The sequence below is a fragment of the Anaerobacillus sp. 63XJN7_5_ISO-PGPR-S23-430 genome, from assembly GCF_056173695.1.
Window position 1 is genome coordinate 1,148,581 of sequence record NZ_CM149686.1, and the last position, 57,671, is coordinate 1,206,251.

Sequence of the window (57,671 nt, forward strand, 5' to 3'; positions counted from 1 at the left end):
TTAGAGCGATATGTCGTAAACATGTCGTACTCCTTTCTAGCCTGTTAAGTAGCTTACCCTCCATTATAGTGGAGTTAAAAGGAGATCACAAACCGCCATAGAGTGACGATTAGATGGAGTGGCCCGTTTCGACAATGTTCGAGTGAAAACGGGTGGTGACAGGCACCATCACTATGATACGGTTTAGATAGGAGGTGAAACATGGAAAATTTGATTTGGTTGTTATATTACGTTCTCATTCTAATAGTTCTCATTATTATTTTTCGGAAAGCGGCTGATTCTGAACACTATTTGTTCTTAAAGCTGATCGGCTATACGTTTCTTGGGGGATTTTCGTTGCAACTCAATGATTGGCGGCTTCCACTCGGCGCCCTCGTATACTTCTTGTTTTTCACTAAAACTAAAGTAAATGTGAAGGCTAAGAAGCGTGCTGTTTATGTAGGTTTATTTATCTTCGTAACCTCATCAATTGTTCCTTGGGTTCAAACGTTCTTGTATGAACAACCTCAGGAAGTCGCTCTTCTTCATACTAATTTCTATAGTGGCAGTTTAGCGGAAGAATGGAAGAACATACATAGTAAGCTCGGAGATGAAAATGATTCTTCAAAAGTAATCGATTTTAATATGGAAATCAGTGATGAAGGAACAATGAACGATTTCTATATGGTTGTAGAAGAGAACGCTTCTCCCGAGAAGGTTCACTACAATATTGAACTTGCAGCTAATGATAAGGAATTTATAGTAGAACGAACGAAGGTTGGAAGTGAGGGAGTGCATTTTGCGGATCAAACGCTGACGAGAGCGGATTTTTTCTTGAAACAAATCGACCTTATAAAGAAGCCTATGCTTAAAGATAAGGATGTGGATGCTTACTTTTTAAGTGCGAGCGGTCAACGAACAAATCACCCTCAGACGGATGACGAATCCTACAGAATTAGTACTGCCGGTAAGGAAAAGGTAGAAAGTAGTGAATTACCAGCTGATGCGCTTGTGGTCGATGTTTGTGATGCGGATTGCGATTATCGTGAGTACTTTCTTTTTGATCTCTTAGAGAAAAAGCCGCAAATCACGGAAGCCAATATCCTGGATATCGCTCAACAAAACTCTACCGAAGTAGAAAATTGGTTAGAGAGTCATACGGGGGATAACATTGGCTATGAGAAAGATGGAAAGTACATTCTAAAGAAGAATGGTGAAGAGAAGGTCGTTACTGAAGAGGAATACATACGCGTACGAAAAGAAACCCCAAAAACCAACATCCAACAGTACGAGTCCACATGGGAAGTAGAGGTGGAAAATCAATATGGTGACGCACCTCATTTAATGAAATTTTCATTTAATGAAAAAGTGAGAGAGATTACGTGGGTGGGCTTTGAATAAGTAATCAATGAAAGTGCGATTTATCATAAATATCCAAAAGACACATCCAGAATGCAGCTTGGATGTGTCTTTTATATTTTAGAATAATGGTTTGCTTGTGATTAAATTCCTTCTTTTTATTCCGTTTTCAACCCATACTCCCCCGCTGTTCATGATAATAACGCACGGCTTCTTTCAGCTTTTCATTTTCCTCTTTCAACTGATGAATCTCGCTTTTTTGCTCTTTAACACGTTCATGATAGATCCTCATCCCAAAGCATAGCATGATAAATGCGAAGTAGATCACAAATTCAAATGTGCTCATACCAGTAGCATACATGCACTCACCTCTTTTCGTAGTGATAGAGTAATTCTTGATAGGAATTTTCTATTTCTGTTGTAGATCGTAAAGGTATAGTATTTTGTTGTGTCAGTGTATAGGGAAAGGGGTAAATGCGCAACATTCACTTTTTTCTATTAATTATGTTAGAAAATCTTTTGATTTACTAGGAAGAACTATATGCTCTTTTTTATATGAGAGATTATCTTCCGAATTCCACTCCTTTTTTACTAACTTTCACCTGTTTTCTACCCCAAATTTCAAATAAATGTTTACTAATATAATAAAAAGGATATTCCATCTACTACAATCATACGAGAAAATTTTTTTCTTGGGGTAGAGGAGGAGTCAAGATGCAGTCACTATGGTTTACATTGTTTACGTGTATAGCATTCATGGTGCTTGTTGGATACATAGCTTATCGGAAAACAAGAGGAACAACGAATGGGTCAGAAGGTTATTTTCTGGCAGGAAGAGGATTGAGCGGTGGGTTTATTGCAGGATCGCTTTTGCTAACGAACCTTTCTGCTGAGCAGTTAGTTGGATTAAATGGTCAGGCGTTTCGGACGAATTTATCGAACATGGCCTGGGAAGTAACGGCAGGGGTAGCGGTTGTTCTCATGGGACTTTATTTGCTACCAAAATATTTGAACATGTCAATTACAACCCTTCCTGAATTTCTTAGTAAACGGTTTGATGAAGGGGTACGTCGCTATACTGTCGTTTTATTTATGGTTGGGTACGTACTCGTCACGATTCCTTCGATGCTCTACTCTGGGGCTCTAGCCGTTCTGAAATTGTTTGATGTACCATCGATTTTAGGCATTACATACACCCAGTCGATCTGGGTTGTAATTTGGGGGATCGGCATCATCGGTGCGGTGTATGCGATCTTCGGCGGGTTAAAAGCCGTTGCCGTTTCCGATACAATCAATGGAGTCGGTCTACTCATTATCGGAGCGCTTGTTCCGATTCTCGGACTTGTCGCACTTGGAGATGGCGCCTTTCTAAACGGTGTAAAAACCATCACAACGACAAATCCCGAAAAACTGAATGCGATTGGCGGAGCGGATGATTCGGTTCCATTCGGTACAATTTTCACCGGTCTGATTATCGCTAACATGTTTTACTGGGCAACAAATCAATACGTCATTCAGCGCACGCTCGGTGCACAGAACTTAAAGGAAGGCCAGAAAGGCGTTATTTTTTCCGGATTCTTTAAGCTTCTCATTCCGATTTTCATGATGATTCCGGGTGTTATCGCTTTTCACCTTTACGGTGGGAATCTTAAGTCCGTTGACCTGGCGTATCCTACGCTCGTAACCAATGTGCTGCCACCTTACTTATCTGGCTTTTTCTTAGCTGTATTGCTTGGGGCCGTCTTAAGTTCGTACAACTCCCTATTGAATAGTGCTTCAACGATGTTTGCACTTGATATTTATAAGCCTGCGTTTAAAAAGGATGCCTCAGACGAACAGCTGATTAAATCTAGTAAGTGGTTTGGCTCCATTATTGCACTCGTGACGTTTTTCGTGTCACCGATGTTGATGTACGCACCGAACGGACTATGGGACCTGATTCGAAAATTCACAGGCTTTTTCAACATCCCTATTGTGGCTGTTGTATTGATCGGAATTATCTCGAAGAAGGTGCCGGCATTAGCGGCGAAGGTAGCGATTGTTTTCCATGTGGTCGCTTACTACATGATGGTGTGGGGAACAGAACAGCTCTTTGGTCTTCCGCTCGACATTCACTTTATTCATATTTACGGTATTCTATTTGTCGCTGAAGTGGCGATCATGTTTGGGATTGCTTACGTTAAGCCACAGAAAAAAGCTTATGTTTTCCCGAAGGCTTCAAAGGTCAACATGACGCCTTGGAAATACAGCGCGCCAGCTGGTATTTTATTAATCGCAAGCATTTGCGAAACGTACATCCTTTTCTCACCAATTGGTGTAGCTTATGCAGATGGGGTGATCTCGCCTTCATTCCTACCAGCGACTGGAGCTCTTTCAGTTGTAACGCTTATTGCATTCGCTATTGCAACGAAGAGTTGGGAGCGTAAATACGGTCATGCTGTTCGAAGAGCGAAGGAAGCTGTGAAAGAAACAGGAAAAGAAGTAGGGGGCCAAAAGCAAAGTCCTCAGATGAACTATCTTTCTGAAAAAGATTTTTAATAAATGATGTCCATTGAATTAAAAAGGGGCTCGCTTCAACTTAGGTGATGAAGCGGGCTCCTTTTAATTTGCTTATATGGGAACATGACTAGAGACTGTTTTCCTTTCCTTAAACATCTTCTGAAGTTTGGTGAATAATGCTACTTTGAAGTGCTTCTTTAAAACTGGTGCATGAAAAGACCTGTGAGTTGTAACGGAGCTTATAAATTTGATAGATCTATTTTATGGTAAAATAAGGATGGGCGAATGGTGTGGAAGGTACAGTCTTAGGGCAAGTTTCTTGAATAAGTGGGTTAGTTATAAAGGATATATATAGATGTTCTGGGTTAATGTGTTATGAATATGAAGAATGGGAGGGAGTTAAACAATGAAAACAATGAAGAAGTACTTTCTACCTTTTATAATGCTGGGAATCCTTCTAATAGCTGTCGGTTGCGCGAACTCCGAAGAAACGGGTAACAGTTCAGAGGGGAGTGAACCGAAAGTAGACAAATCAAAAGAAGCTCAGGAAAATATTAAAACAGTGTTGGAAAATATGTTTACTGGTCCAAATGAGGAACAGGAAAATATGTTAGAATCTAACGGAGAAATGGCTGAAAATCTCACTGACTATAGAGAAGAAAAATTCAAGCCATATGTGACTGATGATTTTTATGGGAACGACATAGTAAAACTTAGTGGAGGAGTAAGGTTCTTGCAAGCAGCTCATCCTAACAATATTTTAAAGGTTGAAGAAGTCGCACTTGAAGAAGATGATAAAGAGGGTGAATATGACTTCAAAATGAAGGTTACTTATACTAATAAAGAAAATGACGAAAGCAAAACGATGGATGTTGAGGGTATGGCTTCTACAAATGAAGAAGGAAAAGTAAAAGACATTCGATATATAAACGATGAAGAATTTAGAGATGCTTTGAGAGAGTAAAGTTAAGAACTCACGCCTTTACATCAAACATAAGACAGAATTATTCAAGTAATTCGGAGCGTTAATCTAAAAGGATTACGCTCTATTTTGTTTTAGCTAGTAAAGAGTTAGTTTAAGGGGGGACATGGATTCTGAAGTTCTAAAAAAACGGGCAGTTAAATGGAATAAAAGGTTGTTAATATGAGCTCACAAAAAGAGCCGGTTCATTGAATTAATTTTGTCGATCAAGGGAGTGGAGATATGAAGATATTTGAAGCTACGTATGATGGCCATCGAATTCAGGTGGAAAATAAATGGAAAGGTGAAAAGTTATATGTAGATGGAGAATTACAGGATGAAAATATTGGGCTAGCTTTAAGAGCGACGTTAACTAGAGAATTAAAAACTGATAATAATGAAGCTAAATGCATAAAAGTTACTCTCGGCGGTTTTTTAAGTATTCATTGTAAAATATTTGTTGATTATGTATTAGTTCGATCTTATCGAATTAAAAAAAGAATTTAAACATTCTTTGAGTGATATTGGACCAAATTCTTTAGCTAAAGTGCACAAGATAAGAAAAAGAGATTTCGCTTATTCTTATCTAATCGATTAGAAAAGAGTTGAAACTTTTTTGAAATTGCTTAGGATTATATGCGCCTTAATAATAGGTGTACTAGGAGGATATGCCAAGGTTACAGGTAATCATAATTTACTACCTTATTTGTTTATATTTCTATTACTAATGATTTTAGCGACGGGAATAGATGAGCTTAAGAAAGGTAATAGACGTAGTTCATTTTTCTACTTTGTTGCTACATCGGCGATAATAATACTTTTACTTGCATAATAAGCAAATTTCGGACCGATAGCTGATGATTTGCTTCAGTATCTCAACAGGTAAAGCAGTGGTCGGGTTTAATCGTTGCCTTTGTTATGAGATTGTTTTAAATCTTAATGATAAAAGAAAAATAAGAAAGAATTTAGAATGAGCGAGAATGACGTATAGAATAAAAGGAATTGATTTCGCTTCTTTCAATATATTCGGAGCTTATCTATAACAAGATAAGCTCTTTTTAACTTGAATTAAAGATTGAGTTATCCGGTTTTGTTTGAAATAATTGGTAATATATAGGTGGATTGAGAGGTTTCATATGACTTTGTGTAAAAGGAGTTGGGGTTTAATGGAAGAAATGACTGGCAAAATATTATATTTAATAATAACTTGTGTTTTGTTATACGGATTCTTTAAGATCATTAGATTTATTTATAACAAATATATACCTTACAGTTTTGCAACAGATGCAATCGGAATAATAATATTTGTTATCTTTTGCATTCCTGCCTCACTAGTAATAAGCCATAAATTGTTAAATTCAGCAGGGAAATATTGATCATAAAGAGAGTACTAGAAAGTGTGATGAACTTATATCTTCAGTTATTTCGGAGCTAATACTTTATAAAGTACTCGTCCTTATGACATAATCATCGGGCAAAATAAAAGTTAATTTAAAATTGAAGGTGCAGGCTAACCAGTTATTCCATTAAGAACGCTACGATGAAGGTGGTGTAATTAACAATGGACGATGTTGTAATGTGTCCTGAATGTGGTAACCAATTGAAGCAAGGATATATTTTCTCTCCTCGAAGAATTTGCTGGTCAGACTCACCTGATTCCATCTTTGCGGATTTTGGAAGTGAAATATTAATAGGTGATGCATGGTTAAAAGTCAAAAAAGTTCCAGCGTTAAGGTGTGAAGAGTGTAGTGTAGTTATTTTCAAACATGGTGAAAACAAAGATATAAAATAGCAGTAAAGTAATTTTGAATTGAGTTTATTGTTTGGTTAAATCGGAGCTTTTGCTGAAGATAAGGTAAGAGCTCTATACAGATAGTGCAGGGCGTGCGGTATTGATAGGAGGGATAATATGGGGATGGGCGGAATGAGCATAGCATTAATTTCTCTAGTTCCAATCATTCTAATAGTAGTTGTCATACTTCTTATAATGCGAAAAAGGAGATAACTCTTAGAAGGAATATTCCTTTAAATCGGAGCTTATCTGAAATAAGATAAGCTCTTTTATATATGAAGTAAAGATTGAATTCTATGTCCGGATTTGAAATAATTGGTATTAAGTTTTTGCACAGGATTGTGTGAAGTGCAAGCACTATTATTAATGTACTTAAGGTGGGTTCCAAGTGTTTAAAAGCAAGATAACTTTCATTATCGCAACTTTAGCTATTACTTTGATAGGTTGCTTTCAGGTTGAAGAAGCAACATTTATTGAAGGAGAGATAACTAAAATCAACAATGAAAGTGGGGAAATGGAGATCAAAGTCGAATCTTGGTCAACAATTAGTGATGCAGAATCATCTAGCACGCCATATATATTTGAAGAGATGCCAGATTCACATACTATAAGAGTATCCAATCCAGATCAATATGATGAAGGGAAAGAAGTACAGGTGAAAGTTATTAAAAATTATGAAGAGGACGTATGGGATTTAAATAGGTTGAAATTTGAAGTAGAAAAGGCAACTTAGAATATTATTCTATTGATTACATTATCTGAGAGTCCTGAAGGAATGTCGAATTTAAGTCTTCCGTATGAAGATAGGTGAAAACTACAGTAGGATTCGTTACCATCTTCCGTTATCTCGGAGCTTATCTTTAATAAGATAGGCTCCTTTTAGCTGGAATTAAAGATTGAGTTATGCGTATTTATTTGAAATAATTGGTATTACAAATTCGACCAGATTATTGAATAAATTCACTTTCCCATCCGTAGAGTGGATGCAATTAAAAGTGGAAATTTGTAATGGAGGTATGAAAAGTGAAAATTGAAGTTGTTATATTTATAATAAGCATACTGTTAATGCCTTATTTTTTGTTCGAACTCTTTAATGACATTAGTAATCAAGCAGGAATTATATCACTAATCTCTTCAATTTTTATGTTGATATTGTTAATTTTCTCTGCAAGCCTTATTGTAAGTCATTGGAAAGAGAAAAAAGAGACGACAATGTAATTCTAAATGAAAATAAAAAGTTATGAAGCTAACTGGGGCGTTTGCTTCATAGATAATCGCTCTAATTACTTAAGCATAAGGACCATCATAAATGAAATTTTTTAACTTACGGAGCAAGATTAAGGAAGAGTAAAAGCAAATAAGGTTATCAGAAGGGAAATGTAAATGATGGGCAAAAAAAAAACAACAGGGGATACTTATCTAGCGGTTGGAATTGGTATTGGGTTACCTTTAGGAGCAGTGCTTGGGTTAACTATATTTGATGACTTTGCAATTGGAGCTGGTATAGGTTTGGTTTTTGGAGTAACACTCGGAACAACAATTGACTCAAATAAAGCAAAATAAGAATATAAAAACTACTTATTCATTCTTGTACTAAAGAAAAGACAGTAAGAGATATCTCGAATCCGAGTCTTAAATAAACTCGGAGCTTTAGTTCAATAAGCAATTTGAAATAAATAGAAAAGAAAATCTCAGTCCACTGAACTGAGATTTTTTAAATTTTCATTACAATACCACTACATGTTTTTGTGGTTAATTCTAATAATTTTAAATAGTTTGATTTTTTTACTCAATCAATGTATCCTGTTTTGTGAATACGCTTACAAATAGAGTCAAGGAGGTACATAATATGCAAGCAATGAAAAAGAGATGGTTAATTGCTTTATCAGCTATTTCCATCCACCTTTCCATCGGAGGTGCCTACGCATATAGCGTATATACCACCCCCGTGAGTGAACAGATGGGTTGGACCCCAACTCAAGTAACGATGGCATTTACCATTATGATGGCACTGGCCGGGTCATCCGCAGCATTGTTTGGAAAGTTTGTTGAAAAAAATGGTCCAAGAAAATCAGCAATTCTGGCTGGTGTTTTGTTTGGATCAGGACAAGCCGGTTCAGGGATTGCGATCGCGATTGATTCACTTCCACTTTTCCTATTGTCCTACGGGGTAGCAAGTGGATTTGGACTTGGCATTGGCTATATTTCACCCGTATCAACTCTTGTCAAATGGTTCCCTGACCGAAGAGGATTAGCAACAGGATTAGCGGTACTTGGTTTTGGAACAGGAGCTCTCATTACTGCGCCAGTTGCAGCCAATATAATGACTTCAATTGGAATATCTAATACATTTTACATATTAGGGACAGCTTACTTTGTTTTTATAATCTTAGGTGCTTCTTACATCGCACCACCCCCAGAAGGCTGGATGCCAGCTTCTATGAAACAAAATATGGCCTCTGGGAATAAAGTTTATAAAAAGGATTTACAACAATTGACTTCAAAAGAAGCGGTTAAAACAAAGCGCTTTTGGCTGCTTTGGATAATGATGCTTATTAATACTACCGCTGGGATTATGATGATTTCAGTTGCTTCACCGATGGCTCAAGAAGTTGTAGGATTATCAGCCGCTGCAGCTGCCACGATGGTCGGAATTATGGGTGTGTTTAATGGTGGAGGTCGTCTTGGCTGGGCAACAGCTTCAGACTATATTGGTCGCCCCAATGTTTTTCTGATCTTTTTCTTAATACAAACTGTTGCTTTTTTCATGCTTCCGATTACAACAAATATCATCTTATTCCAGCTTCTTATTTTCCTCGTTGTTACTTGTTACGGCGGAGGATTCTCTAATCTCCCTGCATTTATTGGTGATTTGTTTGGAACGAAACAACTCGGTGCCATTCATGGGTATTTGTTGACAACATGGTCCCTAGGTGGCGTATTTGGACCTATGATTGTTTCGCAAATTCGGGCTAGAACCGATAGTTACACTCCTGTATTTTACGTTTTTCTTGCTTTAATATTCTTAGCGCTTATCGTCTCCATTCTTATGAAGCTAGACATTAAAAAGACTGAGAAGAATCTAAAACAACAACAAGAAGAAGCCGTTAATTATTAATTAGCAAACCAAAGCATGTGCATTGTAAAGTTGGATCGCGTCTTAAGGACGAAGTTCAACTTTTTTCTTAGGGAGGGTGTTAGTTTAATATATCCATCAGAATATCTAGAATCCGAGTCTCCACATAAAAAGGAGCTTATCTGTAATAAGATAGGCTCCATTTTATGTGAAATAAAAGATTGAGTTACTTCTTCAATTTTGAAATAATTGGTAATAAAGGATTGGATAGGGAGATAGAAAATGGATGGATATATCTAGGACATTGGAGAGTGATAAGGTTGATAAATAAAGTAACTATTGAAGAGTTTTCGGAAGCTTATCAAAAACAGGTATCTGAACTTATTTTACATATACAACAGAATGAATATGATATCGCAATTACTAAGGAAGACCAACCTGATTTGCTCAAAATTCCAGAGTTTTATCAGATAGGGAAGGGTAACTTTTGGTTAGCCAAAATAGGTAATGAAGTAATTGGAACAATAAGTTTGTTAGACTTAGGACACAACCAAGTTGCTCTAAGGAAGATGTTTGTAAACAAAAGTTATAGAGGATCTGAATTTCAAGTTGCAAAATTACTTTTAAACAAAGCAATCGACTGGGGAAAGAATAATTCCGTTCAAACAGTATACTTGGGGACCACTCCGCAATTCCTCGCTGCACATAGGTTTTATCAAAAAAATGGATTTACAGCAGTGGATAAAAGGGAGTTACCGAGTAAGTTTCCAATTGTAAAGGTGGATAAAGTGTTTTATAAGTTAAGAATAGAGAATTATAAGAGCTTCAGTTATTCCTGAAACATGTATTCAACTGAGTTTTTTTTCAAGAATCTCAGAGTTGTTAGTTTAATAATAACTAGCGCTTTATTCAGGTTTAGAGCTAGATTGAATGATAATTAATAAAAAACAATTGAATTGTTGTTTTGGGAAGGGGGAATTAGTATTTACTACCCGAGGAAGAATTGGTTCCTTTTATTTTCTGCCATTTTCTATTTTGCAGGTATTATTCTTTTTTCATTTAAATTGTTTGTTTGGGGATTATTACCGCTAATATTATTACTCATTTTCTACATTAAAACTAATAAATACCGTGCTACCGTATCGTTGTTTATGTTCTTCTTATTAGGTCTATTGATGTTTCAAATCGGTAGCACCTTCATCAATGAATGGAAAATTTCTGTAGAAACGAAAATCTTAATAAATAGAAGTTTACTTATGGTGATACTTGTTCTAACAGTAATTTCACTGACGTTATTTAAACAGAGGATTTTTTTCTTCGCAAAATTACCAGATTGGCAAAGACGAATCACAATGCCATTCCACACAATGAAATTATCGTATTTTTTACTTTTTGGGCTAATGGGTTCGAGCACAATACTTGTACCGTTACTTATTCATCAAGAAATTAATTATGTAAAATCAATGTTACTTTTCGGAATATTGTTCGCAATCATAAATGCTACTCTTGAAGAGGTAATTTGGAGAGGTATTATGTTATCAAGCTTAAAAAGAAATGTTTCTACCTTTTATGCTGTCTTAATAACTAGTATAGGATTTGGACTTCTACATATATCTATTGGCATTTCTCCAATAATAAGCTTGCTTTTTTCTTTCGGTGGCCTTTTCTATGCAATCGTAGTTTTAAAGACAAAGAGTATATACCCATCCATAGTTTTTCACATTGTTATCAACCTGGGGATGGTTTTCAATGGGTGGATAATTTGAACTTATTCAATATAATCGGAGCGATAGCTGCATAGCGTTTATTCCTTATTGTGCTAACGAAGCAGGTTAGGAACAAAGGTTACATAATTAATAACCTAGTGTTGATGAGCAAAGTAAAAAAGAATAGCAATAAAAATGAAATTCAGACCGTGTATATAGCCACCTAATAGTGAAAAATTATTTATGTAGGGTGATTAGTCGATGATAGGAATAAGCATAGCAACGAAGTGGGAGTACGAAGCAACTTTGGAATACTTCGGAATAAGAGATAACGAACGTTTCGGTTATCCATATGGGGAGTATTTCATGAGAACAATGAATGATACCGAACTTGTTTTTTATAGTACTGGTATAAGAAAAGTAAATGGTGTTGGTGGTAATCAGTATATGATTTCTAAATTTAATTTAACTAAAGTAATCGTTGCTGGAACATGTGCAGGAATAGATGATCAGTTTCGTCATTTAGATATTTTTGTGCCCGACAAAGCCGTTCAATATGATTGCACGGTAAAAGAAATTGAGCCTTTTATTAAACAATCCTTCATCGTTCATATTGATCTATCAAAATATGGAGATGATTTTGATAAAGGAACAATTGGCACCGCTGATAAAGCAGTCGTTATGTGGAAGGACTATTTAGAACTGAAAAAAAACGAAATAACCATAGCGGATACAGAAGCGGGAGCAATTGCTTAAATTTGTAAGAAGAATGATGTTGAATGCATTATTATTAAAGGAATATCTGATTTTCCAACGGATGAAAGAAACGCTAATAAATTCGAATCGAACATTGAACAAATGAATGTTTATTTAGAAAATACCCCGAAAGTTATGAACAAAATATTTGGCGAATATTTAAATAGATTTATATAAAAAATGAAGCTTAATAGAAAGGTTATGGTTTTTGATTTAACGAATAGCCCATCAATCATTTTATATGGGAGGATTTTGGGGTTTACTAAGGTTACATAGAAAATATTGTACTGTTATTGAACGAAGGGGCAGGATAACTGAACAAAAGAAAAATAGGAGCTGAGATACTTGCCTTTACTATTTTTATTACTAGCTATACTAACATTGGGCTCATATGGAATTGTGATTTCTCCTATACTATTTCTATTGGCTATAGCTAGCTCTATTTATTATTCTAAGAAGGGAAAATATATTTTCGCTTCAGTCGTTACCTTTATTATTAGTGCATTCATTTTAATGACAATGTCAGTTATGGCACTCATTTTTATGTTTGATTAATATAGTCAATATATAAAGGTGAAATGTAAAAAAATCCTTAAAAATTTTGGAGCTTATCTGTATAAGGTAAGCTTCTATTATATTTAAGAAAATATTGAACTGCTTTAACTAATTTGAAATAATTGGTATTAGAAGTTGGGGGGATTTAGTTGATCATAGATTTAGGAGGACATATATGAGTTTGAAAACAAAGGTTTTCTTTCTAGTTTTTTTCCCGATATTACTCCTAACATTGAGTGTGTTGGAGTTTTCGGAAAGCTTGAATCCGACAACAGGGTTCATCGTAACTTTGCTATCTGCTCTTTCAGGTTTAGTTGTTAATCGATTTAAGAGAAATAAGAAAGATACCTACTAATTTGAAATGGCCGTTTTCTTAATTCGCCAAATGAGTACGGTTATGTAGGGAAATATAGTTGGCAATATGAGGATGAGCATGGATAATGGATTTAAAATTATGAAGCAATATTTGGAAAGAAAAAGGTGTGTCTTCTTATTAAAATAATCGCCAATAGGACTTTGACCGTAACTTTTATGTCCTTAGGTTTTTTTATAGGTTTTCTTTCATTTGGCCACAAAATGTTATTCTATCAGATATTCCGGTATCATTTACAACTTCTGAAGCCCTTTTTTCAAAATTGTTATTCTCTTTTGCTACATCATCTAGTAAAAACCTAGTATAGTCTGACTTAAAAACATTCAAAAATGTAGACGGGGAGGCATTGATTTGAAAACGGCAGGAGAAATACTCCAATTTACCTTACTTTCATTAATTACAGGGCTAGTGTTAGAAACTATTTTTAAGTTTTCCCTGTCATTATTCTTAGTGGCGGTTGGTGCATCAATTGTCTACACTTTGGTACGAGTTCAATTCAAGAAAAAGTATGGCGCACATACTGGCCGTAACTTCACAGTCGTTATAGGAGTAGCTCTAGGCATTATCGTTTCACTGAATGTGTTGATACCCATGTTTCAGAGCTAAATGAGAAAAATAGGAGTCAAAATTGTTCTTTGCTTATTCAAGTTATGTCGGAGCTTATCTGTAAGAAGGTTGCAGGATGATGTTATTAGGGTTTGGAGGTTCTTATTATCAATTCTATTAGAGAGATTTTTTCTTCTAAGTGGTTTGGTTATCCTTTAATTTTTGGGTTGCTTTTTGGAGCTTATGCTAAATATGGGGTAATTAAGATTGTTTTATCTACTATTCTGGTCGCATTATTCATTTCCGTGTTTGCTTACAATTATAAACATAACAGCTTATATAATTTAGTTACTAAAAACAGAAAAAATTCTGAGTAGCTAGTTGTATTAATAAGATTCCATCACAGTATTATTATTCTACTATCTCGGAGAAGAGTGAAATAAAGTTAGAGAAATAATTGATGATCTATCAGAAATGTTGTAAATGATTGGGATGAATTCCAGTGGTTTTTGTTATTTCTGGGGGAGGGTTTTAATTGATTCGTGAACTTGATAAAGCTGAATTCTATAAATGCGAGAAGTTAATAAATGATGTAGGACATTTAGAAGTTAAAGCTGTAATAGAAGAGAATAACCCTGGTAGGATTTTTGTAGATCAAATTAATTCTCCTAAAACAGGTCTTATCTGGTTGGGTAATAATGATGGGTTTTTCTTTATTGGAGATGAGAGAAATGAGTTATTGAACACCCATATAAATGATTTTATTGATAAAGTAATCTTTCCTGAAGCAAAGAAGCTCGGATTAAATAGTTTTATAGCAATTGGTAACCATTCCAGATGGGATAAGATAATAGAAAGGATTTTTGAACATCGTCACATACAACGATCACATCAAAATGTTTATAAGTTGAGAGGTCATTATAAAGGTGATAGTGAACTTTCAATCAAACGTGGTTATGACATATTAAAAATCGATGAAGAGCTGTATAGGAATAAGGAAAAAAACCTTAAAAACATAGGAATTTTACACTCGAAAGTTTTGGGATTCTGGGCTTCTCCTGAGAAATTTTTTCGAAAAGGTATTGGATATTGTATTGTCTACCAAAACATGATTGTGAGTTTATGCTTTTCAGGATTTGTAGCTGAAAATGTTCACGGTATAGATATAGAAACAATAAAGGAGTATCAGGGGAATAAATTAGGTCAGAAGGCAGCCCACTGTGTTGTGAAAGATTGTGTGAGCAAGGGTATGATTGCTTACTGGGATTGTGAAGAGGCAAATAAGCCTTCTAATGTAATTGCTAAAAATATAGGATTAGAGAATTATTTGAATTATTTAGTGTATATTATTCCGCTTGATGAAGGTTGATTGTTTTATGGAGGTGTTTGATGAAGAGTGCTTATATGTCTAAATTAGATAAATGGCGAGAAAAGTATGGAGCGATAGCTATAGCATTCAGTTGTCTAATTAGCGCCATCACTAGTTGGGGAGATCATTGGATTCTTACAAGTGTTTTATTATTGGGCGTATTGGTGTGTGGAATGATAGGTTTTTTTGATATTAAAAGATCCATGAAGGAAGAGCATTAAACATTACCGGGTGAGAATTTTTTTGGACTAGAAGATATTTCTGAAGCTAGTTTTCAAGTATCTCGGAGCTTATCAATCATAAGATAAGCTCCTTATTTCATTTGGTTTTGTAAATGAAGCTCTTCTGAAGTTATGATGAGTGAGCAAGATCGGATTTGTGATAGAGGCTCTCAATACATTCGCCTCCCTTTCCGTCATTACAAAGATAATCGAAATGAAAAAGAGCCATTCTTGATCGAATGACTTCTTATATGAGACTGGATTAGCTTTTGAATTCAAAACTCTCCGGTGGTATGGCATTTTTTATCGTTGAAGTATGCAGCTTCTTTTTCTTTCTTTTCAATTTGAGAGGCTTAGGATAGGTAAAGTCATATACGATACAGTTCACTGCTAGAATGGTTAATGCAAAGGCGGTAACGGGCGCAAGAATCATCCATGGAAAAGAAGAGACGTATTGGAAATTTTGAGCGATCAGCCCTGCCCACTCATTTGACATCGAAAATGAGTCCGTGAAGGCTTTTCCAGTGTCCATGTCATACTCAATAACTCTGACGTCTGTGCCGCCTATGAATACTTTCAAAAGACCAAGATGAGCAAAGACAACAAGGACCTGTCCGACTTGTTGAACGAAAAGGAGTAGTAACTTAGGATTCAGGAAAGGTGCTAGATGGTTTTTGAAAATATGAAATTTACTTCCGCCCATTGTCCTGGCGCTTTCTATGAATTCCTTTTTAGATATGAGATCGAGTTCATTTTGAATGTAAAGGGAAAGTACTGGTACACTGATGAAAATAAGCACGAGCATTGGGAAGACGACTTTCGTTACGGTATCATAGCTCCAGCTGAAGGTTAACACAACGGGAGCGATCAATATGTAGGTGAAAATCGTAACCGGCGCATAGTGAAGCGCATCTGCAAGCCCAGCTAACAGTTTTCGAAAAGCACTCGGTAATCTAAACAAAAGATATCCGCCTAAGAATGAGAATACCATTCGCCCAAAGGCAACGATGATGGATAGTCCAATGGTATACTTGGCCCCCTCGAGTAGCATGAGTAAGAAGTTATTTCCATCGAGATCACTCCCTAATGGAAACCGTAGGGAGGGCGGGAAAGGTGCTAAGGCAATGGCATTATGATTCTCATCATACAATACTTTTTCAGGTGGAGCCGGATCTGCAAACGTGGTGTATACGAAACTTCCTATAAGGAGGAATAAGATAAAGAGAGTGCCTCCTATTAACAACGGGCGTTGGATTAATTGTTTCTTCATATATTCTTCCCACCAATATTGAAGTAGTGTTCTAGCGTAACTTTTCCTGTTGTGAACATGATAAAAGAAGGGATAAATACCATAAACAGCCCCATGGTTAGTATTTCAGGATTCAGTACCCCATTCTCAAAAATGAAGGTCATAAACCCATTAATATTAAAGATAATCTCCAACATTAATAAGTTAGCGATTGCAAAAAGAAAGACACCCTTAAAATGGTTAAATAAGGTTAAAATGGAGTTCCTAAAAACGTGTAACACTAAAATTCTTGATCGCTTTAATCCCTTTCCTCGTGCTAGTTCTACGTAAAGAAGCTTCTCCTCTTCTTCAAAGGACAACAACAAATACTTATATATGTATATACCAGGCAGTAGTGATAGAACTAGGACCGGAAGAACGATCGCGTTTTCATCGAAACCGCTGGAAATGTTAAAAAGGAGAAAGTTTGTTTTTTTATAGACCCAAATAATGCCTAATTGTGCAACTAAAATCACGAAAATGTCCGGCAATGATTCAATAATAAAAAGAAAAGCCTTAGGAAGAGTTCTTTTATGAACTGGAAGTAACATTGTAAGGAATGTAAGAAGGATTCCTAAGATAAGAGCTAGGACGATAGAAATGAATAGGTAAAACATAGAAGTAAGGTAAACATCCATGAATTCCGGGAATAAAGGTAACTCTCTCCCCCGAACGTAGTACTCAATGGTATTGCCAGTTAGGATGACGTTTAAGAGATGAAGCATGTGATGAACGTATGCATCAAAATTAAGTACGATGGTGTCATATAAAAACGAAGTATTGTTTAACGAATTGTTATCAATCATTTTGAGCACGTTTAGTTGCGATTTCATATTAAAAAACAAGTAAGGAAGTGAGCCAATTAGTAGGATGCCTATTGAAGTTAATAGAAATTGGAATGCAATCTGCAAGGTAAGTGACTTCTTCATCACGGCCCTCCTTTCATAATTGAATGATCTTAGTTTTCGCTGGTAAGCTCTCTAACTTATTCCTATTACGATGTGCAGTGATATTTCCATTATTATCGATTTGAAATAGCAGCATAGATTTTAATGGAACTTACATAATATGTATTCGGAATAAATGGGGTGGATCCTTTTTTCTCTTTTAACATTATGTTAGGTACCATCATCCTAAAACATGTTCTATCAGTTTATTTACCTAGCAAAACGGAACTCATTTAATCTTAGGATGCTTTTTATTACCAGCTGTTGAACGAAACAAACGATGAAATTCTCACCGATGAGTAGGAATGAGCTCCTCATATCAAGAAAGTAGTGTAAAGAGACAAGTCAATATTGAAAACATCGCAGATAACAGCACGTTCTTCATACTTAAGGAACTTAAGAAAAGGAGAGATATGGTGGAACAGTTTGCGGTTTTTCGTACACCTCAAACGATTCTCTATGGAAGAGATTCGTTTAAACAAATTGGCGCAGAAGCAGCTCGTCGCGGTCAGAAAGCCCTTATTGTTAGTGATGAGGTGATGATGAATCTCGGTTATGTCACGGATTGTCAGGATTATTTGAAGCAGGTGGGAGTGGAAAGTGAGATCTACACGGGTGTTGCGTCTGAACCAACGGACGATTATGTGTCTGAAGCGCTTGTGCTTTTCCGAAACACGAACTGTGAGATCGTTATTTCATTAGGTGGGGGAAGTTGTATCGATACGGCGAAAGCCATCGCCGTTCTTGCGACGAATGGAGGATACATAGGTGACTATCGCGCGAACAGAACGATGGCAAAGAAGGCGCCGATACCGCATCTCGCTATTCCAACAACAGCGGGAACTGGCTCAGAAGCAACGGACGTGACCGTTATTACGAATACAACGACTGATGTGAAAATGATGATCAAACAGCCCGCCTTCATGCCAGAAGTTGCGATTGTGGATCCGTATCTCTCGCGCTCATCGCCACAGCATGTCACCGCGGCAACAGGAATTGACGCCCTCAGTCATGCGGTGGAAGCGTACCTCTCAAAGCAAGCTCATCCGAAGACAGACACGCTTGCTTTATCTGCGATTGGACACATTATCGGTCATATTAAAAGCGCTTACAATGATGGGGAGAATCTCGATGCACGAGAAGCGATGAGTTTAGGTGCTCTCCAGGCGGGTATGGCTTTTACAAATGCTTCCGTCTGTCTTGTGCACGGCATGTCGCGTCCAATCGGTGCTCTTTTTCACGTGCCGCATGGATATTCAAATGCGATGCTGCTTCCAGCTGTACTCGAATACAGTAAGGATTCCTGCGCCGATCGACTCGCTGATCTCGGGAGATTGTTTCAAACAGAAGAAAGCGAGGTACTCTCAAATGAAGAAGCGGCAGATGTGGCGGTTTCTTCTATCAAAAGTCTTTGTGCCTCATTAAATATCCCGAACTTAAAATCCTGGGGAATTGATGAGACGACGTTCAAGCAGGTTATTAGCAAAATGGCAGCAGACGCATTAGACAGCGGGAGCCCAGCACATCATCCTCGCTTGCCTACACAGGCGGAATTAGAAGAACTTTATGAGATTTGCTATGACTATGAATTTATAAGTGAAGAAAAGGTTCGCTAACACAACTGGAAGGGGAATGAAAACATGGCTACGACGGCAACGAACGTGCTACAAAACTATATTAATGGTAAATGGGTCGATGCGAATACCGATCAATTTCAAGCTGTTCCAAATCCGGCAACAGGGGAGGAGCTTGCTCAGGTTCCGATTTCAACGAAAGCAGATCTTGATGAAGCAGTGAAAGTAGCGAAGGCTACCTTCAAAACCTGGAGTAAAACGCCCGTTCCGAAACGCGCGCGCATTCTATTTAAATACCAGCAGCTGCTCGTCGACAATTGGGACGAGCTTGCGAGATTGCTAACAAAAGAGAATGGTAAAAGTTTTAAAGAAGCACAGGGTGAAGTGCAGCGCGGGATCGAATGCGTTGAGTTTGCAGCCGGGGCGCCATCGTTAATGATGGGCAAGCAGCTTCCGGATATCGCAACGAATCTCGAATCAGGCATGTATCGCTATCCTGTTGGTGTTGTAGGCGGCATTACGCCATTTAACTTCCCGATGATGGTGCCGTGCTGGATGTTTCCACTTGCAATCGCGATGGGGAATACGTTCGTCCTTAAACCTTCTGAGCGGACGCCGCTACTCGCAAACCGCTTAGCAGAGCTCTTTAAAGAAGCGGGCTTACCGGATGGCGTTCTGAATATTGTTCACGGAGCACATGACGTTGTGAATGGGCTTCTAGAGCACAAAGATGTGCCTGCGATTTCCTTCGTCGGCTCACAGCCCGTCGCCGAATATGTCTACAAAACAGGTGCTGCGAACGGCAAACGCGTTCAGGCACTTGCCGGTGCGAAGAACCATTCCATCGTAATGGCTGACGCTGATCTTGACGCTGCGGTTAAAGAAATCATCGCTGCTTCATACGGTTCTGCAGGCGAACGATGCATGGCTTGCTCCGTTGTTGTGGCGGTAGATGATGTTGTGGAGCCATTGCTTCAAAAGTTAAACGAAAAAGCCGATGAAATAAAAATCGGCAACGGCCTTGATGAAGACGTATTCTTAGGACCGGTTATCCGTAAAGAACATAAAGAAAGAACGGAAAGCTATATCCGTAAAGGTAAGGAGGAAGGTGCTACGCTCATTCGCGACGGCCGAAACGACGAAGCATACAACGATGAAGGCTACTTTATCGGACCAACGATTTTTGATCACGTAAACTCCTCTATGCAAATCTGGAAGGACGAGATCTTCGCGCCAGTGCTATCAATTGTGCGAGTGAAAAATCTAGAAGAAGCGATCGAGCTCACGAATGAATCCGACTTCGGAAACGGGGCTTGCCTATTTACAAAGGACGGAAGCAACGTTCGATATTTCAGAGAAAACATCGAAGTTGGCATGCTAGGCGTAAATATTGGCGTACCAGCCCCGATGGCTTTCTTCCCGTTCTCAGGTTGGAAGAATTCCTTCTATGGCGATCTTCATGCGAACGGATCAGACGGAGTGGAATTTTATACGAGAAGAAAGATGTTAACGGCCAGGTGGTAAGCAACAAGAATTAAAATAACACAAAAGGAGCAGAGAGGAGAACCTGTCTGCTCCTTTTGTATTATGGGAAGAAGGAATAATGTGGTAAGGGTGAAACATTTGATGCGTTTCATTCGTATAACTAATTAAGATAACAAAAGGGATAAATGTTCAAGGGGTGCGCTATGCAAACACTATTTCATTCAGTTAAGAATTTGTTTCTAGACTTATTTGCCATGGGAAAGGGATTAGTCTATGGTTTTCTATTGGTTGGATTGCTTACTTTCATTGGTGGAGCGCTACTATACGGCTTTTTGTTCTTACGTCATTTGTTTGTTTAATATTTTTGGATATTAACTTAATGAGAAGAAGGGGAGATATGTGTGAAAAAGGTCATTTTAAGGTCAGTGATTGCATCGCTTGTGATCGGTATACTCGTATGGGCTGCAAGTGTATTCATTTCTTTTTCATTTAGTGAATGGAGCTTCTTTATTGCTCTAGGGCTTACCATTGTGCTTTACTTCTTTAACAGTAGCGGAGGATTTTTATCAAAAGGGGCTACTGCTGAGGCAAGCGAGGCAGGGTGGAAAGTTCAAGAAGATAATGAACTGAAAGTAAATGTAGGTGCTGTTTTTTATGGTTCAGTGCTATTTACGATTTTTAGTCTTGTCTTAACCATTACCACATATTATTAAGGGGATTTTAGTAAAGAGGAGCTCTTATAGAATACAGACTTGCAGCTCCGATCGAAACAAATATATGATTGTGTAGCATATGCAAACACTAATCACATTAGGGGGATGAAAAATTGGGTTTATTCTTTTATCTTACGATCGTCGTTGGTTTATCGCTCATCTATTATGGCTATGTTAAGAAAACAGAAAAAGATATAAAAATGAAAGAGCTAGAGCTTGAAGCTAAGAAGATTGAGTTGGAAATAAAGAAGTTAGAACATCATAAGGACAGTACTGAATGAAAAGAAAAGTAATCGCTTTGGTTTTGAGCGATTATTTTTTTATGAGATGAAATAATATGGGGGCACACCAAAAAGGTGATGAGTCGATTCGTTGCATCATTAAATTATAAGAAGCTATACTCTTCTCTCCTCCTAAGTGGGGGTCTTTCGTAAAGGAGAATTGTGGTTTTAGAAAGGGCAAATCAATAGGTTGAAATAGAAAGACGGAGGAACAAAGATGAAACGATTTATCACTTTACTAGGAGTATTTCTGCTTCTAGCAGCATGTACGAATGAAGGCAGCAATGAAGGAAAGCAGGAGGAGAAAGGTTCTACTCAAGAGACTTCTGCAAGTTCCTTACACATTAAGCCTGCCAAACTATCAAAACGTGAGCAAAGCATCGTGAATCAAATGGGAGTCGATTTCAAAACCTTTTATACGGTGGATGGGACCGTAGGAGAAGGAGAAGCGCTCGTGACTTCGATCGTTGTATACAAAGACGGAGAAGATGGAAAAGAAGAGTTTGTTACCTGGGGTGGAAATTATGAACAAGAGCGTTTCAATAAAGCTCTTCACTCATTCCAACTTCAAATGGAAGAAAAAGTAGCTTACTTTACAATGGGATCACCGGATGGATACAGCAAAGGATCGACCAATATGCCTAAAGAGCTGGGCGCATTTATCTTTGAACAGATAGAAGAAGAAGTCACGATCACAAAAGGAGAAACGGTGTATTTGGCATACTTAATTGGATCAAGTGAGAACCAAATGTCGTCAGTGAACGATAGCGATGTCAAAACTTTGCCTGAATCGGTAAAAATGGCGGAATATGCGATTGTAGCTCAATTGGAATGGAAAGACAATTTGGAGAAGAATGAGTAATTGAACCAAAAGTCGTAAAGGAGTATGACATGATGACTCGAATATAGATACGTGAAGGATACATAAGAACAGATTTCATAACCGAATGTCCTTCTCAAATCTTGCTGAAATTAGGAGGGAATTATGGGACGAGTTGTTCATTTTGAAATTCATGTAGATGACATGGAACGGGCTAAGAAGTTCTACGGGAACGTATTTGATTGGAAGTTTGAAGACTGGAGTGAATATGCCGGCATGCCTTATCTTGGCGTGGTGACTGGTGATGCAAAAGAACCAGGAATCGATGGAGCGTTGATGAAACGGCAAGGTCCACCTCCAGAAGGTAATGCTGCAATCAATGGGTATGCTTGTACAATGGGCGTGGAAGATTTGGATGCTACTGAATCGAAAGTTCTTGCTAATGGTGGCAAAACAGCGATGGCCAAATACGCATTGCCTGGAATGGCGTGGCAGGCCTATTACCTTGACACGGAAGGAAATATCTTTGGTCTTCATCAACCGGATGAGAATGCAAAATAATTTAGTAAAAACAGTTGAGAGAGCCCTTTTTAAAGGGTTCTTTTTTAAATGCTAATTGATGGAGAGTTTTGAACGGATGAAATAGTGAAGCTTGGACGATTTATTTTGGACTGTTAAAAAGTTTTCCATATTTATCAAAATAAAAGATTGAGTTATCTAGTTAGATTTGAAATAATTGGAATTGGATAATTGGCGTAAAATTGCGAATTATTTATTTCTAGTTCGCTATTAAGTAGTATTTTCGAGATGAAAGAAGAAGGAGAGGAGGTGACGGTACTTAGTCCGTGAAAGGTCTTCAAGGTTGGATAGGTGGCGAAGGTAATATGGCTGTTCCTATTAGGTAAGTGCTCTTCATACTTGAGGATACGATTGGGTCCTTACGAATAGTTTAGGTATAGGGATAATTGTTCGTGGAATGATTGGCTACTTAGTGAGAAATGACTTATTTTAGAGGGGAATGGAGACGATGTTTTTATCGTATTTTTTAGTGTTTCTTTTGGCAGCGATTCCGTTATTTGAACTTGTTGCTGTAATCCCACTAGCGATCATCGGTGGGCTGTCGCCAGTACTAACAGGCATACTTGCTTTTTTAGGAAATGCTTTGACAGTTGTTTTGTTAATTGTATTTGTAGATAAATTTAAAGTATGGCGGAAGAAACGAAAACAAAAGCGTACGAAGGATGTGGTTCAGGAGGAGGGCGAGACGACAGAAGCACATGTCGAGGAAATGCAAGAGTCGAAGAAGGAGAAACGTGCAAGAGTTCTTTTTGATAAGTATGGTTTGCCAGGCTTAACAATCATCGGTCCCTTTTTCGTCGGCTCACATATTTCAGCGTTTATGGGAATGAGCTTCGGTTCAAAAAGAAAGCTGGTCACCAGCTGGATGATGACGAGTTTAGTACTTTGGACTGTGATTATGGCTGTAGCATCAAGCTATGGAGTTGGATTTTTTGTACATGACGTGGAAGATGATGGTGTTTTAGTTCGTCTATTCACTAACTAGCATGATCATGTGAAAATACCTTTAACTTTATCGTTATGTGTTGTAAAGTAAATATGAACTGGAAAATTGTAGCTAGGGTTCCGCTATCGAGGTAGGCTAGTGACCGAGGGCTACATCTTTTACATAAGTAAAAGGCACCTATTGACATAAAAGGTCCGAGGGGAAAGGTTCAGCGTATTTGTACTGCGCTGAAATCTTTCTCGTCGGGCCTTTTTTATTATTTAAAGGAGGTATTGTTTATGTCGACAATCGATGAACTAAAAGCTGGTGTTGCTGTGATTATTCTAAATGAAGAAAACGAGGTTTTATTACAAAAAAGAACCGATGTGGGGCAATGGGGGATTCCATCTGGTCATATCGAAATAGGGGAGACAGTCTCCGAAGCAGCCATCAGAGAAGTGAAAGAAGAAACAAATTTGGATATAACGATTACCAGGATCATCGGTGTTTACTCTGATCCTACTTCACAGGTTTTTCATTATCCAAATGGGAAAGTCGTTCATTTTATTACAACATGCTTCCTTGCTGAAGTGACAGGTGGAGAACTTCGATGCAACTCTGCCGAATCACTTGATGTTCAATTTTTTGGACAGTCACGTTTACCTCAGAACTTATTAACCATGCACCCTCGATGGCTGACGGATGCACTTGAGAAAAGAGATCTTGCATTTATTCGTTAAATGAAGATGCTTAAGTGGTAGGAGTAATATAGAAGTTACTTTGTGATGTGTGGTTACTAAAAATAACTGTTAAGAAGCTTATCAATCATAAGATAAGCTTCTTATTTATTGAATGGAACGTTGAGTTATTCTACCTATTTTGAAATAATTAGTTCTAAAGATTAGAAAAATTTAAATCAAAAAAGAAATGAGATGAAGGTTGGGAGAAAAGGGAATGCCGTTATATCTTTCTGTGCGTCGGCATTTGTCAGCTGTTCTGATTACAAGCTAAGTAGTCTTAGCTTTTGACAAAGTGGGATGGAAGGAGGGAAAAACGTGAAAAATCAACAAGCTTTGATCTGGGTAATAGTAGCGATTTTATTAGTATTGGTTTGGGTTTTCTTCAGGTAGTACATAGGTGAGTCGAATGATGTAACGATAGAATATGTCTCAATATCAACTTTTCGTAGATAAGCTGTAAGAAGAAATGAGAAAGAACAAAGGGGTTCATATGAATAAAACTATTAAAATCGTTATCATTATTTTTTCAAGCCTACTTTCTCTCCTTCTACTGCTTTTATTAGCTGGGGTCATCTTATTACATAATGTGATTGAAGAAAATTCAGGTGAACCTATTACTTATTTTCAAGCAGTTAAATTTGGCCTTAGTTTGAACTTTGATGGGAAGCTAGAGAGAAAAGCAAAGCATTCAAAAGAAATGAAAAGCTATGAAAACATGTCTATCTATGTTGATGATCAAGATGTTGAGCTATTTCCTTTAATTATGGATACGTTGCAGTGGGCTAAGGATAGAAATGCAGACATATTGGGCGATATTGATGGAAGAGACGTAGATGTTCTCTTCTTTCATAATAAAAAGGATTTCGAAAGTATTTCTGATTTAAATCATGTATCTGGTTTTTATGATCAATATGGGTTATTCATCGCTGTTAGGATCGATGATAAGAAAGGAATATTGGATGGTAAGGAAACACCACTTTATTTTTTTCAGAAAAGGATATTACACGAATATACGCAATATACGTTAGATCAAAAAGTGGCTGGTACGCCTTTGGGATTGGATAAATATCCTCTATGGTTTCAGGAAGGAATTGCTGAGTATATATCAAATGATCAAACTACTATAGAAGTAAGTGACTTTAAGCTTTTGACTTATGATCAGCTTAGAAGTCATGAACAATGGGCAGCTGCTAGAGAGCAAAAAGAGACGAACGTCTACGATCAAAGTTATTTCACGATCAAATTTCTTATAGATGAGCAAGGGGAAGAAGTGATTGAAGAAATTATCGATGCAACGAATGATTCAGGTGATTTTAAAGAAAGTTTCGCTGATGTAACTGGACTTCACTATGATCGTTTATATGAAAAACTGGAAATACAGTTAGGGAAGGAAAAGGATAGAATAGGAAGCTTTCATTGAAGGAGTGAAAGCATACTAAGTAAATGCCTTAAATATGTTTCTTTTCTTATACCTTGATACCAATAGTCTTCTTTTGTTGATTAAATAAGCGCTACAAAAAGGTTTGATTTAAATGAAATTGATACTTGAGTTAATGAGAATAATCTGAAATAATGGATGATAGTGTGGAAATTAATTGTAAATTTAGGGAATTTTTATGGGGAGAAAATTTGCAGAGGCATTTGGTACAGGCACTTAGATGATCGTGATGTTGATCGAATGAGATGATTTCATTTTTTATTACTAATCGTTAGACAAGATAATAAATAAAAGGAATGATCGAATGAAGAAACAGGTAAAGCTTTTTTATTGTCATATGTCCTTATTATTGTTTATTCTATTACTTGCAGGGTGTTCAGATAATACGAATGCCAAATTAAATGCAAATGCTGCTGAGAATGACGCTTCTTTATCAACGGAAGAAGCGACTGAAGTGGAAGAGGGTAATCAAGTAAACGAAGATGCATCTTCATCAACGTCAGAAGACACTTCTCAGGAAGATGATAAAGAAACCTCTTCTGAAGAACCAAAAAGCGGTGAGTCAAATTTCGCAGATGAAAATGAAGAAAATCATGCGTTAGATGATTACTCCTCCAAGGAAATTGAATACGCTCGTGTCTGGTCACAGCTAGGACCGAATCAAGAAGTAGATGAATTAAATGTTCAACTTATATCCGCTGGTTCCCCTCTTGATCCTGATGATGAGAACAGTCTCACTTATCCAGAAGATGTTGTTCAATTACGTGGTTCCCGTATCGTAGATGGCATCGTTACGTATAGTGGTAACGGAGATGGCACGATTAATGTATATAACGTTCCTTTGCGCTGGTATGGTGGCTTTCCTCCTCCTGAAGATATAGATAAAGAAGAAATTCAGAAGGAAATGGAAGATATCATTACCAATACAAAGCTTGTAAACGTGGATACAGGAGATAATGAAGAAATCATAGAGATTATCAACAAAATGAATAGTCAGTAATCTGAGTAGCGGATTTATGTTAATCAGTGTTTCGTTTTAGAAGGCATAATGTGCCCACACTATGTTGGATATGAAAATAAGATTAAGACAATTCTCTATCCCCAACAGGTTAAAATTTGAAGACAATTGAAGCCATGATGCCATAATCGTTATAAAGTATGGTAAGTTAGCTATTGGAGTTAGCACAAATATTTCTTTCGCAATATTTCTTTTTTTATATTTTCTTTTTGCAAAATATAGTAAACTATTACATGAATTACTATATTATCGTACTAATTTAATAGCGTTATATACATGTTGATTAATGAACTTGTAGGAATGAAAATCTTTATATTTTATATTTTGAGCACTATTATTTGGCCCATTCCTTAGAATCCATATATAGCACGCTGTTTATATGTACTTCTGGTTCTCCAACATTAATTTAGGAAGGGAAGCGTTTAAATCGCCAATCAAATGCTATAATCGTGCAGATCTTCTTGATCTGATCGATGAAAAAAAATCTCTTTTATCTTTAAAGGTGTTAGCTCATGGCTTTACACATAAACAGACATTAATGGCTAGCCAGGAGCTTGATCGACTACTTAATCGCTACCAATTTGGAGAGTATAAAGAAAGTCAGCCAACATACTCAAATTAAATACAAACTGTTATTTTAGGAAAGCAAAAGCTAGCCGCTATAAATGTGTAATATGTAAATTTGAGATAGATTAGTTTTGTTCATGATTGTTAAGCGAACAAAGCATAATTCTATCTCATTTTTTTTAGGAGACGGCTTATTGAAGAGATTAGTTATAAGAGTCTATTTTAAATAGAAGAGGTGGTAAAAATGTTAAACGAATGGGCTATTTCTATATTTGTTAGCTTTATTCTATTTTTAATTATTGGCTGGTTTACTGGAGATAAAGAGTATGGAAGTGGTTCAAAAACCAATGATGAACGCTCTCGATTCATTAAACAAAAAGCGATTGTAGGAAGTTGGATTTTCTTACTAACCGTCTTTGTGATAAATGTGGTCTTAAGCTTTTTCGACTTAAGAACAGGACCTCTAGAAAACGCTCCATTTAATCATCCAGAGTTATTCTATTTACTTCTTTTGGTGGGTAGCTATTTTGTATGTTATTGGATGTATAGTAAGCGAATCAGTGGGAAACGAGAGTAATAGAGACGAGGGGGGTTACGAAAGTTGATTAACTTCTATCAAGAGGAGGAGGGAGATTCTCTATGAACAACGAAAACGAAAATAAACCATTCAATGATGCTATAGCTCATAAACAAAACATTGAAGGTTATCCAAAATCAAGAGGTGGAAAACTGCCCTTACCTATTAAGGTAATCGGATATTTTCTGTTTGGGAGTTTGATTATCATGCTATTGATTGGATTGGTTGGGAATTTCCTATTCGATTAAAAGAGGTGGAGCATTTTTGTTATAAAAGATCCATAAGTAGATATTGAGTGGCAGGTATGATCTTGGGGGAGGAGATTTGATTATGTGGATAGCTGAGACAATAGCACCTCTTGTCTTAATGGGCATAGTAGTTGTCTTTGTGATTGAAAGCCTAAAGTATAAATCTAATAAAGGCAATCTGGGGAAGAAAAATTCAAAAGCTGCTCAACTTTTATTAGATAGTCTCATCCCAATCGGAATGCTTTTGGGGGCTGGTATTGGTGTAGTGGTTGGTATGTATTTCTCGTTCTCATTACTATCTTCCGTTAATTTAGGTGCGGCACTAGGTTATTTAGTTGGATATTTTGTTTATGAAATTTATAGCAAGGAAGGAAATAAATATCCATAAGTAGCTAATAATATCTTGCGAAGGTTCATTCGTAAGGGTTATTTTAAGTAGGGATAGTTTCAGATTCTATCTCTTACCTATGTATCTTATTTCGGTTAAACTTTTCATCGCATTACATGTGAAAAATTGATTTATCAACATAAAAGACCCACAAAATGAATGATGATTTTGTGGGTCTTTTTTCAATCTATAAACATGTGAAATGAATAAATTGGAATTTAACTTACAACTTTTCGGACAGCCGTTAATGCAGCATCAATGTCTTTCTTCGTAATCCCATTATTCGTTACAAATCGAATCACGTTCAGACCAAACGCACCCGCTAAAACGCCTTGTTCTTTTAAACGGTGGATAAAGTCTTCTGTCGTTTTCTTCGTATTCGTAATATCAATTAAGAGTATGTTTGTATCCACTTGATTGACAAGGTTAACCCCTTCAATATTCTGAAGACCATCAGCAAGATACTTCGCGTTCTCGTGATCCATCTCAAGATGCTTCACGTTTTCTTCGAGAGCAATAATGCCCGGTGCAGCGAGAACACCTGCTTGTCTTAAACCACCGCCAAGGCGCTTACGCCATTTTCGAGCTTTCTCGATAAACTCAGAAGTACCGGCAATCATGGAACCAACTGGTGCGCCGAGTCCTTTTGATAAGCAAAACTGAACAGAATCCGTATACTTCGCGAATTCTTTTACGGGAATTTGAGCTGCTACAGAAGCATTGAATAATCGTGCCCCATCTAAGTGAACAGGGATCTGATGTTTCCTTGATAGTTGATAGATTTGTTCCATATTCTCAAGAGGAACAATTGCGCCGCCTGCTTTGTTGTGGGTGTTTTCGATGCAGATTAATCCTGTTTCCGGCTGATGAATATCTTCGCCTCGGATAGCTGCTTCAACATCGCCTGGATTCATCGCACCGCGGTTCCCATCGATCGTCTTAATTTGTACACCAGCAAAGGCGGACAGTGCTGCCGCTTCATATAGGAATAAGTGCGCCTGAGATTCCATGATCACTTCTTGACCAGGCTGACAGTGGACTAAGCCAGCAATTTGATTTCCTTGCGTGCCGCTCGTGACAAATAAAGCCGCTTCTTTTCCTAGCGTTTCTGCAGCGATTTGTTCGAGCCTGTTAACCGTAGGATCTTCTCCATACACATCATCGCCTACTTCAGCTTCGTACATCGCTTTTCTCATTTGTTCATTTGGTTTCGTTACCGTATCACTGCGCAAATCGATCACGATTCGTCCTCCCCGTCTTCATTAAGTAATAGTCTACTAGTATCCATCAAAAGTATACGGTTATTTCATAAGTGAATCAACTTCGTAACGGGGAGGCTTTATGATCCTGTTATCTCGACGCAAGGTGGCGATCGATGATTTCTAATGCTTCATTAGGTCCGCCACAGGCTTGAAAGCTCTCTTTGATCTTTCGGATGCCTAGCTGATAGTTCGCGTTATGAATGACTTGATTCACTGCATGCTGTAGCGATTCGATTGTTACGTTCGGTGGGAAAATAGGATATCCGGCTTGTAGTTCTGCGAGGCGTGCAGCGACCAAAGGCTGGTCCTTATCATGAGGGAGCACCACCATCGGAACTTCAAAGTAAATCGCTTCATTAGTGCTGTTCATTCCTCCGTGGGTAAGGAACACGTTCGTATGCTGCAACACATCTAGCTGAGGAACATATTTTCGAATAATGAAGTGATCGGGAGCTTCTTTTATTTTAGTGAAATCAGCACTTGATCCTGCTGAAATGACAACTTTCCCTGGAAAATCTGTAAAGGCGTCGATGCACATATTAAAGAAACTCTCAACATGATCGAGCACTGTGCCCATAGAAATAAAAAGAACCTGCTCGTTTTCAAGCTGGTCAAGTGGGAAGTCAGTCGCGTCTTTTCGTTCCGGGAAGCTAGGACCAATAAAATGATACCCTTCACCAAATTCACTTAAATGAGGTTGGAAATACTCGCTTGAATAAACCATCGTTTGCTCGCCTTGATTTTGCATAAATTGCAACATGGTTTTAGGAGCGACGCCAAACGCTTGCTTCATCTTAGCTAATAAAGCTTTCCCTTTTTCATCGAGTTCAAATGACACCGACGCGTCTGGGTGAAGGGGGAGGTTTTTCTTATAATCATCTGGGATTAAAAAGGATGATGAAGAAGAGAAGCCTGGTACTTGTAAATACTCTTTTACTAATTCACCAGGACCAAAGGCATCGTAATAAACAAAATCAATCGCTACTTCTTTCGCTAACTCTTTTGTAAGCGAGAGGATATCTAAAGATGAGCGTATAAAGAAATGTAGAAAGTTATTGATTCCTTCTGAACTACCATGATTGATGTGTAAACCATCTAATCGATCCTCATGAAGAATCACATTGGCTCCTACGCCTTCTAGGCGGTCTTTGAATTTTTCAGTTGAAATATAATAGACGCTGTCTCCCCGATCTCCAAAAGCTTTTGCCATGCCTAAGCTTGGGTTAACATGTCCTTCACCTGGGATATTAAGCATTAGAATGTTTGCCATAAGTCGTCACCTCTTAAGTCTTTTTATCGTTACATAATAAAGGATAATTGTTTTCCAGTAAGGATGAAACCAAATTCCTTTGGTTGCTCTCTTCCATATTCGAACGAATTTAAAACTTCATTCCACCCATATCCTCCCAAAGTAATAGCATCAAAAATAACCTTAGGTAATCCTACCTAAGGTTTCGTTAAGGGAACCTATTACAAAGGTCTGTCTCGTTTATATTCGCCTGCGACGTTTGCGTGATAAAGGGGGTGGCGGTCCGATAACGACAGGACTTTTCCCTTCAATTGGATCTAGCGCTTTTTCCATTGTTTTCGGGTCTATGCGATACGCTTCTTCATAAACCTTCAGAGGGGTTTTCGTCAGCATGCTAGAGCCATCTTGCGTTTGGAAGCGGTCGTTGTTAAAGAATAATAACAGCAAGGTCTCGTCCGAATCTGCCTTAATCCAGTGCCAATAGCCCATTGGAATAAAGACCGTTTCACCAGCTTTTCGTAGCTGATACGTTAATAATTGATCATTGTTCGGGTTGAGGATGCCGACGGTTGCGGATCCAGAAGCGAGGTATACCAATTCCCATGAGTTTGTATGCCAGTGCGGCTCGCGTACAGATCCTTTCGACATTCTTAATTCGGCAAGTGAGCCGCCGATCATCGCTGGCATTTGCGCTGAGGATAAGAGATAGATAAGGTTTTCAGGATCTTTCTTAAATGCAACGTTATCCTTTATATCATAAAAAAGGTTCGGATTTCCTTTTCGTCCTACTAAGTTTCGGTTATCCGTAATATAGCCAGATACTGGAGTTGTCATATATTCTCCTCATTTCTTTCTCAATTCAATACTATTCTATGAAAAAGGGATAAGCCCGGTGTAGGTGCCTGTCCACTGACCATGAAATAGGGCCGAGAAGCGCCTATCTTATCAGATGAAATGCACTCGACCAGGCACAATACGGACCCTATTCACAATAGATTAAAGCGAAGGGGGCAGATCGTTGTGAGCGATCACTATTTAGGTATTATCCTTCCAAAATCAACGTATGAGGCAATGCCTGAACTACGAGGTGGCACGCGCAGCATGTTTATGATTTGGGAGAAGTCAGCAAGAGAACTTGGCATAATCCCTTGTTATTTTCGATTCTTTGATCTAAAGCCAGGCGTCGCGACGGTGAAAGCCTATGTGTATGAACAGGAAACGTTTGTCGTGAAAGAAGTTCCAGCGCCGAAAGTCATTTATACACGCGTGCTCGATTACTTGCCAGCTTACCGTTCTCATATCAAATCTTTAATGAAGGAAGGGCGCGTCGTTTACAATGTGCCGAATTATGATGTGGAGAAGCATAAAGTTCACGAAGTCCTGATCAAGCATGACAATCTTCGAGACCACTTGCCTGAGACGGAGTTATTTACGATTAACAACTTAAATAAAATGGCTGCACGCTACAAGCAATTCATTCTCAAGAAAAGCTATGGCGAATTCGGCATTGGCGCGATGAAAGTCGAGCGGGTTAAGAAAGGATGGCGCCTCTTTTATAAAACAAAAGTAGGCGAGCTCAAACAAGTTGATTTCAAAAAGACGCTGCCTGCGGTGCTCGTTAACCGACTCCGTACGCATACGTACATGATTCAGGAGATGATTCCGCTAGCTGATTTTAAAGGCCATCCGTTTGATTTGCGCGTCGCGGTTCAAAAGAATCGAAACGGGAATTGGAAGGTGTCAGGCGTGATGTGCAAGGTGGCGAATGGGGGAGACTTTCTAACGAATGGAGCACAAGGGGGAACGACGTACACGTTTGAAGCTGTTGCGCCTCATTCCCATCCAGGAATTTCGTACGAAGCGCTCCTACAAAGCATTGAACAGCTAGGACTTCAAACCGCCCGCGTACTCGATCACCATTTTCCGAAGCTAGCCGATCTTGGATTCGATATCGGCATCACAAAAGCGGGTAAGCCTTATTTTATTGAATGTAACTTTATCTCAGACTATGTGAGCGGATTGTTTGAGGATGGAGAGCTCCTTCACGATAAGTGGGAAGCGGTCTTCAGAACGCCGATCGAGTATGGGAGATATTTAATGGATCGGATTTAAGTCGCGCAGTAATCATAAGGGGTCCTGTTATCTATCACGAATAATGAATATGTACTAGAACAGAGGGAGGAATTGTACATCGATTCTTCCCTCTTTGTTTGTAGAAGTGGGGTTTAACGAAAACGGAATGTTGAAATTAACAGGGGTGAGATGGTGTAATATGTAAAAAAGAACTGAAATCATATGCCCAGTTTGCTCGTTATGAATAGTTCGATTAAGAGGACATACGATATCCCTAAGACAACTTCTTTGCGAAGGTGGGATTTAAAATGAAAAAAGCAATGATAGTTCTGCTTCTACTGGGGAGTGTTTTTTCCGTTTTCTATTTCTTTGCTATAGAGAACAATAATGATAAGCCGTTGGGTGCCAGGAGCACTCCACCAACGGATCTTGAACTAATGGATATTACAAAGAAAATAACGGAAACTAATTTTACTAGTAAGGTTGTAAATGAGTTAGAGAATCAAGGTTACCAAGCAGAGGGAAAAATACATTATTCAATATACGACACAAAGAAAAAAGATCTTATATTTGTCATTTCAAATAGTGAATATAAAGGGAAAAAGACGGAACAGGAAGTAAACGCAATTATTGATAAGGTTTCAAAATCAAGTGAGCTAGGTTCATTTAATGTCATCTTTCAAAAAGAAGAAAAAGCTGTAGATTAACCTTTCAAGCATAGCCGATTCCATATTTCATTAAAGAGACGAGGAGCTTATCTGTCATAAGATAGGCTCCTTTTAATGTGAATTAAAGGACTGAGTTGTTCATAACAATTTGAAATAATTGGTATTGGAGATATAGGGAAGAGATTACTTAGAAAAAGGGGGAGTAAGGTGCTTGCAAAAATATTAGCGTCAATCATGATGTTAATTAGCGTAGTTTATATTGCGTTTTTAGTAAAAAATCTTATCGTGACATTATCTTTATTGATTTTATCAGGGATGTCTATTTTTTATTTGTTTTATGAAAAGGATGAGAAGGAAGACCAGGATAATTTATGACAATAATTATCTGTTCAACAATCTCTGAGCGGTTGCTAAATAGTTTAACTTTGTGAATGAGAAAACAATTTATTTAGGAGGAATAACATTGTTTAATAGAACATTTGTTGCATTGATAGGTAGTTTTCTTGTTTTGGCTGTTGGATTGTTTAGATTAATGACGGAATCGTTATCCACCACACCTCTGTTTATAGCTTATGTATTTATTATTACTGGGCTAATTGGTGTTGTTGCTAATGGAATAAGGTTAGGTAAAACGAACAGCGGTCGGTAGTGGTTTTTCATAGTTTGAAAATCCTGCCTAATACCCATTCATATCATTTATACAAAAAATAAAGATTGAGTTGCTCGTATTAATTTGAAATAATTGGTATTAAGTAGAGAGGCACTATTGTTAAAGAGACGAAAATGAGAGGGGAGAAGTGACAAGATATGAAAAAAACGGTTCTTACATTATCCTCTGTTATTGTCGTGTTAGGAATTGTCATCCTAGCTAATTGGCCGACAATAATAGCTCACCTCGAAAAATACTCTTTTGATCGTAACAAGGAAGTTACCACAGAAATCAAAGTTTTGACTGCGGATGAGCTATTCGATCTAGAACATCAACAGAGGAAATCAACCCAAAAATTAGAGTCTTCTACAAAATACTCACTAGTGGGTAAAGAGTCAAGACACGGTGTAGATGAATTGGATAACACTTATTACTTCTTAATAAATCAACCAGAAATAAAGTCTATAAAAATTGAACTACCAATAACAAGGTACAAAGATGAAAATAAAACAATCGAATTCATATCTGGCAAAGGAAATATTTTGAAAGTGTTAGAAAATGGAGAATGGAAGGATTTTAATAATATTCAATGAAAGTTGATGCAGGTTTTTATCCTAGGAGTATCGTAACTGTTATGTACATATTCGAAAGGAAGTGAATTACTTGGCTCTCTGGAAAGAATATTTCATTACACTTATTGAAATCATTAGCTTTTTAATTGTGGGCTTTCTCTTAACTGAGCTTGTTTTTAGTAACTTCTATGAAAGTGTAGATTCAGTGTGGATCAGCATTTCCTTTATACTTTTTTCTTTATACACGTTGTTTAAAGTATATGTCCTTTCTAAAAAAAGTCTATTGTTGAATGATCGCGTTACTTCTCTTACTTTTTGGGGGATATTCATATGGTCAGTGTATTCTGTAAGTTCTCCTTTTGTATAATAACTAAACAATCGAGGAGCTTATCTGTAACAAGATAAGCTCCTTTTATAATGAAAGAACGAAGTAGGTTATTGATGCCAATTTAAACTAATTGGTATTAATAACTTGAACAAGGTAATTAAAGAGGAGTAACATGTTATTTGCTGATAATGATTAAATGGGAAATACAATGGTACAATCACTATGAGTTACGAATAGATTCATAGATCCAGAAACTTTATAAACCGTTAGAGAGGAAAATATTGTCGTTAAGAGTGAAGTGAGAGATCAGGTGTAAAAGAATACGCCGTTTAAATTTAAAAATAGAAGATTTATAACGAAAGAAGGAGAGTCACAATGCTAACGAACCCAAAAGCTATTTTCTTAGATATGGATGGTACGATCTTGAATCACTATAACAAGGTGAGTGAATATACGAAGCAAGTGATTGATGAGTTACGAGAGAATGGCATATACGTCTTTATCGCAACAGGCAGAGCTTCGGATGAGATTAATGAGCTTGTCCCTGAAGGGTTTCAAGTGGATGGCATTATCTCTTCAAATGGGATGGCAGGGTATGTTGAAGGTAAGGCCATATTTGAACATTCACTCGAGCTTGACTTAGTTGAAAAGATTATTGAAAAAGCGCGTGAGCAGAAAATTTATTATGAGCTCTTTCCATACGGAGGAGATCGCATTGCTTTAGAACAAGATCGTCACTATATGGAAGAGGAAATTAAAGATCCTCAGCCAGAAGGCGTCGGGCTGAATGAATGGCTTTCGCGTCAAGAAGCGATCAAAGAAGCGATCAACTGGAAAGCTCAAATTGAAGGAAATAAGTTTTCCAAATTCTATTTCTTCGCTCGTACGAAAGAACATATCAATCAATGGAAAGATGAGCTAGAAAATATCAAGCAGGACATTGATTTTACAACGTCAATCTCTTCAGCGCATAACGTCGAAGTAATGGTAGCCAATGTAAACAAAGCGACTGGCATTAAAGAAATGCTCCAGCATTTTGATTTGTCAGGTGTAGAGACGCTTGCCATAGGCGATAGTAACAACGACTTACCGATGTTCCAGTTTGCCGATTATGCTGTAGCCATGAAAAATGCATCGGACCAAATTAAAGAAATCGTCGACGATGTGACGGAATTTACGTGTGATGATGACGGTGTTTATCATTATTTGAAGTCGATTGTCGTGCGAGATTCTATTAGAAATACATGATTATTGATAAAAAACTCGGTTAAATCCGAGAGAAGGCTAATGAGATTTCTTTATTCACTAAAGAGAAACGATTCTGCAACATCATAATAGCCTAGTTATACAACAATAATCTTCAACAATCGGACGCAATTCCTCATGTAGGAATTGCGTTTTTTATTTCCAAAAAAGATTGAGGATATGATTAAATTTCGAAATGGTTCTAAACAAGAAAATGTAGGTCATACCGTTTAAATAAGGCTCGAGTCGATAGCTTAAATAACATTTCGCTAGGTGTAATAACTGTTATTCTTGCGTCGTTAATGCTTAATATCTTTCATTCAATTTAGTATTGCCTCAGTTATTTATACGGTAAGGAAGGTGTCTTCTTCTATCAAAATAAAAGTTATGTCAACCGGTTGACACCTGAAAGCGCTTACGATATATTATTCTGTAATAAAAGGATTTTTTAATCTGTTTGGCGTTGTAGATGTTTCGTATGAGAGTCAACAAGTTGGAATAAAGAAGGTGATTTAAGGTAAAGCAAGATGGTTAACCCCATTAAATATAGTGAGGAGTTATGCTTTTGAATCGTTTAATGAATAATGATGAGATTGTTCGCAAATTTCTTATATTTACTGCATTCGGGTTAATGATAATGTTGTTGATCTGCAATAAGGTAACGGCAGAAGTGCAAGCAGAGCGTACAAAGGAAAATGAGGAGGTTTCAGCAATTAAAGCATCAACAAATTTAACGGATTGGGTCATTCATGGTGAAGGTACACTTGAAGATACAGTACAAGGGTTAAAGCTTACTTCGGGAGCAAATGAGAATGTAATGGCGATTTCAAACGTTCAATCAGAAAATTTTATATACCAATCTGATATACAGATATTAAATCAATCAGCAGATGCTACGTTGATATTTCGATCTAGTGAAGATGGCTGGGATTCCTATATGGTTCAAATAGTGCCGGATGCAGGACTGATTCGTCTACGTGATGCTCGGGACGAAAGTAGGTTAATAGAGGAATTTGACGTTAACATTCAAGAAGGTGAAATCTATCATTTAAAGGTGAAAGTAGTAGAAGACAATATTAAAGTATATTGGGAAGATCTATATACGCCAGTGATAGATTCGAATGTATCGCTTCATCATCATGGATACCTGGGGCTGAATGTTTGGAATGGGTCTGCACTATTTCAAAACGTGAAAGTGAGTGAACTTGCAACGAATTTGGGTCAGTCTCTAGTGGAAGAAGGAGATTGGGAACCAAACATTAAAGGATTAAAAGGAATAGCGCGAGAGAATGAAATAGTTAAGAAAATATATGACACACAGGCCAACAACTTCGTGTTAGAAGGTAATGTCTCCGTTGATGAAAAACAAATGGAGGCAGGTTTTACATTTCGCATGAATGAGGCTGGAACAGAGGGCTATCGAGCTTTGCTTAAGAAGCAAGGGGATGAAGTTGCAGTACAATTACAAAAAGCAGATGGTACGGTACTCGGGGAATCTAGTCGAAGTTTCAAGTCACAAACCAATACTAAACACCACTTGGAAATCATAGTGAATGACGAACAAATCACAATCTATCTAGATGGCTACGCAGATCCCGCAATTGAATTAACAGATAGTAGTTATACTAGTGGTTTAGCAGGATTGATGGTTTTAAGAGGTGCAGCTTATTTTCAAGATGTTTACTTAGTTTCTTCAGATAGTTATTATAAAGAAAATTATAGGCCTGATTATCATTATACACCGGCTCGAGAATCGGCAAGTGATCCAAATGGGCTAGTCTATTTTGAAGGTGAATATCATCTGTTTCATCAGAACGGTGGACAATGGGCACATGCAGTTAGTGAAGATTTAGTTAATTGGAAGCATCTACCTATAGCTTTGCCATGGAATGATTATGGTCATGTATGGTCAGGATCTGCTGTGGCAGATTTAAATAATGATTCCGGCCTATTTTCAGATACTGGGGGTAAAGGACTGGTAGCATATTATACTTCTTTTAATCCAGATGCCGATAATGGCAATCAACGAATTGGTCTTGCGTATAGTACGGATCGAGGTCGTACGTGGGAATATTCAGAAGAACATCCGATCGTTATAGAGAATCCTGGAAGTAATGGAGAAAATCCAGGCGGTTGGGATTTTCGTGATCCCAAAGTGGTGCGTGATGAAGCGAATGACCGCTGGGTGATGGTTGTTTCGGGAGGAGATCATATTAGATTTTTCACTTCCCATGATCTTATTAACTGGGAACACACCCAGAACTTCGGCTATGGTGACTACATTCGTGGAGGGGTATGGGAATGTCCGGATTTGTTTCAGCTTGAAGTCGACAATACAGGAGAGAAGAAGTGGGTCCTCATGCTTAGTACAGGAGCCAATCCGAATACAGAGGGATCAGATGCAGAGTATTTTATTGGAGACCTAACACCTGACGGCAAATTCATCAATGACAATCAACCTGGAGAGGTATTGAAAACAGATTATGGGAAGGAATTTTATGCCTCTATGTCGTTTGCAAATATGCCGGATAACCGTCGTGTTACGATGGCATGGATGACGAATTGGGACTATCCATTTGCCTTCCCGACAGAAGGATGGAATGGTCAACTAACGATTCCAAGAGAACTACGACTCACCTTAACAGATATAGGCATTAGACTAGCACAATCGCCGATTAAAGAATTAGAAACAATTCAAAGAACCGTTTTTGAAACAGAGAATAAGCTTGTATCTCCAAAGAATGACAGTAATTTATTAAACAAAGTAAACGAAGCTTCCTATCAATTAGAAGCGGAAATTGAAATTCCTGCTGGTAGTGATGTGACAGAGTTTGGTTTTCACGTTCGTGAAGGTTCTGAACAAAAAACTGTTGTCGGATATAATAATGCGGAACAGAAATTATTTGTGGATCGTTCCGAGTCAGGCAGGACGGATTTTTCGAATGAATTTACTACAACCCATACGACAGGATTACAACCGAAAAATCAGCGAATTAAATTAAATATACTAGTGGATAACGGGTCTATTGAGGTTTTTGCTAATGATGGGGAGACAGTTTTTTCAGATCTCATTTTTCCGGATGCAACGAGCAGGGGAGTTAGCTTTTATACTGAAGGTGGTCAAGTTCAAATTATTTCCTTGAAAGTACACTCTTTAGAGGATATTTGGGATCGGGAAATGGAAGATGGACCCCAAATTGTACTTGATAAACGTGAAAAAGAAATGAATATTGGGGATAAGCTAGCTGTTAATGCGGCAACTAAAGGTATTAACGGGAATGGAACGAAAAAACTTAAATGGAAAACGTCTGATTCCGATATTGTGAGTCTTCGCTCTTCTACTAATAACACCGCCTTAATTGAAGCTGCAGGCGCTGGCAAAGCAACGATTACAGTTTCTACGCCAAATAACAAGGTGTCTGAGAGTTTTGAAGTGAATGTATTTGAGGGGGATTTTAATACTAATCTTACTGGTTGGAAGTCAGATATTGATACCGTCAAATGGGTTGCAACTGAAGAAGGAATTCGCGGATTACATACCGGTGATTCCAATTATATAGCTGAGAATACTGGGGGCGACTTTGTTTATGAAGCAGAAATGACACTTCATGAATCTGGAGGTGCCGGTGCTATTCTTTTTCGTGCCAGTGAAGATGGTAGAAGTGGTTATTATTTTAATTTAGATCCTAATATGAACGCTTTCCGTCTTTTTTATAAAATAAATGGAAGCTTTGAAAAGCGTATGGTAATCGGTAAGGTTCCAACATTTATTCAGCCAGGGAAGACCTATAATGTGAGAATATCAGCTAATGGTCCCCGTATTCAAATTGATGTAGACGGGGAAAAGATAATGGATATAAGAGATGGAACCTTTGCAGAGGGACATTTTGGTTTAAATGTATTCGGAGGCAGAGCGGTCTTTCAAAATGTAAAGGTTAGTAACGTATCTGAAGCTGCTTTACGTGAAACGACCTTTATTAATCAAAGAACAGGTCAATCTCTTTATGCAGCTTCTTCTCAAAATGGGGTGCCTGTCACTGCTGATGAAGAGCCTACGACCTGGACACTTATACCAACTGGTGATGAGCATGACTCTTATTCCATACGAGCGAAAGCTAGCAAAGCAATTGATTTTGATTCGGTACAGAAGAAAATTCAATTATACGATTACCTTGGTTATGATAATCAGAGATGGATCATTCAAGAGAATGATAATCAAACCGTCACCATCTTATCTTTGTTCAATGATGAGGCAATGACTATATCAGAGGATGGGAATATCATGCTTCAACCATATGATCCAGAGAATACACGCCAACAGTGGGTTACATCGAATTAAGAATACTAGAATCTTAATTTTGTTCTCTCTCCTAGTTTCTAACGGGCGTGCTGTGGATTATTAAATGAAAGAGGAAGTTGAGAGTGACTTCCTTCTTTCTCTATTTATTAATTGCGTTTGGTTTCTTCCAATTAATAACATAATGATAAAGTATTGTGAAAAGTGCTAGAAGAAGGAAGATATAGTGAAGGGTTTATCTGAATGAAATTTCGTCTGCCTTTCGTTTTCAGTAAAGATTTATCAAAGCAGTGGAGGGTTATGATCATGGAGATGTCACGCTGGTATTTAAGACTTGGCACCTGGGCGTTTAATCTGTTTTTGTTGAATTTATTATGGTTCTTTTTCACATGTACTGGCTTGATCGTACTGGGGATATTTCCAGCTACTGCGGCTCTATTTGCTGTTCTTCGGCGCACTATTATAGAAGATAATGACCTTCCAGTATTGAAGCTTTTTGTAAGGAATTTTAGAACGGAATTTATAAAGGCTAATCTTTTGGGGTATCTTTATGTTTTATTTGGATTGGTGTTGTACATGTATTTTCAAGTTGTTCAGCTTATCTCATACAATCAATTGCAAAGCATTATGGTTAATATAACGGTTGTTATCAGCGTCTTGTATTTCATTACATCTTTGTATGTCTTTCCGTTATTTGTCCATTTTGACCAAAAGAGTTTTCAGTATTTGAAAAATGCTTTAATATTAGCGGTAGGTAGGCCGGTACGAACGATAATGATGCTCCTAGGACTACTGTTGTTAACGTATATTTGTTTCCGTATAACAGTACTCATTCCTGTAATAGGCATTAGTTTGTCTTGCTATGTTATTATGTGGACCGCTTTGAAATCGCTGCCAAAGGAAACGAAAACCCTGGAATACACGAAGGGATGATTTCTCAAATACTTAAGTAATTAGTGAATTGATATGGAAAAAGTTGCGAGGAGATGGATGATGAAAAGGGTAAAGTTAGATGATGTTGCAAAAGCAGCAGGAGTAACGCGCACAACAGTTTCTAGAGTGATTAATAATCGCGGATATATAAGTGAGCGTACGAGAAAAAAAGTAAAAGAAGCGATGGAAGAATTAAATTATTATCCGAACGATCTGGCGCGGTCTCTTTATAAAAAAAAGACGCGCTTTATAGGATTAATCGTACCTACTATAAGCAATCCGTTCTTTGGAGAGCTGACTTTTAATGTTGAAAATATGTTGGCGGATTTAGGCTATAAGGTTATTTTGTGTAACAGTCTGGATAATCAAGAAAAAGAAGAGTCTTATTCGGATATGTTGATTCGCCATCAGGTCGATGGAATAATAGTTTGTTCCCATAACAGGGGAATTAGTACCTATCAACGTCAAAACATCCCGGTTGTAGCCGTTGATAGGTATTTATCAACAACAGTTCCTGTGATATCTTCAGATAATTACCAGGGAGGGAAAATGGCTGTCGAGCATTTGATAGAAAAAGGTTGTAAGAATATTGTACATATCAATGGCCCGGCTCAGTTAGAGACCCCTACACAGTTAAGAAGAAAAGCTTACGAGGATATTATAACAAACCCAATTACTTATGAAATTCAAGATGTATTTGATGTACAGCAAACGATAGAGCTAATACGAAAGATCTTTGCCGAAGTTCCGCAAGTGGATGGCATTTTTGCAAGTGATGATATGATTGGTGTTTCTTGTTTAAATGTTGCTAGAGAGATGGGGATTGAGGTTCCAGATCAATTGAAAATTGTCGGCTATGACGGGACAAAAACACTAATGAATATTCAACCCAACTTAACAACCATCAGGCAACCTATTGAAAGTTTGGCTAAGAGTACAGTGAACACCCTTCTGAAATTAGTTGACGACCCGGAAGCAACAGTTGATTTAGAAACGGTACTACCGGTCCAATTACTGAAAAACAGAACAACTTAAATTTTTGAATCGCTACTACTTTTTTATGTCAACCGGTTGATATTTGTAAGCGGTTGCTATATGATATGAACAAATAATGTAAATTTTTAAAAAAGGGGGTTACATCATCACAATATGTCAACCGGTTGACTTAAATCACATTCTGATTTGAAGGGGGAGTTTTTTTGGAGAATAAAAACATTTTATCTAACACCTTGCCAAAAACGAGTCAAGCAATAAAGCGTAAAGAGAAGTCACAAACAAAACGTCAACATAAAAAAAATATGCGCACCAATTATATCCTCTATCTATTTCTGCTTCCCGCTATCATCCTGACACTTGTCTTCCATTATGTGCCCATGTATGGAACCGTTATTGCATTTAAGGACTTCAGTCCGACAAAAGGAATTTGGGGAAGTGATTGGGTCGGGCTAGAGCACTTCACTAACTTTCTACAGTCGCCCAATTTTCTGAGTATCTTGATGAATACAATAAAGCTCAGTTCTTTCGATTTGATCATTGGCTTTCCTATTCCGGTCATTCTGGCCCTCATGTTAAATCAGTTAAAACGGGCTCAGGTCAAGAAGAACGTCCAATTAATTCTTTATGCACCGCATTTTATTTCAGTAGTAGTAATCTCCGGAATGTTGTTTATTTTCCTTTCTCCCACAGGGCCGATAAACAGTATAATGACACTTTTCACTAATGAACCATATTCATTTATGTCTGATCCAGATGCATTCCGATCCATTTATATTTTCTCGGGCGTATGGCAGAGCGCTGGATTTGCATCGATTATCTATGTGGCAGCACTGTCGAATGTTGATCCTCAGCTCCATGACGCTGCTACGATTGATGGAGCATCTTTGCTCCAAAGAATAAGACATATTGATCTTCCTACACTGAAGCCAGTTATGGCCGTATTGTTCATATTGGCTGCGGGTGGAATTATGGCTATTGGATTTGAAAAAGCCTATTTATTGCAAACAAGTATGAACTTGCCTGCTTCAGAGATTATACCAACCTACGTTTATAAACGCGGACTACAGGCAGGAGATTATTCATTTGCAACAGCCGTAGGATTATTCAATGCCGTTATCAATGTATTCTTACTGTTCTTTGTGAATTATGTCGTCAAGAAACTTAATGATGGTGAAGGTCTTGTGTAAAAAGCGATAGAGGGAGTGGGAAGAAGATGAACAATATAATTAACAATTCACGGAAAGACCGATATCTACTCATTATTAACAAAATTCTTTTGTCGGTTATTGTTTTAATCGTGTTAGTACCTCTTATGTATGTGCTGCTGGGTTCTTTTCTCCAGCCGAGTATCTTGTTAACTAAAGGGTTCTCACTGAATCCCGATCATTGGACAATTGATGGCTATTCACAAATTTTTGCCGATGGGACGATTATGAGGGGATTCTTTAATTCCATATTATACGCTACTACATTTACGTTTATATCTGTACTAGTTGCAGTGCTTGCAGGATATTCCTTATCCGTTGACAATCTGGCTTGGAAAAAGAGCATCATGTTTTTCTTCTTACTTACCATGTTTTTCAGTGGTGGGTTGATTCCTACATACTTGGTGGTTCGAGGTCTTGGATTGTTAGATACGATTTGGGCAGTTATTCTACCTGGCTCCGTCTCTGTCTGGAATATCATTTTGGCAAGAACTTACTTTAAAGGGCTTCCAAAAGAATTAAAAGAAGCGGCCAGGATTGACGGTGCCTCCGACTTTATGATTTTCGTAAAGATTATTATTCCATTATCTAAGCCGATTATATTTGTGCTGGCACTATACGCTTTCATTGGACAGTGGAATGCTTACTTTGAGGCCATGATTTATTTGGATGATCAGACTAAATACCCGCTACAGCTCATTTTGCGTTCTATACTAATACAAAATGAAGTCCAACCTGGGATGATCTCAGATCAATTGGCTATGGCTGAAATGCAAAGGTTATCAGAAATGATTAAATACTCATCCATTGTGCTAGCTAGTTTACCTTTACTAGTTATGTATCCATTTTTTCAGAAGTACTTCGAAAAGGGTGTTATGGTAGGCTCATTAAAATAATGAATAGAGGAGAAATGTTATGAAAAAGGTAAAGAACGCGTTGTTTGGAGTGGTGTTAGGGTCGTTGCTACTATCAGGATGCTCAAATGAACAAAGTGCTGCTAAGGATTACGAGCTATCAGATATTACCTTCCCAGTTGAAGAGGATGTCACGCTTAAGTTTATGACTGGAAGCTCTCCGATGGCTCCGGAAGATCCAAATGATAAATTAATAAGTCAACGTTTGGAAGAAGAAACAGGTGTGCATATTGAGTGGGATAGTTATTCAGGAGAAGCGTTTGTTGAGAAGAGAAATTTAGCAATGTCAAGCGGTGACTTTCCAGATGCGATTATGAACTCTGGATATAGTGACTATGAATTATTAAACCTTGCAGATGATGAAGCGATCATTCCTGTAGAAGATTTAATTGAGGATTATATGCCAAATTTACAAAAGGTGTTTAAACAGGCACCAGAATATAAGGAAATGGTAACTGCACCAGATGGTCATATCTATTCTTTTCCATGGATCGAGGAGTTAGGTACTGGTAAAGAAAAGATTCAGGCAGTAGAGGGCACAGGTTGGATTAATGTGAAATGGCTGGATGAATTAGGACTGGAGATGCCTCAAACGACGAAGGAATTAGAAGAAGTACTCAAGGCGTTTCGAGATCAAGATCCTGCGGGTGAAGGACAAACGATTCCTATGTCCTTTATTTTAAACGGGGGACAAGAGGACCCTGCCTTCTTATTCGGCTCGTTTGGTGAAGGGGACAACTGGAATCATACGGTCGTTTCAAATGATAAAGAAGTCGTATTCACGCCAACTACAGATGGTTATAAAGAGGCGATTAACTATTTACATGGTCTTTATCAGGAGGATTTAATTGACGTGGAAGCGTTTGAACAAGATTGGAACAATTATGTTGCCAAGGGTGGTAACGAACGCTACGGTGTATATTTCACATGGGATAAGAATAACATCTCAGGTGAAAATTATGAGTTGTTGCCTGCTTTGGAAGGACCGGATGGTCAAAAAAATGTAGCCGTAAGCAACTCGCTTGGTTTTGATCGATCAAGAATGATCATCACGAGTTCTAATCAGAATCTGGAGTTAACAGCAAAATGGATTGATCAGATGTATGCTCCACTTCAGTCCGTTCAAAATAATTGGGGCACATATGGAGATGAAGAGAAACAAAATATCTTCGAATATGATGAAAACGAGGAGATGTTAAAACATTTAGAACTAGAAGGAACAGCTCCAGTTGAATTACGGGAACAATCAGCGCTTGGTGGTCCGTTAGCTATACTGAATAGCTACTTTGGCGAAATTACAACAATGCCAGGTGATGCTGCCTGGAGAATGGATTTACTTCATGAGAAGCTAGTCCCTTACATGAACGCAGATTATACGTACCCGAATGTATTTCTTGAACTAGAAGAACTCGAAACAATTTCTGAAATTGAGGCAGATTTATTTCCTTATGTGGAAAGAAAGCGCTCAGAATGGATTGTCAACGGTACAGTGGATGAAGAATGGGAAGCTAGCTTGGAAGAATTGGAGCGTTTAGGCTTAACGGAATGGATGGAAATTAAGCAAAATGCATTTAACAAATATATGGAAGCACAGGAGGACAAGTAATTGAAAACGCAAGACTTGCTAACATATAGACCTTACTTACATTTTGCTCCTAAAAAATATTGGTTGAATGATCCCAATGGCATGGTTTACTTTAAAGGCGAATATCATCTGTTTTTTCAGCACAATCCCAAAGACAATATACATGGCCCTATGCACTGGGGCCATGCAGTAAGTAAAGATATGATCACTTGGGAACAACTGGGTATTGCTTTATACCCTGATGAACTTGGAACGATATTTTCCGGGAGTGTCGTGGTGGATTGGAACAACACATCTGGATTCTTTCCGAATGAACCTGGTTTAGTGGCGATATTTACCCACCATTTACATGAAGAAGGGAAGATGCCTGTTCAAAGGCAAAGTCTTGCATTTAGCCATGACGACGGGAGAACCTGGACAAAATATAAGCATAATCCAGTCCTTGTTGACGATGCAAAAGTAGACTTTAGAGATCCAAAAGTTATATGGCATAACAATACAAGTCGATGGGTGATGGTTGTAGCAACCGGTCAAACGATATCAATTTATTCATCTATTAATCTAATAGACTGGGAATTTGAGAGTGAATTTGGAGAATCGGTAGGGTCTCATGAAGGAGTATGGGAATGTCCTGATTTGTTCGAGCTACCGGTCACTGGAAGTAACAAATCCGAATGGGTGTTGCTAGTTAGCATTGGGGATAATCCGGAATTTGAGAATGGTTCGCGTACTCAATATTTTGTCGGCTCCTTTGATGGCCAAAACTTTTTAAACCATCATGAAGATATTAAGTGGTTAGACGCAGGAAAAGATAATTATGCCGGGGTAAGCTTTTCTGATATTCCTGAGAAGGACGGGAGGAGGATTTACCTTGCATGGATGAGTAATTGGCGCTATGCAAATGAAGTTCCTACCTATGGTTGGAGAAGCCAAATGACGTTACCGCGCGTTCTTCAACTCCATCAAGAGCAGGAAAGCTATACAATTATTCAAACCCCTGTGCAAGAGCTAGATTCTTATTTTACTGAATCCAAAACCCTAAGTAATGTGGGTGTCTCAGCTGATTCACCGCTAAAGCTTAAGTTGGATGAACCGTATTTCAAAATGAACTTTGTTATTGAGAGTATGGATGCTGAAACTTATAAGGTTATGTTACATCACTCTGCTGAACATTTTACCTCCATTCACATCGACACGAAAAAGGGAGAATTGTCACTGGACAGGAGTGCATCAGGGGAAGTGGATTTTTCTAGAAATTTCACTCATGTTCAAACAGTAAAAATCGATTGTACAGAGGAGATGAAACTTACGGCAGTGGCTGATGCTTCTTCCATAGAGTTATTCATCAATGATGGAAAATACGCATTAACCAGTTTGGTCTATCCTGACAAAATATGCTCAGAGCTTTCTGTATCTAGTGTAGGAGGGGAAATTAACATAGCTAAATGCACTCTTTCAGTGCCAAGTAAGTAGGTTTCTCTTCAAGATAAAGTTTGACGTAAATGAAGAATAGATAGAATTTACCGCCAACTAGAATGAAGCAAAGATCAACTAAACAAAAGCCTTATCTCAATTATAGAGCAATTGAGATGAGGCTTGTTTTTTTGCATAGCCTTGTATCAAAACCAATCATAGTGGAATTTCAGTACATATTGCTTTACGTTTTCAGTTGAAAAATACGGTTTTACGATAGAGAACGGAACTCATTATGCTTGTTAATTTCTTTTCGATTTCACTACGAGTGATTGTAGCGTATCGCTAAACGATCTTCGCATCGATGTTTTTAAAAGAATCGACGTTTGAGGGGAGGCGAACTGATCTAAGAGCGTGAGCAGCTGCGATTGCGTTGTCACGTTATGAATGGCTGACGGATTCATGCCTAACTTAGCGGCTTCGCTACAAATCGGATAGGCGTTTTTCCCGACGGCGATTAGCACATCCACGTCTTTCTTCGCGACAAGCGCACCGACTTTGCGATGCTCCTGCTCGGCGTAGTGACCGAGCTCTTCCATTTCACCGAGGACGGCAACTGTTTTTCTTCCCTGAGCGGTTTCAATAAGAACTTCCAATGCCGCTTCGATAGAAGTTGGATTTGTATTCCACGTGTCATCAATAAGCAGGCTGCCCTTTTTTCCTTCATAGAATTGCAAATGACTTTTGACATGGTGAAAGGACTTCAAGCGACGAATGGCATCTGGAATCTTTACGCCAACGAGGGAGGAAGCGGCGATCGCTGCGAGCGCATTGAAGACGTTATGCGTACCGTATCCTGGTACAAAACAAGAAAATTCACCTTCACGACAAACAAGGATAAAATCCATGCCGTTCTTCTGAAGATTGAACCGAATGCTGTGTGCTCGGAAATGAGCTGATGAATCCTGTCCATAGTAAAGAACCTTACCGGTAAACTCGCTTAGATCAAGGTTTCGAATCGTTTCATCGTCCCGATTTAATAGAATCGTCCCGTTCTTTCCAACGGCTTTTAACATCTTCGCTTTTTCCGCGATATACGCATCCTGACTTAGAAATCCCTCGATGTGATCCGTACCAATGGCTGTGATAATACCGATCTGTGGCCGGAAATAATGAGCGGAATAAAGAAGCTGATTAGACCCAGAGACTCCCATCTCAAACACAGCACTGTCTGTTGCATCATCAATTTCTAGTAAATAATCGAGGTTTCTCGCCAGTCCATTATGACTTAACTTCGTACTAACAACGCGATCTCTTTCCTTCAAAATCCACGTGATCATTTCCTTCGTCGTTGTTTTACCGCAGGTGCCTGTCACCCCAATGACAGGTAGCTGAAATAAGCCTCTGTAAAACGAAATAAAGCGATAATACGCTTTTCTAACGTCTTCTACATAAATGACCGTTACGTCTTCTTTCACATTTTTAAGAGCTTTCGGGTTAGAGGTGACAACCATGATATTTTTCGCTTTATCTGGTAAAGGCATGGACGACTTTCGTTTAAGCATAAAAACTAACGACTGATCTGTAATAAGGTGCTCTCCATATTTTGCGGCGTTTTTCACTGTTTTTGCGGTGCTTCCAGATAGAACCGTTCCTTCTAGAACAGGAAGGAGCCGTGGCAGTGGAAGATGCTTCATATTAACCACACTTTCGCTTTAGACTTACTCCTATCTTATTCCAGACAAGGGGGAGGTGTACGGGCATATCTCTCCTGTCATTCTACCAATCTTTTAGGAGCACATTCCTATTTACTTCCAAATGCATATACTACCTTCGTAGTCAGTCGGAAGAGAATGATATGTTTTATGCAATGGAGCGGAGGGAGTAGGATGTTAGGCGTCAAACCGTACCTTCAGAAAAATGATCGGTTGATTGTATCGAACAAAACTCACATTAGTCGCGAGGTACAATCGGAAAAGACTTATCGTATTCAATTTGGCATCAAATACTGGAACGTCACTGTATATCATTCAGATTATGCGAAAGAAGATGAACTCCATCTCTCAACGAATGTAATTGAAGAGCTCGACCTCCCATTATCGTGTCATTATGATGTTATCGTGCAAGGTGACACGATCATTATCGGTCCATTTATTGGGATTCTTTGCGAATTAACAAACAAAAAGCTAGTCGAACTAGTATCCACATACAAAAGCTTCGTCAAAGGCTACCGCGCGATCGGCGGCGCGGTGATAGTCTTCTCTATCGAAGGGATTCAGAAAGAAAAGCGAATGATCAACGGCTTTCTTTATCATCCCGTGAAAAAAGTCTGGGAAGTTATAAAGCTCCCTTATCCTGCCGTCGTGATGTCCATTGCCGAGCCAAGCTTAACGTCCTCCTGGGAGAAGTTTCACGAGTGCATGACCGATTTTGAACTTCGTTTAGGAGGAAGAGTGTTTAACTATCCCCATTTCTCAAAATGGGAAATGTATCAAATGTTGCGTCCTGAATTTAAAGAATATCTGCCGGAAACCGTGCTGTACGAGGATGTGCAGAGCGTCCGCGACATGCTGCGTAGACATGATAGCATCTATATCAAGCCATTAAACGGCCGATTAGGGAAAAGCATATTGAATGTGAAGAAGGAGAAACATCACATTATCGTGAAATACGATGAGAACCGAAGAAGACGCGAAGAACGTTTCGAGAGTAAAGAGGAGAGCGATGTCTTTTTCCGGAAGCATCTTGAGACAAATAGCTTTCTTATTCAGCAAACGATCCCACTCAAAACATATGAACAAAGAGTTATCGATTTTCGCGTGATGACTTCAAAGAATCATAAAGGAATGTGGGAAACAATCGGGATCTATTCACGCTATGGCGCAAAAGGGCAAATCGTCAGCAACATTACGGCCGGCGGTCATACCGAAATAGCGAGGGCAACGTTAAAAAACGTCTGGAAGCTACAGGACAAAGAAATTCAAAGGGTAGAAGAAGAAATGAAACGCGTCGTGTTAAACTCGATTCAGAAAATCGAAGAACAGGGCTACCATCTAGCCAATATCGGCGTTGATATCGGATTAGACGACAACTGTCAGATCTCAATCATTGAAATCAATCATCAAAATCCCGATCCGTATATTGCGATGATGGCGAAGGATCGACTGGCGTTCTATACGAGCCGGTATCAGAATATGAGATATGCACGGTATTTGGGTGGGTTTTAGGTGGGGGATAATTTATGTAGAGAAAACTTCAGTTGGTGTGGGTTTTATAGGTGAATAATTAGAAATAAGCTAGCTATCCTTTTAAATCTTCTTACAAAAAGCTAATCGAGATTAGCACATAAGAAAAGGATAGCTATATTACTCTAATGACATTCTTCAGACGCTTCATTGATTGAACCTTTCAGCAAATTCAACTATCGGATCGACGCGGAAACAAAGCGGCTTCATCTCTTTAAACGAACACATCACTTGATCGGATGATTCATCAAAGAAGACGATCGCATAATCATCATCACTTTCCGAGAAAACACGCTGCCCATAAGGTAGCGAATCATCATGTTGAAGTGTAATATCCTCTATATCAAATGTTGAATAAATCCATTCTTGTACTCGCTCACGAGCTTCCATGTTTTAACCTCCTTTAGTAATCACTACTCCTATTGTTACCCGGATTAAATGATGATTAAGCCATTTTTATGTTATTTTAAGTAACAGAGACCTTTTTTAGATGGGTGAAAATGGCACGTAATAGGCGGCGAAATAACGGTTGAAATCGGACGGAATGAGGTTTTAGATCCTAGAGGAAAAGCATTTAGCGAGATTAGTATTAGTGAATGTTAGAATGATTCTAGTTAGCTAATAAAAAGTGATTTTAGCCAATATATTTCGTTTTTAGCCAATAAAATGATAAATTAGCCAATATATTGGTATTTCGGCCAATAAACAGCCGTTTACCGGAGGAGAGACGTTATGAAATTTCATTTTGTTCCAATCTCATTCGAATCTGCACAGGAGATTGATGATTGGCACTATGAGGGAAAGTTTGCTGACCTTTATATGACCCCTTACTTTATATCTGGTGAGAAAAATGGTGTTTTCACAGGTCCTGGGGGCTGCGATGGATTTGTCGCTATGCATGAAGGGACTGTTTCAGGTTTATTTGAGTTTACGATCGTCGATGAAGGATTGGAGATCGGACTTGCTTTAGCTCCTGATTTAATTGGAAAGGGAATAGGTCCCGATTTCGTTAAACAGGGCATTGCTTTCGGTTTAGAGCAATATGAAGGCGTGAACGATTTTATCCAGTTAGAAGTGGCTGCCGCAAACAAACCGGCCATGCGCGTGTATGAAAAGGTAGGGTTTGTGAAGACAAACCAGTCCGCAGATCAGGTTGAAATGAGGCTTCCCGTAAAGCAGAAGCTTTAATACTGGTATTAAAAAAACTATGGTCTATCAGTACATAATCGCCTCTCACTGTTTGGCCCCATTCAAGCATTATTGAATGGGGCCATTCGTTGTGTTTCGGAAAATGGGGAGAGGGATTGTCTCTTCGATTTGAGCGATAGAACCGATGGAATGCGGTATCCTGATTCATAACCAGCGTAGTTAGCTAGGCTAAGGTGGTCGGCCGTTGCTTGTATGGACCAATTCCGTAGTTCCGTTAAATGTTTTAGCCTCATATAAAACGCGAGCTATAGAAACTTTTTACATAGATTAGCTTAACCAAATAAAAGCTTCTATAAAAAGGTACGCCTATTAAGTACAAAAGCCTTGAACTATTTCATGAAGTAATTATAATGGGGAATGTTGATATGCGTTACACGAACTATTTCAAGTGATGGAAATGTAACTTATGAATAGATACTAGGGGGGACCATTCCCTCGCTAGAAGCAGAGAATGGGTAAATTTCAGGCATATCTGTAGAGAAATTGGTGCAGTTTGTGAAACCACCTTTTGCCGGAATTTTAACACGACAGTTCGATAGATTAGAAGACGAAGCAGAAGAAGGAGAATCATCATGCCGACAACTATGACCAACACAAGAACCGAATCCGATTTCTTGGGAGAAAAGGAAGTTCCGATTGATGCTTATTATGGCATTCAAACGCTACGCGCCGTGGAGAACTTTCCGATCACGGGCTATCGCATCCATGAAGAATTGATCAAAGGGTTCGCCATGGTGAAGAAAGCGGCGGCGCTCGCCAACATGGAAGTGAAGCATCTGTATGCTGGAATTGGAAACGCAATCGTCGAAGCAGCAGATGAATTGATGGAAGGAAAGATGCATGATCACATCATCGTCGACCCGATCCAGGGAGGCGCTGGTACTTCCATTAACATGAACGTAAATGAGGTCATCGCGAACCGCGCGATTGAATTGTTAGGCGAAGAAAAAGGGAACTATATTGCTTGTAGCCCGAACACCCATGTGAACATGTCACAGTCAACAAACGACTCGTTTCCAACAGCTATTCATCTATCCGTCTTAAATATGATGGAGCAGTTGCTAAGCACAATGGAAGACATGCATGCCGCTTTCGAACAAAAAGCAGAAGAGTTTAACCACATTATTAAAATGGGACGCACCCATCTTCAAGATGCCGTGCCGATTCGACTTGGTCAGGAGTTTCAAGCTTACAGTCGCGTGATTGCGCGCGATATGAAACGAATTAAACAATCCCGTCAGCATTTATATGAGTTGAACATGGGCGCAACGGCAGTAGGAACGGGACTGAATGCCGATCCGCGCTATATTGAATTCGTTGTAAAAGAACTAGCGGAAATTAGCGGTTTACCACTCGTAGGAGCGGAAGATATGGTCGACGCCACGCAAAATACCGACGCCTACACCGAAGTTTCTGGCGTGTTAAAAGTGTGTATGATGAACATGTCAAAAATCGCAAATGACCTAAGGCTAATGGCGTCCGGACCACGAGCGGGATTAGGCGAAATCAGCTTGCCAGCAAGACAGCCCGGATCTTCGATTATGCCTGGTAAAGTGAATCCCGTCTTACCCGAAGTTATTAACCAGGTCGCTTTCCAGGTAATCGGAAACGACAACACCATCTGCCTCGCTTCAGAAGCAGGGCAGCTCGAATTAAACGTCATGGAACCCGTGCTCGTCTTCAATTTGCTTCAATCACTCAGCATCATGAAGAACACGTTCCGCACGTTCACAGACAACTGCCTAAAAGGCATCGAAGCGAATGAAGACCGACTCAATGAGTACGTCGAAAAAAGCGTCGGCGTCCTAACCGCCGTAAACCCGCACATCGGCTATGAAGTAGCAGCGCGAATCGCCAGAGAAGCAATCCTAAGCGGCGCCTCGATCCGAGAGCTTTGCTTGAAGTACGATGTGCTCACTGAAGAAGAACTAAACTTAATCTTAGATCCGTACGAAATGACCCATCCAGGAATCGCTGGTGTGTCGTTATTTGATCGAGAGTAAGCCGAACGGTGTTTGAAAGATAGATCGAGAATAGGGAAAAGTCGTACTTTGCGCTCGCGCGAGGTGCGGCTTTTTTGTAGTGGTGATGGAGGGCGGGGGGTGGTTAGGTTGGGGGGCGTGGTTAGAATGATTCTAGTTAGCTAATAAAATGGAATTTTGGCCAATATAATCGGATTTTAGCCAATAAAGAGCGATTCTCTCCTATCACGAGGGTATTCTTGCTCAGTAATCGCACGTTTCAACCAGGCACGCCTTCTTAATTTCGGGAAACCCCTCACCTAACCCGATACTTCCTACTGAAAAATCGTTTTCGATCCCAGCGGAAAACTCAGCTTCTCCATCATTAATCGTACCATCGACGTTCAAGCCACCCATTTCACTTTGATAAACATTCGTGAATTCAACAGAATCGATATGCTCGTAATTGTTCATCAGGAAGCTTTCAACAGATTTTTTAGCATTTGTTTTTGTTTCATCATCATACTTCTCACTTGCTGTGATCCAGCTGCAGCCTGCTAAGAGAAGAAAGACTGCGACAAGCAAACTAATTCGCGTTTTCATAGAGACCCTTTCATAGCCATATTTAGTCATAACAAACTCTTTCTTCACACCCCTTTTTCCGAGGGGGAAAATTATCGCTTCGAATGGCTAACCCGGCGACTGTAAAATCTTCTTCAAGGTTGATGGTGAAATCCTCACCTTGATTCACCGTACCATCAATCGCCATACCGCCCATTTCCGTTTGATAGGGCGCGCCTAATGTTATTTCTTCTATTAAAAAGTTGTTCACCATATAGCTTTCCGCTGCTTCGGTTGCTTTTTGGATACTCTCCTCATCATACGTTTCTGCCTGGCATCCGCTAAAGAGGATCACCAAGGCGAGGAAAGCACCTCTATAGAACTTCATTCCATTTCACCTCACATCAAATCAGTGCTCATATGTACACGTGCGCTCCATACAGTCCTCTTTTCGATCCGGAAATGTCTCGCTTACCCCAACACTTCCAACCGAAAAATCATTTTCAATTCCCGCGGAAAAAGTACCCTCACCGTTATTAACCGATCCCTCTACCTTCATGCCGCCCATTTCATTTTGGTAGACGGTTGTGATTTCAACAGATTGGATCTCTTTAAAGTTGCTCTTGATGTAATTTTGTGTGGAAGCCTCCGCTTTAGCGATGGTTTCTTCATCATACGTTTCATGGGAAGATGCCCAACTACACCCACCAAGGACAGTTGAAATAAGAAACACCATTAAAAGTCGTCTTAACAAAAAATCACCTCGCAATCAGGAAAGGGAAGCCGCACTTTTTCCGTCACGTTAATAGTCACAAATGTTCTCCTTACACGCTTCTTTCTTCTCTGGAAAATGTTCGCTCTGGATGGACATAACTGAAATCGTCAAATCGTTATTTAACATCACTGAAAAAGCCTCTCCATTTGCTTTCCCTTCAAGCTTGAAACTTCCCATCTCTCCCTGGTAGGGATCCTTCAGCGTGATATGTTCAATGCTCTTATAATTGTTTTCAATATAGCTTGAAACGCTAGCTTTCGCTTCTTTGATCGTTTCCTCGTCATATTCCTCTCTTTGCATCAGACTACATCCCGTAAGTAAAAGAAATGTTAATGCCAAAAGAGAAAGGGGCCATTTCATAAAATCACTTCCTAAGAAAGATACAATCTATCATTTGAGACTAGATATTAACCTATTCTTCCAGCTGTCCATAGTCACACGAGTGCTCCAGGCACGCTTCTTTCCGCTCGGGAAATCCCTTGCCCTTCCCGATCCCTCCGACCGTGTAATCTTCATTTACCCCAATATTAAATGTGGCCTCCCCATTGACCGTTCCTTCTAGAACAAGCCCCCCCATTGGGGTAGAAGGGGAGTTGTTAAATTCTACGCTTTCAACGTTTTGAAAGTTAGCCTTCAGATAGCGCTTCACGCTCGCTTCCGCTTTGTCGATTTGTTCTGGATCTTGCTCCACACCACAACCGGTTAGGATCGTAAACGATAGGAAAAAGACAAGTCTTTTCATTCACTATGCTCCTTACTATAAAATGCTAGAAAACGCTTATTCATAATCACAAACGGTACCCCGACATTCTTCTTTTACGTCAGGAAATCCTTCCGTCTCACCAACGCTTTTCACTTTGAACGTTTCCGAATCGACGCTCGCTGAAAATTCAGCGCCATTGACCGTTCCGTTTATCATTAAACCTTCCATCGGATCACTCGTATCCTCGCTGAACGTCATTATTTCTACGTCCTCATAATTATGACGGAAATAGCTTTCTACGCTCTCTCTTGCTTTTTCAATCGTTTGTTTATCAACCGTTTCTGATGAAGATATGGCATTACATCCTAATAAAAAGATTAAAAGGAAGATGCCAATAGTACGTTTCAAAAAAACACCTCCCTGTTAAAGAATATAATGACAACTTAGTCATCACAAACTTTCTCCTTACACGCTGGTTTCTCTACAGGGAAACCCGTTCCTTCGCTGATCGCGATCACCTTTAACGAGTTGTCCATATCCATTGAGAACACATCCTCACCATTTACTTTTCCTCGAATCACAAGCCCACCCATAGGGCTACTATGATCGTCACTAAAAGTGACCTCATCAACGTTATCATAATTTGCTCTTAAAAAATGTTCCGCTTCTTTCTCTGCTTGTAAAATGAATTCTTCCGAATACTCATTACTACCAGTAGAGAACAGACTACACCCGCTAAGGAAAAGGGCGAGCATGATAAAAATTGGTACTTTCCATTGCATGATGATCACCTTTCGTGAACGGCGGTTAGAAGTTGCCCTACCACTGTTAGAATCATTCTAGTTAGCCAATAAAATGAGAATTTGGCCAATATATCGCGAGTTTGGCCAATAAAATAGCAGAATGGCCAATATAATTGGATTTTAGCCAAAAAAGAGGGCGACACTCGGTATAAGAGGGGGGATTAATAACGAGGCCACCATGTTCAGTTAGTAATCACACGTTTTTTCGATACATTCCTGCTTACGGTCAGGGAATTCTTCTCCTT

General features: G+C 38.6%; 63 protein-coding genes and 2 pseudogenes (2 of these 65 only partly in view). 47 read left to right on the plus strand and 18 right to left on the minus strand.

Features of this window, described 5'->3' with window-relative positions:
* Positions 1–23, minus strand: partial view of a hypothetical protein gene (locus AC0VYJ_RS06260; RefSeq protein ID WP_475366865.1) — the beginning only. 280 nt of this gene lie to the left of the window's left edge; 23 of the gene's 303 nt are visible here — the first part of the coding sequence; the start codon lies at positions 21–23; its stop codon lies off the left edge, out of view.
* 178 nt (positions 24–201) lie between these two features.
* On the opposite strand from AC0VYJ_RS06260, the gene AC0VYJ_RS06265 reads away from it, so the two are divergent.
* The gene (locus AC0VYJ_RS06265) at positions 202–1,380 is read left to right on the plus strand and encodes a hypothetical protein (RefSeq protein WP_475366866.1); all 1,179 of its coding nucleotides are present in this window, start codon (positions 202–204) and stop codon (positions 1,378–1,380) included.
* 127 nt (positions 1,381–1,507) lie between these two features.
* Here AC0VYJ_RS06265 and AC0VYJ_RS06270 read toward each other — a convergent pair whose 3' ends face one another.
* On the minus strand, positions 1,508–1,699 hold the full coding sequence (locus AC0VYJ_RS06270; RefSeq protein ID WP_475366867.1) for a hypothetical protein: 192 nt from the start codon (positions 1,697–1,699) through the stop codon (positions 1,508–1,510).
* A gap of 353 nt (positions 1,700–2,052) precedes the next feature.
* On the opposite strand from AC0VYJ_RS06270, the gene AC0VYJ_RS06275 reads away from it, so the two are divergent.
* The 16 genes and pseudogenes from AC0VYJ_RS06275 (at position 2,053) to AC0VYJ_RS06350 (ending at position 15,192) form a co-directional block, all read left to right on the plus strand.
* The gene (locus tag AC0VYJ_RS06275; RefSeq protein WP_475366868.1) at positions 2,053–3,876 is read left to right on the plus strand and encodes a solute:sodium symporter family transporter; all 1,824 of its coding nucleotides are present in this window, start codon (positions 2,053–2,055) and stop codon (positions 3,874–3,876) included.
* A gap of 367 nt (positions 3,877–4,243) precedes the next feature.
* Complete coding sequence (locus AC0VYJ_RS06280) at positions 4,244–4,801, plus strand: hypothetical protein (protein WP_475366869.1); 558 nt, start codon at positions 4,244–4,246, stop codon at positions 4,799–4,801.
* Between the two features lie 240 nt (positions 4,802–5,041).
* Positions 5,042–5,305 carry a hypothetical protein gene (locus tag AC0VYJ_RS06285; RefSeq protein WP_475366870.1) on the plus strand — a complete coding sequence of 88 codons (264 nt, stop codon included), beginning with the start codon at positions 5,042–5,044 and terminating at the stop codon, positions 5,303–5,305.
* Positions 5,306–5,504: 199 nt separating this feature from the next.
* Positions 5,505–5,630: a DUF3953 domain-containing protein gene (locus tag AC0VYJ_RS06290; protein ID WP_475367466.1), complete on the plus strand. Its 126-nt coding sequence runs from the start codon at positions 5,505–5,507 to the stop codon at positions 5,628–5,630.
* Between the two features lie 729 nt (positions 5,631–6,359).
* Entirely contained in the window at positions 6,360–6,590 is a 231-nt protein-coding gene (locus AC0VYJ_RS06295) for a PF20097 family protein (RefSeq protein ID WP_283152820.1), read from the plus strand.
* A 388-nt stretch (positions 6,591–6,978) separates the two neighbouring features.
* On the plus strand, positions 6,979–7,323 hold the full coding sequence (locus AC0VYJ_RS06300) for a hypothetical protein (protein ID WP_430245140.1): 345 nt from the start codon (positions 6,979–6,981) through the stop codon (positions 7,321–7,323).
* Between the two features lie 650 nt (positions 7,324–7,973).
* On the plus strand, positions 7,974–8,153 hold the full coding sequence (locus AC0VYJ_RS06305) for a glycine zipper domain-containing protein (protein ID WP_475366871.1): 180 nt from the start codon (positions 7,974–7,976) through the stop codon (positions 8,151–8,153).
* A gap of 286 nt (positions 8,154–8,439) precedes the next feature.
* On the plus strand, positions 8,440–9,708 hold the full coding sequence (locus tag AC0VYJ_RS06310; protein WP_475366872.1) for an L-lactate MFS transporter: 1,269 nt from the start codon (positions 8,440–8,442) through the stop codon (positions 9,706–9,708).
* A gap of 278 nt (positions 9,709–9,986) precedes the next feature.
* Positions 9,987–10,505 carry a GNAT family N-acetyltransferase gene (locus tag AC0VYJ_RS06315; RefSeq protein WP_475367467.1) on the plus strand — a complete coding sequence of 173 codons (519 nt, stop codon included), beginning with the start codon at positions 9,987–9,989 and terminating at the stop codon, positions 10,503–10,505.
* 624 nt (positions 10,506–11,129) lie between these two features.
* Positions 11,130–11,432: a lysostaphin resistance A-like protein gene (locus tag AC0VYJ_RS06320; protein WP_475367468.1), complete on the plus strand. Its 303-nt coding sequence runs from the start codon at positions 11,130–11,132 to the stop codon at positions 11,430–11,432.
* 201 nt (positions 11,433–11,633) lie between these two features.
* Positions 11,634–12,305 (plus strand): annotated as a pseudogene (locus AC0VYJ_RS06325) (5'-methylthioadenosine/S-adenosylhomocysteine nucleosidase family protein).
* 168 nt (positions 12,306–12,473) lie between these two features.
* Entirely contained in the window at positions 12,474–12,683 is a 210-nt protein-coding gene (locus tag AC0VYJ_RS06330; RefSeq protein WP_475366873.1) for a hypothetical protein, read from the plus strand.
* Positions 12,684–12,858: 175 nt separating this feature from the next.
* On the plus strand, positions 12,859–13,038 hold the full coding sequence (locus AC0VYJ_RS06335; RefSeq protein WP_430245134.1) for a hypothetical protein: 180 nt from the start codon (positions 12,859–12,861) through the stop codon (positions 13,036–13,038).
* 369 nt (positions 13,039–13,407) lie between these two features.
* Entirely contained in the window at positions 13,408–13,662 is a 255-nt protein-coding gene (locus AC0VYJ_RS06340; RefSeq protein ID WP_475366874.1) for a hypothetical protein, read from the plus strand.
* A gap of 475 nt (positions 13,663–14,137) precedes the next feature.
* Complete coding sequence (locus AC0VYJ_RS06345; protein WP_475366875.1) at positions 14,138–14,971, plus strand: GNAT family N-acetyltransferase; 834 nt, start codon at positions 14,138–14,140, stop codon at positions 14,969–14,971.
* Between the two features lie 20 nt (positions 14,972–14,991).
* Positions 14,992–15,192 (plus strand): hypothetical protein, encoded by a 201-nt coding sequence (locus AC0VYJ_RS06350; protein WP_475366876.1) that lies wholly within the window; start codon positions 14,992–14,994, stop codon positions 15,190–15,192.
* Between the two features lie 262 nt (positions 15,193–15,454).
* Here AC0VYJ_RS06350 and AC0VYJ_RS06355 read toward each other — a convergent pair whose 3' ends face one another.
* A complete protein-coding gene (locus AC0VYJ_RS06355) occupies positions 15,455–16,462 on the minus strand; it encodes a hypothetical protein (RefSeq protein ID WP_475366877.1) in 1,008 nt (335 codons plus the stop codon).
* Positions 16,459–17,409 carry an ABC transporter permease subunit gene (locus AC0VYJ_RS06360; protein ID WP_475366878.1) on the minus strand — a complete coding sequence of 317 codons (951 nt, stop codon included), beginning with the start codon at positions 17,407–17,409 and terminating at the stop codon, positions 16,459–16,461. Before AC0VYJ_RS06360 ends, AC0VYJ_RS06355 begins: the two co-directional genes overlap by 4 nt.
* 434 nt (positions 17,410–17,843) lie before the next feature.
* Here AC0VYJ_RS06360 and AC0VYJ_RS06365 point away from each other — a divergent pair, with 434 nt between their 5' ends.
* The 15 genes from AC0VYJ_RS06365 to AC0VYJ_RS06435 all read left to right on the plus strand — a co-directional run bounded on the left by AC0VYJ_RS06365 (position 17,844) and on the right by AC0VYJ_RS06435 (position 28,780).
* Complete coding sequence (locus tag AC0VYJ_RS06365; RefSeq protein ID WP_475366879.1) at positions 17,844–19,043, plus strand: iron-containing alcohol dehydrogenase; 1,200 nt, start codon at positions 17,844–17,846, stop codon at positions 19,041–19,043.
* A gap of 24 nt (positions 19,044–19,067) precedes the next feature.
* Positions 19,068–20,525, plus strand: a complete 1,458-nt coding sequence (locus AC0VYJ_RS06370) for a CoA-acylating methylmalonate-semialdehyde dehydrogenase (protein ID WP_475366880.1) — start codon at positions 19,068–19,070, stop codon at positions 20,523–20,525.
* 164 nt (positions 20,526–20,689) lie between these two features.
* The gene (locus AC0VYJ_RS06375; protein ID WP_194220706.1) at positions 20,690–20,845 is read left to right on the plus strand and encodes a hypothetical protein; all 156 of its coding nucleotides are present in this window, start codon (positions 20,690–20,692) and stop codon (positions 20,843–20,845) included.
* A gap of 42 nt (positions 20,846–20,887) precedes the next feature.
* The gene (locus AC0VYJ_RS06380; RefSeq protein ID WP_475366881.1) at positions 20,888–21,199 is read left to right on the plus strand and encodes a hypothetical protein; all 312 of its coding nucleotides are present in this window, start codon (positions 20,888–20,890) and stop codon (positions 21,197–21,199) included.
* Between the two features lie 113 nt (positions 21,200–21,312).
* A complete protein-coding gene (locus tag AC0VYJ_RS06385; RefSeq protein WP_283152685.1) occupies positions 21,313–21,480 on the plus strand; it encodes a hypothetical protein in 168 nt (55 codons plus the stop codon).
* Between the two features lie 217 nt (positions 21,481–21,697).
* Positions 21,698–22,342 (plus strand): hypothetical protein, encoded by a 645-nt coding sequence (locus AC0VYJ_RS06390; RefSeq protein WP_475366882.1) that lies wholly within the window; start codon positions 21,698–21,700, stop codon positions 22,340–22,342.
* A 123-nt stretch (positions 22,343–22,465) separates the two neighbouring features.
* A complete protein-coding gene (locus AC0VYJ_RS06395) occupies positions 22,466–22,861 on the plus strand; it encodes a VOC family protein (RefSeq protein WP_430245108.1) in 396 nt (131 codons plus the stop codon).
* 466 nt (positions 22,862–23,327) lie between these two features.
* Positions 23,328–23,864: a small multi-drug export protein gene (locus AC0VYJ_RS06400; RefSeq protein WP_475366883.1), complete on the plus strand. Its 537-nt coding sequence runs from the start codon at positions 23,328–23,330 to the stop codon at positions 23,862–23,864.
* A 239-nt stretch (positions 23,865–24,103) separates the two neighbouring features.
* A complete protein-coding gene (locus AC0VYJ_RS06405; protein WP_430245104.1) occupies positions 24,104–24,544 on the plus strand; it encodes an NUDIX domain-containing protein in 441 nt (146 codons plus the stop codon).
* A gap of 490 nt (positions 24,545–25,034) precedes the next feature.
* Complete coding sequence (locus AC0VYJ_RS06410; RefSeq protein ID WP_475366884.1) at positions 25,035–25,964, plus strand: collagenase; 930 nt, start codon at positions 25,035–25,037, stop codon at positions 25,962–25,964.
* Positions 25,965–26,286: 322 nt separating this feature from the next.
* Positions 26,287–26,982 (plus strand): hypothetical protein, encoded by a 696-nt coding sequence (locus AC0VYJ_RS06415; protein ID WP_475366885.1) that lies wholly within the window; start codon positions 26,287–26,289, stop codon positions 26,980–26,982.
* 397 nt (positions 26,983–27,379) lie between these two features.
* On the plus strand, positions 27,380–27,622 hold the full coding sequence (locus AC0VYJ_RS06420) for an aspartyl-phosphate phosphatase Spo0E family protein (protein WP_194220715.1): 243 nt from the start codon (positions 27,380–27,382) through the stop codon (positions 27,620–27,622).
* Between the two features lie 189 nt (positions 27,623–27,811).
* Positions 27,812–28,144 carry a hypothetical protein gene (locus AC0VYJ_RS06425; protein WP_430245098.1) on the plus strand — a complete coding sequence of 111 codons (333 nt, stop codon included), beginning with the start codon at positions 27,812–27,814 and terminating at the stop codon, positions 28,142–28,144.
* Positions 28,145–28,206: 62 nt separating this feature from the next.
* Entirely contained in the window at positions 28,207–28,392 is a 186-nt protein-coding gene (locus tag AC0VYJ_RS06430; RefSeq protein WP_430245096.1) for a hypothetical protein, read from the plus strand.
* A gap of 82 nt (positions 28,393–28,474) precedes the next feature.
* On the plus strand, positions 28,475–28,780 hold the full coding sequence (locus AC0VYJ_RS06435; protein WP_475367469.1) for a hypothetical protein: 306 nt from the start codon (positions 28,475–28,477) through the stop codon (positions 28,778–28,780).
* A 218-nt stretch (positions 28,781–28,998) separates the two neighbouring features.
* On the opposite strand, the gene ltaE is transcribed toward AC0VYJ_RS06435, so the two are convergent.
* The 3 genes from ltaE to AC0VYJ_RS06450 all read right to left on the minus strand — a co-directional run bounded on the left by ltaE (position 28,999) and on the right by AC0VYJ_RS06450 (position 32,125).
* Positions 28,999–30,021, minus strand: a complete 1,023-nt coding sequence (gene ltaE / locus AC0VYJ_RS06440) for a low-specificity L-threonine aldolase (RefSeq protein ID WP_475366886.1) — start codon at positions 30,019–30,021, stop codon at positions 28,999–29,001.
* 109 nt (positions 30,022–30,130) lie between these two features.
* The gene (locus AC0VYJ_RS06445; RefSeq protein WP_475366887.1) at positions 30,131–31,312 is read right to left on the minus strand and encodes a macrolide family glycosyltransferase; all 1,182 of its coding nucleotides are present in this window, start codon (positions 31,310–31,312) and stop codon (positions 30,131–30,133) included.
* A 219-nt stretch (positions 31,313–31,531) separates the two neighbouring features.
* Entirely contained in the window at positions 31,532–32,125 is a 594-nt protein-coding gene (locus tag AC0VYJ_RS06450) for a cupin domain-containing protein (RefSeq protein WP_475366888.1), read from the minus strand.
* 186 nt (positions 32,126–32,311) lie between these two features.
* On the opposite strand from AC0VYJ_RS06450, the gene AC0VYJ_RS06455 reads away from it, so the two are divergent.
* The 12 genes from AC0VYJ_RS06455 to AC0VYJ_RS06510 all read left to right on the plus strand — a co-directional run bounded on the left by AC0VYJ_RS06455 (position 32,312) and on the right by AC0VYJ_RS06510 (position 48,229).
* Complete coding sequence (locus AC0VYJ_RS06455; protein ID WP_475366889.1) at positions 32,312–33,403, plus strand: YheC/YheD family endospore coat-associated protein; 1,092 nt, start codon at positions 32,312–32,314, stop codon at positions 33,401–33,403.
* Positions 33,404–33,672: 269 nt separating this feature from the next.
* On the plus strand, positions 33,673–34,071 hold the full coding sequence (locus tag AC0VYJ_RS06460) for a hypothetical protein (RefSeq protein ID WP_475366890.1): 399 nt from the start codon (positions 33,673–33,675) through the stop codon (positions 34,069–34,071).
* 424 nt (positions 34,072–34,495) lie between these two features.
* Positions 34,496–34,681 carry a hypothetical protein gene (locus AC0VYJ_RS06465; protein WP_475366891.1) on the plus strand — a complete coding sequence of 62 codons (186 nt, stop codon included), beginning with the start codon at positions 34,496–34,498 and terminating at the stop codon, positions 34,679–34,681.
* A 158-nt stretch (positions 34,682–34,839) separates the two neighbouring features.
* A complete protein-coding gene (locus AC0VYJ_RS06470; RefSeq protein WP_475366892.1) occupies positions 34,840–35,274 on the plus strand; it encodes a hypothetical protein in 435 nt (144 codons plus the stop codon).
* A 682-nt stretch (positions 35,275–35,956) separates the two neighbouring features.
* Positions 35,957–36,829, plus strand: coding sequence for an HAD family hydrolase (locus AC0VYJ_RS06475; protein ID WP_475366893.1), 873 nt, complete (start codon positions 35,957–35,959; stop codon positions 36,827–36,829).
* 562 nt (positions 36,830–37,391) lie between these two features.
* Positions 37,392–41,165 (plus strand): GH32 C-terminal domain-containing protein, encoded by a 3,774-nt coding sequence (locus AC0VYJ_RS06480; RefSeq protein WP_475366894.1) that lies wholly within the window; start codon positions 37,392–37,394, stop codon positions 41,163–41,165.
* Positions 41,166–41,429: 264 nt separating this feature from the next.
* Positions 41,430–42,056, plus strand: a complete 627-nt coding sequence (locus tag AC0VYJ_RS06485) for a YesL family protein (protein ID WP_475366895.1) — start codon at positions 41,430–41,432, stop codon at positions 42,054–42,056.
* A gap of 60 nt (positions 42,057–42,116) precedes the next feature.
* Complete coding sequence (locus AC0VYJ_RS06490) at positions 42,117–43,091, plus strand: LacI family DNA-binding transcriptional regulator (protein ID WP_475366896.1); 975 nt, start codon at positions 42,117–42,119, stop codon at positions 43,089–43,091.
* Between the two features lie 263 nt (positions 43,092–43,354).
* On the plus strand, positions 43,355–44,239 hold the full coding sequence (locus AC0VYJ_RS06495) for an ABC transporter permease (protein WP_475367470.1): 885 nt from the start codon (positions 43,355–43,357) through the stop codon (positions 44,237–44,239).
* Between the two features lie 26 nt (positions 44,240–44,265).
* A complete protein-coding gene (locus AC0VYJ_RS06500) occupies positions 44,266–45,153 on the plus strand; it encodes a carbohydrate ABC transporter permease (RefSeq protein ID WP_475366897.1) in 888 nt (295 codons plus the stop codon).
* Positions 45,154–45,172: 19 nt separating this feature from the next.
* The gene (locus AC0VYJ_RS06505; protein ID WP_475366898.1) at positions 45,173–46,777 is read left to right on the plus strand and encodes an extracellular solute-binding protein; all 1,605 of its coding nucleotides are present in this window, start codon (positions 45,173–45,175) and stop codon (positions 46,775–46,777) included.
* Positions 46,778–48,229, plus strand: a complete 1,452-nt coding sequence (locus AC0VYJ_RS06510; protein WP_475366899.1) for a glycoside hydrolase family 32 protein — start codon at positions 46,778–46,780, stop codon at positions 48,227–48,229.
* A gap of 242 nt (positions 48,230–48,471) precedes the next feature.
* Here AC0VYJ_RS06510 and AC0VYJ_RS06515 read toward each other — a convergent pair whose 3' ends face one another.
* Positions 48,472–49,866 (minus strand): Mur ligase family protein, encoded by a 1,395-nt coding sequence (locus tag AC0VYJ_RS06515; protein ID WP_475366900.1) that lies wholly within the window; start codon positions 49,864–49,866, stop codon positions 48,472–48,474.
* A gap of 192 nt (positions 49,867–50,058) precedes the next feature.
* Between AC0VYJ_RS06515 and AC0VYJ_RS06520 the strand changes: the two genes are divergently transcribed.
* The gene (locus AC0VYJ_RS06520; protein WP_475366901.1) at positions 50,059–51,396 is read left to right on the plus strand and encodes a YheC/YheD family endospore coat-associated protein; all 1,338 of its coding nucleotides are present in this window, start codon (positions 50,059–50,061) and stop codon (positions 51,394–51,396) included.
* A gap of 165 nt (positions 51,397–51,561) precedes the next feature.
* Here the strand turns inward: AC0VYJ_RS06520 and AC0VYJ_RS06525 are convergent, their stop codons facing one another.
* Complete coding sequence (locus AC0VYJ_RS06525; RefSeq protein WP_430245072.1) at positions 51,562–51,804, minus strand: hypothetical protein; 243 nt, start codon at positions 51,802–51,804, stop codon at positions 51,562–51,564.
* Between the two features lie 342 nt (positions 51,805–52,146).
* Here AC0VYJ_RS06525 and AC0VYJ_RS06530 point away from each other — a divergent pair, with 342 nt between their 5' ends.
* Positions 52,147–52,602, plus strand: coding sequence for a GNAT family N-acetyltransferase (locus AC0VYJ_RS06530; RefSeq protein ID WP_475366902.1), 456 nt, complete (start codon positions 52,147–52,149; stop codon positions 52,600–52,602).
* Positions 52,603–52,733: 131 nt separating this feature from the next.
* Here AC0VYJ_RS06530 and AC0VYJ_RS06535 read toward each other — a convergent pair.
* Positions 52,734–52,856, minus strand: a pseudogene (locus AC0VYJ_RS06535) (transcriptional regulator); the annotation flags it as partial.
* Between the two features lie 339 nt (positions 52,857–53,195).
* Between AC0VYJ_RS06535 and aspA the strand changes: the two are divergent.
* Positions 53,196–54,626, plus strand: coding sequence for an aspartate ammonia-lyase (aspA, locus tag AC0VYJ_RS06540; RefSeq protein ID WP_194220727.1), 1,431 nt, complete (start codon positions 53,196–53,198; stop codon positions 54,624–54,626).
* 222 nt (positions 54,627–54,848) lie between these two features.
* On the opposite strand, the gene AC0VYJ_RS06545 is transcribed toward aspA, so the two are convergent.
* The 8 genes from AC0VYJ_RS06545 to AC0VYJ_RS06580 form a co-directional block, all read right to left on the minus strand.
* On the minus strand, positions 54,849–55,235 hold the full coding sequence (locus AC0VYJ_RS06545) for a DUF1433 domain-containing protein (RefSeq protein WP_430245066.1): 387 nt from the start codon (positions 55,233–55,235) through the stop codon (positions 54,849–54,851).
* On the minus strand, positions 55,210–55,533 hold the full coding sequence (locus AC0VYJ_RS06550; protein WP_430245064.1) for a hypothetical protein: 324 nt from the start codon (positions 55,531–55,533) through the stop codon (positions 55,210–55,212). Before AC0VYJ_RS06550 ends, AC0VYJ_RS06545 begins: the two co-directional genes overlap by 26 nt.
* Positions 55,534–55,554: 21 nt before the next feature.
* Positions 55,555–55,899, minus strand: coding sequence for a DUF1433 domain-containing protein (locus tag AC0VYJ_RS06555; RefSeq protein ID WP_430245062.1), 345 nt, complete (start codon positions 55,897–55,899; stop codon positions 55,555–55,557).
* Between the two features lie 48 nt (positions 55,900–55,947).
* On the minus strand, positions 55,948–56,220 hold the full coding sequence (locus tag AC0VYJ_RS06560; RefSeq protein ID WP_475366903.1) for a hypothetical protein: 273 nt from the start codon (positions 56,218–56,220) through the stop codon (positions 55,948–55,950).
* 112 nt (positions 56,221–56,332) lie between these two features.
* Complete coding sequence (locus AC0VYJ_RS06565; protein WP_475366904.1) at positions 56,333–56,662, minus strand: DUF1433 domain-containing protein; 330 nt, start codon at positions 56,660–56,662, stop codon at positions 56,333–56,335.
* A 36-nt stretch (positions 56,663–56,698) separates the two neighbouring features.
* Positions 56,699–57,031 carry a DUF1433 domain-containing protein gene (locus tag AC0VYJ_RS06570; RefSeq protein WP_475366905.1) on the minus strand — a complete coding sequence of 111 codons (333 nt, stop codon included), beginning with the start codon at positions 57,029–57,031 and terminating at the stop codon, positions 56,699–56,701.
* A 35-nt stretch (positions 57,032–57,066) separates the two neighbouring features.
* Positions 57,067–57,405 (minus strand): DUF1433 domain-containing protein, encoded by a 339-nt coding sequence (locus AC0VYJ_RS06575; protein WP_475366906.1) that lies wholly within the window; start codon positions 57,403–57,405, stop codon positions 57,067–57,069.
* Between the two features lie 207 nt (positions 57,406–57,612).
* Positions 57,613–57,671: the 3' end of a DUF1433 domain-containing protein gene (locus AC0VYJ_RS06580; RefSeq protein WP_475366907.1), read on the minus strand. The gene runs 286 nt beyond the window's last position; the window shows 59 of its 345 coding nt (coding positions 287–345); its start codon lies off the right edge, out of view; it ends in the stop codon at positions 57,613–57,615.

Coding starts and splice junctions, on each gene's coding strand:
- AC0VYJ_RS06265 (WP_475366866.1), top strand. CDS start 202: ATGGAAAATTTGATTTGGTTGTTATATTACGTTCTCATTCTAATAGTT.
- AC0VYJ_RS06270 (WP_475366867.1), bottom strand. CDS start 1,699: ATGTATGCTACTGGTATGAGCACATTTGAATTTGTGATCTACTTCGCA.
- AC0VYJ_RS06275 (WP_475366868.1), top strand. CDS start 2,053: ATGCAGTCACTATGGTTTACATTGTTTACGTGTATAGCATTCATGGTG.
- AC0VYJ_RS06280 (WP_475366869.1), top strand. CDS start 4,244: ATGAAAACAATGAAGAAGTACTTTCTACCTTTTATAATGCTGGGAATC.
- AC0VYJ_RS06285 (WP_475366870.1), top strand. CDS start 5,042: ATGAAGATATTTGAAGCTACGTATGATGGCCATCGAATTCAGGTGGAA.
- AC0VYJ_RS06295 (WP_283152820.1), top strand. CDS start 6,360: ATGGACGATGTTGTAATGTGTCCTGAATGTGGTAACCAATTGAAGCAA.
- AC0VYJ_RS06305 (WP_475366871.1), top strand. CDS start 7,974: ATGATGGGCAAAAAAAAAACAACAGGGGATACTTATCTAGCGGTTGGA.
- AC0VYJ_RS06310 (WP_475366872.1), top strand. CDS start 8,440: ATGCAAGCAATGAAAAAGAGATGGTTAATTGCTTTATCAGCTATTTCC.
- AC0VYJ_RS06320 (WP_475367468.1), top strand. CDS start 11,130: ATGTTACTTTTCGGAATATTGTTCGCAATCATAAATGCTACTCTTGAA.
- AC0VYJ_RS06335 (WP_430245134.1), top strand. CDS start 12,859: ATGAGTTTGAAAACAAAGGTTTTCTTTCTAGTTTTTTTCCCGATATTA.
- AC0VYJ_RS06350 (WP_475366876.1), top strand. CDS start 14,992: ATGAAGAGTGCTTATATGTCTAAATTAGATAAATGGCGAGAAAAGTAT.
- AC0VYJ_RS06355 (WP_475366877.1), bottom strand. CDS start 16,462: ATGAAGAAACAATTAATCCAACGCCCGTTGTTAATAGGAGGCACTCTC.
- AC0VYJ_RS06360 (WP_475366878.1), bottom strand. CDS start 17,409: ATGAAGAAGTCACTTACCTTGCAGATTGCATTCCAATTTCTATTAACT.
- AC0VYJ_RS06370 (WP_475366880.1), top strand. CDS start 19,068: ATGGCTACGACGGCAACGAACGTGCTACAAAACTATATTAATGGTAAA.
- AC0VYJ_RS06375 (WP_194220706.1), top strand. CDS start 20,690: ATGCAAACACTATTTCATTCAGTTAAGAATTTGTTTCTAGACTTATTT.
- AC0VYJ_RS06390 (WP_475366882.1), top strand. CDS start 21,698: ATGAAACGATTTATCACTTTACTAGGAGTATTTCTGCTTCTAGCAGCA.
- AC0VYJ_RS06395 (WP_430245108.1), top strand. CDS start 22,466: ATGGGACGAGTTGTTCATTTTGAAATTCATGTAGATGACATGGAACGG.
- AC0VYJ_RS06400 (WP_475366883.1), top strand. CDS start 23,328: ATGTTTTTATCGTATTTTTTAGTGTTTCTTTTGGCAGCGATTCCGTTA.
- AC0VYJ_RS06405 (WP_430245104.1), top strand. CDS start 24,104: ATGTCGACAATCGATGAACTAAAAGCTGGTGTTGCTGTGATTATTCTA.
- AC0VYJ_RS06410 (WP_475366884.1), top strand. CDS start 25,035: ATGAATAAAACTATTAAAATCGTTATCATTATTTTTTCAAGCCTACTT.
- AC0VYJ_RS06415 (WP_475366885.1), top strand. CDS start 26,287: ATGAAGAAACAGGTAAAGCTTTTTTATTGTCATATGTCCTTATTATTG.
- AC0VYJ_RS06420 (WP_194220715.1), top strand. CDS start 27,380: ATGTACTTCTGGTTCTCCAACATTAATTTAGGAAGGGAAGCGTTTAAA.
- AC0VYJ_RS06425 (WP_430245098.1), top strand. CDS start 27,812: ATGTTAAACGAATGGGCTATTTCTATATTTGTTAGCTTTATTCTATTT.
- AC0VYJ_RS06430 (WP_430245096.1), top strand. CDS start 28,207: ATGAACAACGAAAACGAAAATAAACCATTCAATGATGCTATAGCTCAT.
- AC0VYJ_RS06435 (WP_475367469.1), top strand. CDS start 28,475: ATGTGGATAGCTGAGACAATAGCACCTCTTGTCTTAATGGGCATAGTA.
- AC0VYJ_RS06445 (WP_475366887.1), bottom strand. CDS start 31,312: ATGGCAAACATTCTAATGCTTAATATCCCAGGTGAAGGACATGTTAAC.
- AC0VYJ_RS06450 (WP_475366888.1), bottom strand. CDS start 32,125: ATGACAACTCCAGTATCTGGCTATATTACGGATAACCGAAACTTAGTA.
- AC0VYJ_RS06460 (WP_475366890.1), top strand. CDS start 33,673: ATGAAAAAAGCAATGATAGTTCTGCTTCTACTGGGGAGTGTTTTTTCC.
- AC0VYJ_RS06470 (WP_475366892.1), top strand. CDS start 34,840: ATGAAAAAAACGGTTCTTACATTATCCTCTGTTATTGTCGTGTTAGGA.
- AC0VYJ_RS06475 (WP_475366893.1), top strand. CDS start 35,957: ATGCTAACGAACCCAAAAGCTATTTTCTTAGATATGGATGGTACGATC.
- AC0VYJ_RS06485 (WP_475366895.1), top strand. CDS start 41,430: ATGGAGATGTCACGCTGGTATTTAAGACTTGGCACCTGGGCGTTTAAT.
- AC0VYJ_RS06490 (WP_475366896.1), top strand. CDS start 42,117: ATGAAAAGGGTAAAGTTAGATGATGTTGCAAAAGCAGCAGGAGTAACG.
- AC0VYJ_RS06495 (WP_475367470.1), top strand. CDS start 43,355: ATGCGCACCAATTATATCCTCTATCTATTTCTGCTTCCCGCTATCATC.
- AC0VYJ_RS06500 (WP_475366897.1), top strand. CDS start 44,266: ATGAACAATATAATTAACAATTCACGGAAAGACCGATATCTACTCATT.
- AC0VYJ_RS06505 (WP_475366898.1), top strand. CDS start 45,173: ATGAAAAAGGTAAAGAACGCGTTGTTTGGAGTGGTGTTAGGGTCGTTG.
- AC0VYJ_RS06515 (WP_475366900.1), bottom strand. CDS start 49,866: ATGAAGCATCTTCCACTGCCACGGCTCCTTCCTGTTCTAGAAGGAACG.
- AC0VYJ_RS06520 (WP_475366901.1), top strand. CDS start 50,059: ATGTTAGGCGTCAAACCGTACCTTCAGAAAAATGATCGGTTGATTGTA.
- AC0VYJ_RS06525 (WP_430245072.1), bottom strand. CDS start 51,804: ATGGAAGCTCGTGAGCGAGTACAAGAATGGATTTATTCAACATTTGAT.
- AC0VYJ_RS06530 (WP_475366902.1), top strand. CDS start 52,147: ATGAAATTTCATTTTGTTCCAATCTCATTCGAATCTGCACAGGAGATT.
- aspA (WP_194220727.1), top strand. CDS start 53,196: ATGCCGACAACTATGACCAACACAAGAACCGAATCCGATTTCTTGGGA.
- AC0VYJ_RS06550 (WP_430245064.1), bottom strand. CDS start 55,533: ATGAAGTTCTATAGAGGTGCTTTCCTCGCCTTGGTGATCCTCTTTAGC.
- AC0VYJ_RS06560 (WP_475366903.1), bottom strand. CDS start 56,220: ATGCAAAGAGAGGAATATGACGAGGAAACGATCAAAGAAGCGAAAGCT.
- AC0VYJ_RS06565 (WP_475366904.1), bottom strand. CDS start 56,662: ATGAAAAGACTTGTCTTTTTCCTATCGTTTACGATCCTAACCGGTTGT.
- AC0VYJ_RS06575 (WP_475366906.1), bottom strand. CDS start 57,405: ATGCAATGGAAAGTACCAATTTTTATCATGCTCGCCCTTTTCCTTAGC.